The sequence below is a fragment of the Pseudoalteromonas sp. SR45-6 genome, assembly GCF_014163545.1.
GTDB classification, from domain to species: domain Bacteria; phylum Pseudomonadota; class Gammaproteobacteria; order Enterobacterales; family Alteromonadaceae; genus Pseudoalteromonas; species Pseudoalteromonas rhizosphaerae.
In genome coordinates this window covers 1-41,122 of sequence record NZ_JACJDM010000044.1, presented here as the reverse complement: position 1 = coordinate 41,122, position 41,122 = coordinate 1, and the positions used below count along the sequence as shown (strand labels likewise).

Below are 41,122 nucleotides of genomic sequence, written 5' to 3'. Positions count from 1 at the left end.
ACATCATCACATTGAGATAATGCTTTTTCAACCGCTTGAACTTTAAATTCTTGTGTAAATCGACGTCTCATTTTTATCTGCCTCTATTAAAAGTTAGAGGCGACAACTATCCTGACACAGGGGGAAAGATACAAAAACTTATGAAAATGATGACAGCATTGTCAGGCGCAGCCGATGTGTTAAACGAAAAATCTAATCGTACTCAGAACAACTGTATTAAAATGCGTTGTCCAAATGAATTAGATCACGGTAAGTTAAAATCTCTAACAAAAGAGCCTACAAAACAACAAATTTACACCGTGGTAATGTCTTTTTATATTGAGAAGGATGTTAGTAATGTTGTTGATGGTAATGAAAAAATTAGTAAAGTTTATAGTTTGAAAAATGATATACCAACATCTCAGCTAGATAAGCTTGCGAAAATATTTGAAAATATCGGCTATTTTAATGCAGTTGATGTTATCAAAGGTAAAGTGTCGGGTCTTTTTTCTTAATGATAAATAAAGACGAAAAAGCTTCTGTCATGCTGGTGCAAAAGCATCAGCTAGACAGTGCTGATGCAAAAATAACAGAAATAGATGCTGTTTTAGATTCTTTATTAATTGATCAAAATAACTCAGATGCAAACTTAGACAGCATGCTGGAGAGCATGAGTGATCTATTGAATGAATCAGGTATAGTTTTTGATGAGCGTAAGCAAAACGTAGACTCTTCCTTAGACGCTTATGTTGCTGATACGAATGGAATTGTGCTGCAAAAGAATAATCCAATACAAATGTTATCTACAATTGATATAGATGATGATACTGATTGGAATGAATATATTTATTCAATCAATAAGTATGCTGGTGAGCATGATATTGACTTAACATCAGATCCCTATAATCAGCTGCTTTCTTTATCTCAGAAAGTGAATATAGAAAAACGAATAAAAGATGAGTTTACTCATAAAAATGCCAACTGCGATAAGTATGATTATTTAATTGCAGGAACATGCGGTGTTATAGGCGGCCTTATTGATGTTTTTTTAGTTGGCGCCCCTGGTGAAGGGCTTTTAGGTAAAGTTACTGATAATGGCACTAAAGGGGCTATGGGAAAGTTTGCTGAAGCATTTGGTTTTGAACGTCAAAATAAGGAATCCCAAGGTTACCAAAAATACCTTGATAGATGTGAAGTTAAAAATAAACCTCCACTTGATAAAGAAACGTGGATGAGTAGTCAGGCTGTCCAGTTTTTGGAAAATAAATTTGGTATAAACTATGACCAAACCAGCACCAACAAAAAAGGTAAATCAGGTACAGGAGGAGCTGTAGAAAATCTAACTCCAACAAACCACCATTTAAAAAGTCTTGGGCATTCACCTGATCTTATTGGTTTGTTTTTTTCAATCTATAATCAGTTTACTAGTACATCAAGTTTTGTATCAAATGGAAAATTAATAACAATTGAAACTGAAAGCTTTGAACTTAAAGGTCATACAACCATAGCAAAAATATTTTGTGGATTTGTAAATTGGTTAGGGCACCTTTTTTCAGATATGGCTGGCTCTAATTCTTCAATTGCTAAGGGAAATCGTGGTTCTGGTATACCAATCCCATTTTATAATTTACTGTTATTAATTGATGTTGGCGAGTTTGGTAAGGATAAGCAAACCTTTGCAACAATTGCCACAAAGGTGTTTGAAAAAGGCTATGATTTTCGACATGGCTTGGCTATGGCCGTCCCTGTTCTTGTTACCGAGCTATTAACCAGACTTATGTGGGTAATAAAGAAACGTTTTTATCATAAAGAGCCTTGGAAAAATTGTATACCTAGGGCTAGTGAGCCAGAGCTTAGGCGAATGCTCCTAGTTGCTCATGGCTCTTTATGTTTAATTGATGCTGGAGATGCCGCGATAAAATCTGGTGGTGAAATAGTGCAGTTTTTATTGAGAACTAATATTATTGGTTGGGTTCGCTTTGGTAACTTAGCTTATAAAGAGGTACTAGCTTGGCATAAAAGTGGTCATATAGACCATGATGCTGTAGACGAGTACTTAAAAAATGAATATATAAAAATGTTAAAATGAACTCGGTACAAATAAAAATGGTCTTTGTGGTAGTGTAGTTAAAGTACCCACAGCTTTAAGGTATAGCTACCACTTTTTAGGTGGGATATTATTAATGCTCTTAAAACCTTATCTACATTCAAAAAAGTGCATGACCTTTATTTGTTGACTTCATATTGAGATAAACTGATTTGTTATTATAAAATTAACTCAGAAGACTTAGGCTCAAGTTAATAACTGCATGAAATGTAAACTATGAAGACTGCCCGACATAATTCAATTTTAGATTATATCCCTTCTAGCCCTAAAAGTACTTCAGTGAAAAAGCTAAAAGTGACTTTGTCGCAAAACGGATTGGAGCTCTCCCACCGCATGCTTCAACGAGACCTGCAATCACTATATGAACAAGGCTGTTTTGGGCTTGAAAAAGACACGCGGAGTAAACCGTATGGCTGGTCTATCAATGCGCAGTGGCGAGGTGGTAGCGCTAAAATAATGAGCAGTGAAGTCGCTGAACATTATTTGCTGCTAGAGCAGCTACTACCGCAATCTGTACCGAGCGATGTGAAACGCTCTGTGCATACTAAAGCAGAGCAGGCTCTTAAGCGTTTTAATGGCCATGTACCTGAGTGGCTCTTAACTCTGCCTAAGCCTTCGTTAAAAGTGAATATTGATACTCAGTTAGTAGTTCAAATTGAGCATGCGATTGAGCATAAACGTGCAGTGAGTGCTGAGCTTTATAGAGTACTTTACAATGAGGCACATTGGCTTAAGTTTACTGAATTGAGTTTTTATAACTTAGTTGAGCAAGGCGGTGTTTTAATGGTGCAGTTTATGGTGGGGCAACTTCACGATAAATGCTACCAAATGCCGGTTTACCGTATTCGTAATGTACAGGTACTACAAAAAACACGACGTGGGCCAACTGCTGAGCAATTAAAATCGTTACGCAGTGCTATTAATAAAGGCATGAAGCAATCAGCTATTGAGTTAATTGTTAAAGTGCCCAGCCATTCGGCGGTTAATCAAGGTTTTATTGAACTTGGCGAGCTGATTGACAAGCAACATATTGACGATAAAAACGTATTACTCACCTACCAAACCATTGATACAGAGCAGTTAACTGATGAGTTGCTTAAATGTGCTCATTGGCTTGAGGTTATTAAACCTGAAAAGCTGCGGCAAAGAATTATTTCTAAGCTTAAAGCTGCTACTACAAACTACCTCTAATGACCTTAGCTAGTCTGGGTGCGTCAATTCTTGACGCACCTGTTTGCTATGCTTCTTTTAAAGATGAAAGGAGTGGTTATGTTTCAATTAATTGAGCAGCAAGATGGTTTATCTATTGGTGTATTTGGTATTGGTGGCTGCGGCTGTAATACGTTAAATAGTATTTATGAGCAGCGAGAGAGTAAGCAGGCTAAGTTATTTAGTGTTAATACCGATAAAGTGGTGCTCGAACATACACAAAGTGATGATGCCGTGCTTATCGGTGCTGAGTTAACTCATGGTTATGGCGCTGGGGCCGATCCTGAGGTTGGCCTACAGGCTGCTCAAGAGAGTAAAGAGCAACTGTTAGTATTAATAAATAGCTGCGATATTTTATTGTGTGCAACAGGGCTTGGTGGTGGCACCGGCACTGGCGCAAGCCCATTTATAGCGCAGCTTGCGCGTGAGCAAAATAAGCCAGTGATATTTGTAGCGACATTGCCTTTTAGCAGTGAAGGGCAGTTTAGAAGCAACATAGCGCAAGCAGGGCTGAATACCTTAAAAGAGTATGCTAATGCGGTGATCACGTTACCTAATGATCAACTTATTGAAGTGTTAGGTAATGATGTTGGCTTGTTTGATGCCTTTAAACACAGCAACCAAATATTGCATTCATTAATAAAATCGTTAATCGATATGCTGTGTTATCAAGGTTTGATTAACGTTGATTTAAACGACTTTGCTAAAATTATGGATTGCCAAGGCGATGCCGTATTAGGTGTAGGCAAGTGCGATCTTGAAGATGAACTTTCAAACGCGCTTGATGGGGCGCTTAATAATCCGCTGGTTAACCAAGTTGATATGTCATCAAGTACCGGCGTTATTGTGCAAGTAAACTGTAAAGATGAGATTTCACTGGGTAGTTATAATCTCATCACCGACACGGTTCGCCAGCAAGTTAGCCCTAATGCGTTAGTGATCTGTGGTGTGTCTAAAATTGAGAGCTTAGCAACTAATTACGAACTGTTGATCATAGCAACGGGCGCAAGCGCGAAGATGCTTGTTGAACCTAATGATAAAGCGCCTAATAGTGAACTAAAAAAGCCAGATGCTGTAATCTATAAACCTCAAGCTTCAGATATTTTTGATATACCCGCATTTATTCGTAATCAAGCCCCGCCGCCCTCCGGGAAATAACGGTTATTCACTATTTGTACTTAAAGGGTTGTTAGCTGTTGTTTTCAGAGTCTGAATATTTTTTTAAGTGGTATAAATCTATGAACGTATATTTAGATGATGAGAGGGAAACTCCAGCCGGTTGGTTACGAGCCTATTGGCCCGATGAAGTGATTAAACTTTTGAAGACCGGTAAAGTAAAGCAGCTCAGCCTTGATCATGATTTAGGAAATGATACTAAAGGCACTGGCTATGATGTTTTACTTTGGATTGAGCGGGCAGTGTTTATTGATGGCTTTGTACCACCAGCAATAACCGTTCATTCAGCTAATAGCTCAGCACGCATAAAAATGGAGCGCGCAATTACACAAATTAACTTACTGGCTAGAAATCAACAGGGCTCTAAACGCTGCTATAACGAGTCGTAAATCTTACAATTAAACAGGATTATTTATGACGATATTATATATCACTGGCGCAGGTGTAAGTGCAGCCAGTGACATCCCAACTTTCCGGGGGCAAGACGGTTATTGGACCATTGGCAGTAAAAATTATACACCGATGAAAATGGCCACTCGCGGGATGTATAAATTTAATCCTCACGAATTTTTAGCGTGGTATTACCATCGATTTACGACTTATAGAGATTATGGGCCAAATGAAGTACATAAATGGCTTAGTGATAAAAATGTGAACACCCAAAATATTGATGGGCTTGATGGCAAAGCGGGTAACAAAAACTACATCGCTATTCATGGTCGCCTTGATCAAATGACTCTCTATCAAAAAAATGGTTTGCCAGAACTAATAGCCGCACCGCGGTATAAAGTTGATGAAAGCCGCTTAAACGATTCGTTATTGGAGCTGTTTAACATTGAAAACAAAAATCCGAAGGTGAACCGTTCGTTTAAACCGTATGTGTTGTTATTTGATGAATACTACACTGAGCTTTACCGTTTTCGTGAAGCTAAACAACGCATGCTTAATGCAGATAAAATGGTGTTTATTGGTACCTCTTTTAATGTTGGCATTACCAATATGGCGCTTCAGATAGCAGCAGAGTATAACAAGCTAGTTGAAATTGTAGATCCTGATCCTGTGGCGCTCTCAATTGGAAACATCACATATAAAAAAATGGCGGCAATCGACTATATACAAAAAATGGGATGATTTCTGTTCGTCGCACAGGGCAATTAATTAGTAAATGATTGCCCTGCGGTGAGGATAATCAAACCATTTAGTACTTTTTGGACAGAGGTTAAACGCCTCGATGATTTGAGTTTTAAAAGTTATCTTTAGCAAACCAGAGTATGAGGGCTAATACTTTCCTTCTTCTAGCTTACTTGTACATCTAATTCTAACTGCATTGATATCTTAGGTAAGCTCAATGCATTTAGACTTTAAGAATTCTAAAAATACTTTTACCTTTTCTAGCGGGTATTTTCTGCCTGCATAAAATGCGTATAACACCAGATCTTCTGGTTCATGGTCGAGTTTAATATTGATCAATGAGCCGTTGTCTATATCTTCTTGGCATGCATGAATGGGTAAAATGGCATAGCCGAGCCCTTTTAGTGCAGCGGCTTTGGCCATGTTGCCACTGTTTACTTTAAAATTAGATTTTACTTGCACTGCTTGTTGCTGTTTAAAACGCCAAGGCATACCTTGCAGTACTGATAAGCTAGTAATACAAGGAACTTTACTTAACTCATCTAGCGAGCGAGGCGGTGGCGCATTGTTGATCAGTTGTGGCGCGCCAACAATGCAACTGGGCCAGCGCAGCAGTTCTTTAGCAACCCAACCTGAATCGTCCAATGGACCACGGCCAAAGCGTAGCACCAAATCAAATCCCTCTAACAAGCCTTCGGTTGGATTTAGTTGCGTATCGCAACTTAGTTGTATTTGTGGATGCACAGAGCAAAACTCTGCGCTTATTTCGGCTAAAAAAGGCAGATCAGGCATGATGATTTTAAGATGCCCGGCAAGAGAATCACCATACAAAGACACCTCTTCTAGCGAGTCATTCATTGCTTGTATCAGTGGGGTGATAGATTGATAAAGTTGTTTTCCTGCAGCCGTTGCAATCATTTTTCGGGTGGTACGTTGTAATAACCTTAAATTAAGTTGCTTCTCTAATAACGCGACATGGCGGCTAACATTAGATGTAGGCAATTGCAGTTGTTCGGCTGCGAGTTTAAAGCTCAGTTGTTCATATACGCACTGAAAGCTGAGTAACCACTGAAGTTCGATTTTATCAATCATTAATTAACTCAAAATATGGGATTAATAACGCAATTATTACTAATTTATCTTAAAAAATGACTTTGTGATAATGGTTATTCAGTTAATTATTGAGGTAAAGAATATGAACAGCAAGCGAATTGCCATTGTGGGTGCGGGCATCGGGGGGATAGCGCTGGCCATTCTTGCAGCACGAAAAGGTTATCAGGTGAACATATTTGAGCGCGATAGTGAGATTTCCTCTATTGGTGCCGGGGTAACGTTATGGCCGAATGCAATGTTTGTGTTACAGCAAATGGGCTTGGATAAACAGATCCAAGCGCTGGGCGGTATGCCTTTGTTTATGCGTCAGTGTGATCAGCATGGCACGGTGCAAAGTGAATTTGATATTGCAAAAGTAAATACACTCAGTGGTTTTTCTAGTATCAGTATATTGCGCCGTGATCTTATGAGTGTGTTGGGCCGCACATTAGCTGATTTAGGGGTAAACATACATTTTAACAGCGCAATAACCGTATCAGAGATTGCTCAACTAAAACAAGATTTTGATTTAGTTGTGGGCGCTGATGGGCGGATGAACTCGGTGGTAAGGCAATTTTTATATGCTGAAAAAATCACTCCTCAGTATCAGGGGTTTATTAATATTATTGCTATTAGCCAGTTAAAACCGGGCACTTTAGATAATGTGATCCATGATTTTCGCGGCCGTGGCGAGCGCTTTGGTATTGTGCCTGTTAAAGCAGACCTTTGTTATTGGGCTGCCGGGTGGAGTACAAATATTGATAAAGCGCGGCCGCTATCTGCTTGGTATGAAGAAATGCACCAACGCTTTTTAACTTGGCCAGATGCAGTACAGCAGGTGCTTAAGTCTTATGATGAAAACTCACTGAAACGAATATTTGTGCACGATATTGACCGTTTGCCATATTGGCATCAAGGTAATGTACTGATTATGGGGGATGCGGCTCATGCTCCTTTACCTACTTCAGGGCAGGGGGCATGTCAGGCGCTAGAAGATGCTTGGCATCTTGTACGGGTGTTAGAAAAGTATGATGATTTAGAGCACGCCTTAACGGCTTTTTATCAACAACGCATAGATAAAACCTCAGCCTCTCAACTTGTTGGTCGGCAAGTCGCGCAGAAAATTTTCACTACAGCAGCTGATACCAATGAGACACCAGCGCTAGGTATCTCTGCTCAGCAGTTAGTAACGTTATGGATGCAAGGCTTGAGTAATTAACCTATCGAGCTCTGTTATTTAGGTGCGAGCAAGGCTATTTATGAGGTGGTTATTTGCTCGCTTATTCAGTTACTTGTAAGTTGTGGTTAACAATCCATTAAGTCTGGCTGTGTACAATTGCCGCCTTTACAATTGTTAACCAGTAATGGACTCGTACATTCAATGTCAACCTCAACGTGTTACTCGCCTTTAGCAGCATCGCTGCGTTTTTCAGTTATTAGTTTATCGGTTTTTAGTGCTATGAATGCGGCGGCTGCCGAGCAATTAACAGGCACTCAAACAGAAAAAGATATGGAAGTGATTGAGGTGCGAGGTATTCGCTCTAGCATGGCTGAAAACTTAGCGGTGAAGCGTTTATCAAGTTCTGTGGTTGATGCCATTACCGCTGAAGACATTGGTAAATTCCCGGATAAAAACGTGGCTGATTCATTAGCCCGTGTGCCGGGTGTAGTGATTGAACGTGAAGGCGGTGAAGGATCAACGGTGAGTATTCGTGGTTTATCGTCTGATCTTACTTACACGCAGTTAAATGGTAATTTTATTGCCTCGTCACCAGGAGAGCCATCTCGTTCATTTGATTATGCTTTACTCCCATCAGCGATGATCGCAAGCGTTGAAGTATTCAAATCACCTGAAGCGCGACTAGATGAAGGTGGCGTCGGTGGTACAGTGTTAATGCATAGCCGCAAACCATTGGATATGGATGCTAATTCGGGCGTTTTTAATGTTGAAAGTACTTATGCAGATGTAACGGAAGATTATGAACCTCAGTTTACTGGTTTGTATTCATGGAAAAACGATAGCGATAGCTTTGGTTTTTTACTTGGCTATACCCGTCAAGAGCGCACCAACCGTACGCTCTCTGGTGGCACAGATGCCAATGTTTGGCGTTACACAGGTCAGCAAGCTGTTGATATAAATGGTAACGAGGTTAATAACAGTAATGACTGGGGCGCGGTGACTGATGCCAACGGGCAACGTTATGAGAATATGTGGTTTCCGCAGGTGGTGCGCAGCTCTGTTGTGAATGAAAAACGTGAACGTGAAGGCGTGCAGTTTTCGACTCAGTGGCGACCAACTAATCGCATTGAACTAGGTTTTAATTACTTTGGTTTTAGTTTAAAGCAACAACGCAGCGACTCGGTCGTTGATATGCCGGAATGGGCGTTAAATCCTGACTTTTTAACCGGTATTACACTTGATGAAAGTGGCACAATTGTCAATGGCATGGACTACAGTGCCATGGCCAGTGGCGTTGAAAAAGATATGCAATTGCCGTGGTTGCGCGGCAGTTATTTGGATGAAGAGTCAACCTCTGATACTTTTGATTTTAACTTAAGCTACGAAGGCGACAACTTTACAGCACGCTTTGTCGTTGGTAAAACTAAAGCTAAAGGCGGGCCAAAAGAAAGTTGGCAAGCAGCGTATAAAAGCTCAAACGCGGGTGAGGGGCAAAGTAATATTGAGAACGCCTCGCAAAGTGCCGCTTGGTCAATCAGTGATGACCGTATTTCGATGCTGATAGACCCAAATACACTCAATAACTTGCTCGCAGGTGTTGGCGGAGGTCGTGATGCAGGCTCATCGAACTCAAGTTTTGTACGTAGCACCTTAGCAGAAAAGTACTACCAAGCTGACGTTGATTTTTATGTTGATTGGGGCATATTGACCACCATTCGCACTGGTGCAAAATACCGCGATGCATCACTGCATCGCGAAACGGGCAACAACTTTTTCCTTGATCCGAGTTTTGATATTGCCGCAGGCGAGGCAAGCGCAAGCGGTATCACGCAATTTGATAGCTATCAATGGAATAATGGTATGCCACAGGCACAAGATGTGTTTAATGTGGAAGGTGAAAGCAATATTGCTGGTGGCTTTAATATCAATTTAATGCCAACTATTAATTGGCATAAATATCGCGATTATATTTACAGTAACTATGTGCCGTATACTCGAATTGAAGATAACTTTGTCTATGATATTGCCGAGCAGATCAGTGCGTTTTATTTACAAGGTGATTTTGAGTACAGAGATATACGCGGTAATTTTGGTGTGCGCGTTGTACAAACCAAGACTAGCAGTGCTTCAACCGATCTCTATACCTTTTTATTGGATGAAACCGATGACGAAACGGGCGAGCAAATCACCGGTGATGATCGTTTAGTTGAGCAATACCAGTTGATCACCCAGCAAACAACAGACACCCACGTATTGCCGAGTTTAAATATTGCGTGGGATGCCAGTGATGATGTGGTGATCCGTGGTGCGCTTGCTAAAGTGATGTCGCGCCCCGATTACGGCGATTTGGGTAGTCAACAGCGTATTACTTATGTGTCGGACGAATGGGCAGATGATCGCGCCGCTTTTAATGAACAACCCGGATTTAGTGGCAGTGGTGGTAATAAAAATTTAAAAGCGTTTGAGTCAGTACAAGCCGATTTATCTCTTGAGTATTACTACGCGCCAGGTTCTGCATTAGGTGTAGCGTTATTTCATAAACAGGTCGATAACTTTATCGTGCCACTGGTGATTGATTCACAGCGTGAATTTGCAGGGCAAAAAGGTCTTGTTGATGCTGGTACTATTAGCATTTCACCGTATAGCACCGTAGGTAATGGTACTGACGCGGTATCAAAAGGGGTGGAAGTGTTTATTCAACACGCCTTTGATAGTGGCTTTGGTATTTACGCAAACTACACGTATAACAACACCAATCAGGCCGATGTAACAGTTGCAGGTGAAAAGTTAGCCGAGTCGCCATTAATAGGCAGTGCTGACTATCAATATAACACCTCCGTTTATTATGAAGGGGATCGTTTTAATATTCGCGCTTCGTACAATAAACGAGGTGAAACGGTGCTCGGTATTAACAGTGGTTTAAATGTCTACCAAGACCCATACCAGCAAGTAGATGTAAACGCAGCATATAACGTTACCGATAACTTAAGCCTTACCGCAGCGGTAATTAACTTAACGCAATCTGAGTCGGTAACACGTTTGGGTAAAGATACCGATGCGCGGCTACTTAATACTAGTTATTCAGGCCGCCGTTATTATGCTGGGATTAATTACAGTTTTTAAGTGTGCTAACAGCGCGATGTAAAATCGCGCTTACTAGCTTACTAGCTTACTTAGCATAATCGCGCTTTTTAGACATGCCGCCAATGCCCGCATTAAAGCTATTGGTTGGATCTAAATTGCGATAGTTATCAGCAAGGGCTGGTTTTGCATCATAATGATGTCCTACATTATGCTCTGCGGGGTATTGCGCGCCGCGTTGCTCTAATAACTCAAGTAAGGCTGCTTTAATTGCTTTGCCGTCTTCACCTTTACGCACTAAGTAATCTTGGTGAAATACGTGACATAAAAAGTGCCCGTAATACAGTTTCCCTACTAATTTATTGCAGATGCTTGGCGGTAATTTTTCGAACCATTCGTTGTCGTTACGTTTTAAAGCGATATCCAGCGCGAGAATATCTTCGACTTCTTGATGATTTATTTTGGCATATTGCACAGCAGCACCTGCGGCAGCAAAACGCAGTAAGTATGCCGATTTAGCTTCTTGCTCACTACACTGAAAAAAATCAATTTGGTAGTCTTTTTGAACGTGTTCAAGCAATGCAAGAGTTTGTTGATGCGCCTCGCCTTTAACTGTCAAAATGAGCTGATGTTGATATTGACTATTCCATTGCTTGAGCTTATTGGGTGTTTGGCTTGGGAACAGTTTTGCGAAGCGATAAACTAGTTTATCAATAGCATTTTTGGGTATAAAAGGCAGTTTTTGACAGACGGAATCGAGCTGGCGCTTAATATTAAAAAAAGTAGGCAACCAATTGGTGCCAAGATGTTTAATTAATAATACCGTATCTCGACCATAATTATCAGCAAGCTCAAAAATATCACGGTGTAAATATTCGGCGTAAACAGGCAAGCTGGTGGCTTGCTCTAATAACGTTTTTCGTACCGCTTGCAACGCAGTGGAGGAATTAGTACCGAGGTAAAACGTCAGTTCTTGTTGATTTTTTGCGAAGGTATCTACTCGTACGGCAAATACAGCTAGTTTTCCCGCACAGCCGCTGGCTTGATGTAAACGCCGAGGATCGGCATTAAATCGTGCCGGGGTATCATCATCTGTTTTACGAACCCAATCGGCATATTCGCGATCGGATGCTTTCTTAGCTGTCGTTTTAACATCTTGGGTGCGGTATTTTTTATTTTGTAAATTAGTGAGTATTTGCTCTGGTGTATCGCCAAGTTCAATATCTAAATTATTAATTAAACTGAGGCTACCATTGCTATTTACTTGGGCGTATAAGGCAAGTTCAGTATATGCTGGGCCTCGCTCAACTAGAGCCCCACCTGAGTTATTACATACCCCACCGACAATCGATGCGCCAATACATGATGAGCCAATAACTGAATGTGGTACTCGGCCGTATGGGGCGAGGGCTTTTTCTAATGAGAACAAACTCGCCCCAGGGAACGCGACAATTTGTTGTTGCTCAGCTAATACTTGAATGTCGTTAAGGCGCGAGGTGTTGATGATCACCGTATTGCGATCGCAACCTTGTGTCGGTGTTGAGCCGCCCGTTAAACCGGTATTTGCGGCTTGCATAATAACGATGACCTTTGCACTTACACAGGCTTGTAAAATATGCCATTGTTGTAATAGTGTTGCCGGTTTTACTACTGCTAGTGCCGGACCGTGACCTTCTCTAAAGCCTTTACGGTAAGGAGCAGTTGCACGATCGCTCGTTAATACATAACGTGCGCCAACAATCTTTTTAAAAGATCGAACTAAGGAGGATTGTGACATGAAAACTCTAGTTAAGTGAAGACTTTAACGATGTATCTATATACTGGCTTTTGCGCACACTGGTACGCAATTTTTCTTGTTCTAAAACTTGTGTCGCGTCGATATCATTTAAAGGTATCGCATCTTCGCGGGTTAAGTTGCCATCGGCCACCAGCGATAAATAACGCGAACAACAGACACGTAAAAATGAAGTGAAATTACCAATGTCGTGATCAGCATCAAGAGATTCAAGGTACAGCTTAGTGATCATTTGATTAACGGTCATTTGATCACGAAATGCCACTTCTTCTAAAATATCCCAAAAAAACTCTTCTAAACGAATCGACGTAACAACGCCGTCAATCCGCAGTGATTTGGTACGACAGGTCCATAACCGACTGTCGGCATTAATAAAAAGTTGGCACATGATTAACCTCTTGATGCTGCTGAACTGCGATTATAGCAAGGCTACAAACTGTTTTAACATGGCAGGGTGTGCAGGCCATGCTGGTGCTGTTACTAGTTTGCCATCGGTAATGGCGCCATCCATTGGTAATTCAACGTACTCGGCACCCGCCATTTTCACTTCAGGTTGGCAAGCAGGGTAAGTGGATACTTTTTTACCTTCAATAACTCCTGCCGCTGTGAGCAATTGCGGGCCGTGACAAATAGAGGCAATGGGTTTATCCGCTGTAGCAAAATGCTGAATTATTTCAATTACTTTCGCGTTTAAGCGTAAATACTCAGGGGCACGGCCACCGGGTAAATACAGGGCATCGTAATCAGCGGCATTAATATTGGCAAATGTCGCGTTTAGCGCAAAGTTATGACCGCGCTTTTCAGTATAGGTTTGGTCGCCTTCAAAATCATGAATTGAGGTGGCGATAGTATCACCTGCTTTTTTATCAGGACATACAGCATCAACTTGGTGACCCATCGCCAATAATGCTTGAAAAGGCACCATGTTTTCATAGTCTTCTACAAAGTCACCGGTGATCATAAGTACTTTAGCCATGTTCTGCTCCAGATATTAATTGTGCGTAAACGTATCAGAGTGGAGATTAAGTGCACTCTAATACAATGAGCTCCTAGTAAAACATACACTAATCAGTAACGGGTAATATTCTAATACTACACAGTCATTTTATAGGATATCTTGTTGCCATCGCAGCGCTAAAAAATCAATAAACGCTCTGACCACATTTTGTTGATAATGACGAGATAAATACACAGCCCATAAATGCTGGCCAGGTGATGAAAAAGATGGATTCACTTTAACCAGTTTACCTTGCTCTAAATAGCGATTTGCCAAGTCACACGGCAAATTTGCGATCCCCATTCCTTTGATTGCTGCTTTTAGTAGCACAGACATATCATTAGCATTAATACTGCCTTTTACGGTGACTTTTTCATCCTCGTTATCACTAATAATATGCCATGTTGAACTACCGCTATGCACTAAACAATTGTGTTGCAATAAATCTTGCGGTTTAGTGATTGGACTGTTGTTCGCCAAATAAGTTGGGGAGGCGCAAATAGCCGTATTGATATACATAAGCTTACGCGCAATTAATTGCTCATCAGGCTCATGAGTATAGCGCAGTGCTATATCTACTCGCTCATCAACCAGTTGTGATAACCGATCTGAGAGTACTAGCTGAAAATGAGTATTTGGGTGTATAGCAACAAATTCTTCAATTGCATCAAACAACAGATTTTGGCCAAGTCCAATAGGGGCTGCGACTCTAATGGTACCAACCAGCTCGTTATTATGGTTATGTGCTCTACTTTGTAAATCCAATACGGTGCTGAGTATTTGCTTACAGTAGGCAAGCGCTTCTTCGCCCTGATTGGTTAAGCTGACTTTACGGGTGGTGCGGTGAAATAATCGCAAGCTCAGCCACTGCTCAATGTCTTGTACGTGGCGGGTGACTTGTAAGCGGCTGAGCTCTAAGTGAGCAGCTGCTTTTGTAAAGCTGCCACTGCGGGCGACTTCAACAAAGCTTTGGATTGCAGTTATCTTATCTATTAGTATCCTAAGGTGAACTAATGTGTATCTATAAGGTTTATTTATCATCAATTAATGAGCAAGTAAACTGATTACATCAACTCAGATGATTAATACTTTTTTAAGGATACAGACATGAATATTACTATTTTAGGCGCAACAGGTTGGATTGGTAGCCACATCATGGCGCAGGCAAAAGCTAATGGTCACAATGTGACGGCGGTTGTTCGTGATGCGGATAAGGTGACTGACGGTACAGCGGTAGAAGAGTTTGACTTACAATCTCAAAATGACATTGCAGAAGTATTAACGAACGCTGATGTGGTGATTGCCTCAATCGGTGGACGTGCAGCGGGTAACCATGAATTAGTTGCGCAAACGGCCAAGCGTTTATTAACTGCACTGTCAGGTAGCAGTACTCGTTTACTGTGGGTTGGTGGTGCAGGTAGTTTAGAAGTTGCGCCTGGTGTTACGTTAGTGTCATCGCCGGACTTTCCTGCTGAATATAAAGATGAAGCGTTGGCGCAAGGTGAGGCTCTCAGTGTATTTAAAGCAACAAACACAACCACACAATGGACGTTTGTAAGCCCTGCCGCGGTTATTTACCCTGGCGCAAGTGAAGGTCCGTATCGTATTGGTGGCGATGCGTTTTTTACTAATGAACAAGGTGAAAGCAAAATATCAGTGACTGATTACGCGATTGCTATGCTGGATGAAGTGCAAAATGCCGCGCATATTAATCAACGTATGAGCGTCGCTTATTAAGGGTTTTTCGCAGGGCTTACAAATAAAGTATGATTATTTAATGATACTTTTGAACCCACTTTTATCCTTTGCATTAACCAGCTTTAACCAGCTTTACCTGAGCCTTTTGCAACTTAGGTAAAGCTAAATCTAAAGGTTATTGCTAATGAGCAGCCGATTTTTTGAAGCAATGATATGGCAAAACCTATTTGCTCAGCTTAGTAATACCAGGATGTTATTCGCGTGTAAGCTTACTTTTAGCAACTATTTATTACTTTCACTTTTACAATGATCTCATGTCTAGACTATATTTGAACTGGTAACTGATTAATTATTTTAATTTTAGTGCAATCTTACAATCAGTTTTTGCATGCAAAGATTGCCTTTACTATTGATAAGTGATGCATTGTATTGATGATTAGCTATTCTGATATGGCCGAACGAAAACTTATTATTAGGTTCTTTTCCGTAATAGGTACGTTGACAACGCTTTGTATGGCAATAATCGCTTTGTTTAATAATCAATCTACTTTGGTTTACCCTCTATTAGGCTCATCAATTTTACTTGCTTCCCCTTTTTGCCTTGGTGATAGAGTCGAGATTTCCTCTTTAATTGTTTTGTATACTTTATATGCTTTAATGATTTATTTAGTACTTACAGGAGGGAGCCATGGTACTGGGCCTATTTGGATTTTTATTGTATCTCCGGTAACCTTTTTTGTGCGTGGTTTTAAACGGGGAATCATTGATTTAATTATTTTTGTAATTTGCGTAACTGGCGCCTTTTATTTATCGAGCTACTTTAAATTTTACAGCGGCTACTCGGCTTATTTTCCAATTCGTATTATTGCTTCTTTTATTATTGTTGCTCTGTTGAGTGGCTTTTATGAATATTTTCGGCAAATGTATAGCCACCGTTTGATTGAACTTGTACATAAAAATGAGTATTTAGCGACTCGCGACCCTTTAACAAACTTGCCTAATCGACGTTATGCTATGGCGGAACTCGAGCAATTTGATGCCCAGCTGCAAACTGGGAGTATTATCATTGCGGATGTAGATAATTTTAAGGATATTAATGATCAATATGGTCACTCAGTTGGCGATGAAGTGCTAAAACACCTTGCTGATTTATTTGTTGCTCAGTTAAGTGAAAATGATATGGTGGCGCGCTGGGGCGGTGAAGAGTTTTTATTTTTTCTACGTCATAAAAATAAACAACAAGCGACACAATTTGCCAACGATATTCATCATGCTTTATCACAAAATCGTTTAGATATTGGTGTAAACCAGCTGGCTGTTACAGTGAGCATGGGGATCAGTAAACTAACTGCGGATGTGCCAATTGATAAAGCGATGCACAAAGCGGATGAATTGCTTTATCAAGCAAAAAAGCAAGGCAAAAATCAAACGTGTGTTTAGCGCTTATTGGGAACGCTATGAATACATTATATATAACCGGAGCCGGTGTGAGTGCCGCCAGCGGCATTCCTACCTTTCGAGGTGAAGATGGGTTTTGGACTATTGGTAGTAAAAACTATACGCCAATGGAAATGGCTACGCGTGCTATGTATGAAAACAACCCACGGGAGTTTTTAGCTTGGTATTATCATCGCTTTGCTACTTATCGCAACCACGGTCCTAACGAAGTTCATCAGTGGTTGAGCGATAAAAACCTGATCACACAAAATATTGACGGGCTAGATGGCAAAGCAGGCAATAAAAACTATATCGCCATTCATGGCCGGCTTGATCAAATGACTTTGTTTCATCATCAAGGCGATGATGTGAAAGCGCATACGACACCGTGGGATAATGTAGACGAAAGCCGCTTACATGAGTCACTGCTTGAGCTGTTTAACATTGAAAACCAGCAGCCAGTGGTGGATCAATCTTTAAAGCCTTTTGTGTTGCTATTTGATGAATATTACACTGAACTTTATCGTATTAGCGAAGCACAACAGCGGATGCTTGATGCCGATAAAATCGTTTTTATTGGCACTTCGTTTAGCGTCAATATTACCCAAATGGCGTTAGAAGTGGCACGCAATTACGATATCCCAATCGAAATCGTTGATCCAGAACCTGCGCATGTTATGTATAGTAATGTGAGTTATCATAAAATGACTGCATTAGACTATATTCAACGTAACTAAACGTAACTAAACGTAACTAAACATAGCAACACTGAAGAGATTTAAATGAAAGACTTAACAGCAATAGCCAATTTATCAATATTATTAGTAGAGCCTTCAGATGTTCAGCAAAAGCTTATTATAAAGTCACTTACTCAATGCGGTGTGTCACAAATTGAAACTGCTACTTCTCAAGCGCAAACGTTAACAATGCTGGAGAATTATCAACCGGATTTGATTATTAGCAGCATGTATTTTTCTGATGGTAGCGCTGACTCTTTATTGCAAAAAATCAGAGTAACCCCTGGTATTGAGCATCAAGCTTTTATGCTGGTATCAACAGAGCGCAATAAAACCTATCTTGAACAGTTAAGGCAGTCAGGGGTATTAGCTATTTTACCAAAGCCATTTAGCGCTGAGGCAATTACGCGTGCGTTAAAGGCAACCTTAGATATCATCACTGAAGAAGAAGTTGAGTTAGAGCATTTTGATGTAACGCTATTGCGTGTACTTGTGGTTGATGACAGTCGTTTTGCACGCAAGCATATTATTAGGGTCTTGGCTGGAATGGGAATACCGGCGCCTGTAGAAGCAGAAAATGGCAAACAAGCGATTGAACACCTTAACACCCAATCATTTGATTTAATTGTTACTGATTACAATATGCCAGAAATGGATGGCAAAGAGCTAACGGAGACCGTAAGAAGCTCGAATGCTTACTCGCATATTCCTATTTTGATGGTGAGTTCTGAGGCAAACGACACTCATTTAGCTAATATTGCTCAAGCTGGTGTAGACGCCATATGTGACAAGCCATTTGAACCTGCCACAGTCAGAGAGCTACTATTTAAAATAATGTCTTAGATATTCACCTAAATGACTTAATAGCAAGCTGAGTTACTTCAACACTATTTTATTGAGGCTTTAGCTTGTGTTACATCAAGGCGAGCTTCAAGAGGATCTGGTGAAAAAGTCGCGGTACCTTGTTTATTCAGTTGTAGGATATAGCGCTCATCTTCTTTAAATGCGCGCCAAGCAGGTAACCCCGGCCCATTGGGTGTGCCGTATTTAATAAAATTAGTAACGTAACGATGCATTGTTTTAGCCGTTTGTTTGTCTTGCTCGGTGGTAATATGGCCATACTTAGTTGTTACTGTATTGAAAAAGTAAGGTATTTCAGTCGCATGCGCTGCGCCTTGTGCAGTAACTGTTTGTGCTACATAGCCAAATCGGTAAATAAACGCGGGCTGTGAAAATTTACTCACTTGTTGAGCAACAAAACGAGCAGGTTCTTGCATTAAGAGGTCTTGACCAGTTTCATAATTAAGTATTGCGAGATCTGTGTTGCCTTTACTGTCATAAGCTTGTTGGGCTTGCTCAGCGCGTGAGCCAAAACTTTTAAATAATGCTTCCTTTGTGCTGTAAATTGCAAAGCCAATATCTTTATCTGTGGTGCCAACCATAGTGGGAACATGGCTAAAGTTACCTTCGTTGAATGCTTCTTCGGTCGATGAACTAACTAATATACCGTCTAAAATGGGCCCGCCAACATAGGTGGGCGCTTCTGGGGTCGGGGTCATATTTGCTAAGTTAAGGCCATCAACAAGCTGCTCGGCGGTTAGCGCACGCAGTGCGTTTAATGCTGCTTTATTATCGCCTGTTATACCGTGCTGAGCTGCAAAGTTAACTCCCACTTGCTCAGCTGATAGGATATTTTTATTATCACTGGTTAGTGGCAGTTGATTAAAAAGCTCTCTGCCACCACCAGACATTATAATAGCTTTATTGAATAATCCTTGTGCAGCAGAGGTTTGCATCATTGCATGCACCGACTTACCGCCAGCAGATTCGCCCATCAGTGTGACTTGCTGAGGATCACCACCAAATTGGCTGATGTTACTTTTGACCCAGTTTAATGCTGCAATTTGATCCATGAAGGCATAATTGCCAAGAGCATCATTTTCAAAGCTACTCAGTGCTGGATGAGCAAAAAAACCAAACCGGCCAAGTCGATAATTAAAGCTGACAAACACCACACCTTGCTTTGCAAAACTTTCACCGGAATACACACCAGGAGATGAACCGCCATTGACAAAGCCACCCCCATAAATCCACACCACTACTGGGTAAGGCTGTTTACTCTGTTTTGCAGGCTTAAACACATTCAAATATAAACAATCTTCAGCTGGTGGGGTTCCCAGTGGTGCAGCATCGCCAGCAAATGGTTTTTGCATGCAATCTGCTGCGAATTCGGTAGTACTTTTTACACCTTGCCAGTGAGTTACTGGTTGCGGTGCGCGCCAGCGCTTATCATTTACCGGCGGAGCAGCAAAAGGGATCCCTTTAAAAGAAATCACTTTGCCCGAATCAGTACCTTGAATTTTGCCGCCAGTTACATCAGCAATGGTATTTTGGGATGGCTCGGAGCAAGCTTGTAGAATAAAAATAGTAGCGATCAGTGATGGAATAAAAAGCAGAGATTTAAGAGAACGCAATACCATTTTTAAGCCCTGTAATGGTTGTTTTAATGTCTATAGTTATCAGATAGTAGCATCTAGACTCGTATAATAAAAAGTGGCTATACAGAGAATAATCAAATGCTATACCGAGAGACTCGTTGTATTTATTAGATTATTAATTCATCAATGCTAGACTTATTGCTACATAAAAATACTTTCGTTACTCAAGCAAATAACTTACCCAAATGTGGGTTATAAAAATGCTAGCATTGCAGTGCTGCCAATAGCTAGATCCAAGTGTATGTAAAGGAATACGTTGATATGCAATACATTGAGTATATTACAATACTTGCTGTGATATCTATCAGTGGTTGCAGTGATATTAAAATAGAGAAGCAGTGCTTTGAGCCCATTCATTATCAAGCAAATAAATTATTTCAAAGTAGTGAAATTCGTGTCGAACCTATATGGGTTGGCCATCCTCGAAACGACTACTTAAAAGATCACAACGTAGAGGGTCATCTCAGCCCTTACGGCGGGTTTGAAAAGATATCAGCCTCTAGTCAGCTTACTCTTACCGGAAATATATATAAGATAACGCCAAATATAGGTGAGCGTTATATTGGCAGAAATTCAGAGTATCTTTTATTTGAAGTCACAGTTGATGCAAAAAAGTATGTGATCTCTGATCAGATCCCTGAGCATATCCAGCTACCTTTACGGTGTTTTTTTAATTAATGGCGTGTCTATATAGATAATGTTATTTCGTTGGCTGCTAGTGGTGCTTATCTTGTCACCTACTTGCATAGTTAAAAACATGGAAAGTCGTTGTTCAAAAATTTAATTTAAATAAGGAAATGTTTAACAATGAAGTATTTTAAAACCCCTGAATTTTTGCATGAAGTGTTTGGCGAAAAACAATCGATTTTAGAGATCACCGGTACTATTTTGTTTGCTTTAGTCGGCAGTTGGGTTATTTATTCGGTTGCGGAGATTAAACTCGATAATTGGCGAGCAATCTTAGCTTTTATATTAATTGCTGACGTATTAGCAGGATGTATTGCTAATTTCACTCTTGGTACCAATGAGTTTTACACAAAGCGTCCTAAAAATAGGCTGATTTTTATTGCCATTCACGTTCATATAATAGTGATTGCGTGGTTACTTTCACAGCCACTAGATACTGCACTGCTTATATGGGCATATACGATAGTGGCAGCATCTGTTGTTAATGCGTTACATGGTAAATTAATACAGGGTTTTATTGCTGCAAACTTAATGTGTTATGGCATCTTTTTGTTGATTTACTTATCGCTGCCAACGTGGTTTTTGATGGTGAGTCTATTTTTTATGATCAAAGTTTTATTTAGTTTTGCTGTTGATCACTATCGGCAATCAGCCTAGATGAATCCACTTAGGTATAAAAACAAGTACAGCTTAATTATTGATGCTCTGCAAAATAAAGATGCGTTAAGTGAGTCGCAAGTTATCGAGATCAATCATGGTACGATTGCGCAAGTTATCGCATCAATTAACCGATTAAAACAGGCGCGTTTAAGTTGCAGTAATTAATTTACTGCTTGGATCAAATTAAATGCCCTGTTAAGGGCATTTATTACTGTCGAGTCCGTTAATTACTCGGCATCAAAAATAACTCTCGTACATTGCAACGTGGGTTTGCCTCTATAGCAAATAGTACCGCCTCGGCTACATCATTTGGGTCGAGTTTGTCGGGTTTTGCTTCATCAAAAAAAGGCGTATTGACCATGCCTGGGGCAATAGTGGTGCAGCGTCCTTGCCATGGCTTCATTTCTTCAGCTAAGTTTTGCCCAAAACCGTAAGCAAACCATTTTGTTGCGCCATAAACAGAGCCTTTAAGGGCAATCCGTCCTGCGGCTGAGCTGGTCAAAATAAAGTGTCCTGTGGTTTTTCTTAGGTGTGGCAGAGTGAGTTTTGCGGTGTAAAGCAGTGCATTGATATTAATATCAATCATTGTTTGCCATTGCTCAGGATCGCCCTCTTCAACACCTGGCGTTTGAACACCCATACCGGCATTGGCAAATGCAACATCAAGGTGGCCAAAGTGTTTTATACCTGCATTAACTACGTTTTCAAGCGATGAAAAATCAGTGGCATCTGCGCAAACTGCTAATGCGTTATCAGCCCCTAACTCTTCAACCAGCGCATTAAGTTTGTCTTCACTGCGAGCGGTCAAAATTACTTTATGACCGTTTGCGACTAAGGTTTTTGCTGTTGCTTCACCAATACCACTGGAAGCGCCTGTAATAAGTACAACTTTCTCTTTACTCATGACTTGCTCCTCGATTAAATCTGAGACTAGGTTTGATACTCTTAGTGGTGATGGTAACAGTGAAGGATTAACCTCCATTGAATGCTTATTACACCAACTTGCTGGCTTGATTTAACTATATGATTTTTAATTGTTTTTAAAGATTAAAATAAAAAGTTAGGTTTATATTTATTATGCTATATAATCGCGCGGTTTCGCTTTGAGGCCAGCTTATTTTTTAGCAGGCTACAAATCGCAAATGGTTATAGCAGCTTACACTTATTGGCTTATAACAATGTGGTTTTAACCTTGTGTAAGCTATGTTAAACCTTGCTCAATTGCAGCAATTACTTAGTGGAAATAAACAGTGAAAGATAAGTTATTAGTGTTTTGGCAAAATCATTCAGAAACCATAATGACTCTAGGTTATAAACTGATTCTAGCGTTGGCTATTGTTATAGCTGGTGCTCTAATTGCGCGCTCTGTTAAAAGAGCGATCCAAAACTCTAAGTCGCCTCTTAAGAAAATGGATAAAACCTTACTACCAATTTTATCGAGTGTGCTGGGCTACTTGGTGTATATCATTGCAGGGTTGTTTATTTTAGATATTTTTGGTGTTAATACAGCCAGTTTAATAGCACTTATGGGGGCGGCTGGCCTTGCGATTGGCCTTGCGTTAAAGAATACCCTCAGTAATATTGCCGCAGGTATTATGTTATTAATACTTAGGCCATTTAAAGTTGGTGACTTTGTTGATGCCAGTGGCACAACGGGTACTGTGAGTGAAATTAACCTCTTTACAACTATTTTTAAAACCAATGATGGCCTATATATCGCTTCGCCAAATGGCAAAGTGTGGGGTGGCAATATTAAAAATTTCACTCGCAATGGTAAAAGACGCATGGATATTGTAGTAGGTATTTCGTTTGCTGACTCAATAGATGATGGCTTAAATGTACTTAAAGAAATAGCCGCATCAGAAAGCCGATTATTAGCGGATCCAGCACCTAAGGTGATGGTGACATCGATAGCTGAAAGCTCAGTGAATATTCAATTACGTGCGTGGACAGTTAACGGTGATTATTGGCAAACAGTCTGGGATCTTAATAAACGCGTAAAAGAGTCTATTGAGCAAGCAGGACTGACAATTCCATTTCCGCAGCGTACGTTACATATATCGGAGTCGATGGCATCGGCAATAACCGTTAACAAGGATGTGTAAATAACAGATAGTGATTTAATATATTAAATAGCAATCTGTCAGCTTAACGCCAGTTAATTAATATTGACTGGCGTTTTCTTTTTGTGCTCATTGAAAACATGCTGATAAGTTCGTCTACTTGATCCCATTTTATCTGTTCTGTCAACGTATTAGCAGCGATTTAAACGTTATAGTAAATGCCTTTATGGTAGGTTACAAAAGCGAAGTGACTGCTGATAACATTATAAGGTTGTAAGCGATTGACGAATTTAACTCACTTAAGTAATTTATAAAACAGCACAGTACTTTGTAATTCGCCCGATGAACTAAGGGCAAACTGTGGTATTTCACCGGCTTCTATATAGCCTAATTTTTCATATAAAAGTGAGGCAATATCGCCTAAGCGGGTATCCAGTACCAGTAGTTTTAATTGTTGCTGCAGCGCACTTTTTTCAAGGGTATGCATAAGTTGTTTTGCAAATCCTTGGCCTTGGTATTGGCTATGTACCATTAGCTTTTCAACCTCACCGCGGTGAGCGCCATTAGCTTTTTGACACAGCGCTAATTGCACTGCACCAATTACCTCAGATCCTTCGGTGATAACAAATAATTCGCGGCTATCATTTAATAAATCGCATTCAATACTGTACCAGTAGTGATCTGCTTGTGCGCGCGTCAATGGCGCGATAAAACCAATCGATGCACCATTGTTAACGCTATCAACCAGTAAATGATTTAGCGATTGCTGATATCCCGCTAGTGAACTGATTTTATGTATTTGCGTATCTACAACGCTTGTATCTTGCATGGTTTATCCTTCTAATTGAAATGGATACACAGAGCCTAGGTGCAGATGTTGAGTTAATTCATCCAGCGCTTGCCAGCTTTCACGTAACAAGTTTGGATCTGCAAAATCATCATTGCTAAGTTTGTCACGATAGTGCTTATTCGCCCAATCACACAGTTGTTGGTACTTACTATCGTTTAAAATAACCGCAGGGTTGACTGCCGCGAGTTCTTGTTGATTTAGCGCTACACGTAAACGTAAGCAAGCAGGGCCACCACCATTTTGCATGCTTTGTTTTAAATCAAAAAATTGCACTTGATCAATTGGATTGTCTGCAAGGATCATTTCTTCAATATAACTGTTAACTGCCTGATTGTTTTTACATTCTTGTGGAGCAACTAGTAACATTTTGCCATTGTTTAAACTAACCAGTTGGCTATTAAATAAATAGCTAGTTACAGCATCTTGCACGCTTACTTTGGCTGTTGGCACCTCAATAATATGCAGTGTTTTGTCGCCAATATATGCATCTTTTATTTGTTGTAGGGCGAGAGGCTGATTTAAGAAAGCTTGCTCGTGACAGAGTAATACATTGGCGTTACCCACCGCGATTACGTCATTATGGAACACCCCTTGATCAATCACCTCAGGGTTTTGTTGAATCATTAATTGGCTAGATGGTTTTAGCTGATGTAGTCGGCATATTGCTTGTGATGCTTCAAGTGTCTGCCTTGCAGGAAATTTAACTGGCTTAGGCAGTGCGCTGTTAAATGCGCTGGCACCATATACAAACAGCTCCAAACCTTGAACACCATGCTCGTCGCCTAAGCGAGTATGGTTAGCCGCGCCCTCATCACCAAAAAAACCTTGATCTGGCAAATGGGTATGATGACTAAAGTAGCCTTCGTTATTAAACATGGCTTTAAGTAATCGTGTTGTTGTTTGAGGCTCAAGGGAGCGATGAAATTTGTTATTCAAATTAGCAGCAGTAAAGTGAACTTTGCCATCAAGTGTGTCGGCTGATGGTGATACAGTGCCGGCATTGGCAGTCCACATTGATGATGCTGAATAACATGCGCGAACTAAAACAGGATCAGCTTTAAACGCTTTACTGATCACTTGTTCTGCAGTGCCTGTAAATCCTAAACGACGCAATACATTTATATCAGGGCGGGCATGTGGGGCAAATACCCCTTGAGTTAGTCCCAAGTCATGCATAGCTTTCATTTTCGCTAAGCCTTGCAGTACCGCCTCTTTTGGATTGGAGTAACTTGCCGCATTATTTAATGATGCTACGTTACCGTATGATAATCCCGCGTAGTTATGAGTCGGGCCTACAAGGCCATCAAAATTAACTTCTACAGCTGTCATAGTTATCCTGCAATTTTACTAATTTTAGTGTATTTAAACTATACAGAAAATAATCAGTAGTAGGTTAATTAAAATTAGCTAATTCTAGCTCTACGCTCTGCAAGTTTTGTTGCAAACGTTTTTGTGCTGCGAGTAGGTAGCTTTTTTGCTGTGCTATTTTTGCTTGTTGTTGACGCAGTGCTTTATAGATAACTCGTTTGGGCAAATCATAGTGCTCAGAGGCTTGGCTAATTGTTAATTGATGCACCGACAACTTTTTAAGCGCTTCATCTAAGTGCGGGTAGTTACTTAACATATTCACGCTCCTTTTCTGCGGTGGTATGTGGATCATTAGCATGGTGAATATGCCAAATGCTTATATCTAAGCGCCATAGTAAATACAACATATGATAAATATTAGTCATAGCTCGCTCCCTGTAGACGAGGTAAATGAAGGTAAAACTCAGATTAGTGAGTTACTCTTTTGTAAGGAAGATCTGTGCCAGTCTGAATAATTATTTTTAGTTAAAACAAATCAATAGCTTAAGGTTTTTTCGTTGTTGTATGATTGAGTATAAGCACTAATGTAGTGAAAAATAATGATGGCTTGCACTTTGCTGGAGCAGAAGGGGAATTATTGCGCGTTCAGATGAGCGCGCAATAATATTAAATAAGTTTAAAACCCTTCAAGTACCAGCTTACCGCGTGATTGATGAGATTCTAATATTGCGTGCGCTTTGAGCAGGTTTTCTATATTAATTTTCCCTAAATGTTGGCCTAAGGTAGTTTTAATGATGCCGTTATCAACTAGCTCTGCTAATTCAGTAAGTAACTGATGTTGCGCTATCATATCGTCAGTTTGGAACATTGAACGAGTATACATAAACTCCCAATGCAGTGAGATACTCTTGCGCTTGAGCGCTAAAATATCAAAACTTGCTGGGTCGTCTATTAAAGCTAATTTACCTTGTGGTTTGATCACTTTAATAATTTCATCAAGATGTTGATCGGTATGAGTGAGGCTAATTACATAATCAAATTCAGCAAGATTATGCTCTATTCGTTGTGCATCTAAGCTTTGTGAGTGATCAAGCACTTGATCAACACCTAGCGCATTTAACCAGCTAACGCTATCTACGCGTGATGCTGTACCTATCACCGTTAAGTTGGTTAGCTGTTTGGCCAACTGCACTAAAATTGAGCCAACACCGCCTGCGGCACCAATAACTAATAATGAAGCTGGTTTTGCATTGTTGGAACGTGATATTTGCAAACGATCAAACAGTAATTCCCAGGCTGTAATACTGGTTAGCGGTAACGCAGCAGCTTGGGCATTGTTCAAGGTAGTAGGCGCACGGCCAACAATACGTTCATCAACTAGTTGAAATTCAGCATTACTGCCTGAGCGAGTTAAATCACCAGCGTAATAAACCCGGTCGCCCAGATTAAATAAACTTACTTTATCACCAACAGCTTTTACGATCCCAACAGCGTCCCAACCAATGACTTTATGACCTTGTTCAGGGCTAACATTTGCGCGGATCTTCGCATCGACAGGATTAACTGAAATTGCTTTTACTTCGACCAATAAATCGTGACCGGATGCTGTTGGAATAGGTAACTCGATGGCTTCGAAAGAATGATTGCTAAGTGTTTTGGTTGCTGTTTGGTATCCAATGGCTTTCATGAGTTGCTCCGTTAAATTGTTTTGCTGCACCCACTATAACGAAGTTTTATAATAGAAAAAGAGTGGGGCATATATACACGAATCGCTCTCAAAATTTTTGATAATTAACTTAAGTCAGTATTGAGTTTATCAAGTAAAGTAATTAGTTGTGTGGCTTCTTGCTGCGTAATAGATGGAAAACGGCAACGAATTTGCTCAGGGATATTCGCTGCTTGTTGTTGCAGCTGTATGCCTTGTTTGTGTAACTTTACGACTCGCTTACGTTTATCTGTTTCATCTTTAACCACGGCTAATAAGTTTTTATCGGTCATTTTTTTCAAAATTTGTGTCATGGCGCCGCCATCTATTGCGGTTTTTTCCAGCAGCTGTGCAATACTGATCTCATCTTCTTCCCAGAGCGCCATCATCACCACATACTGTGGATAGGTCAGTTCAAGTTCGTTTAGTGCATCTCGATAGGCACGTACCACTGAATTGGAGGCCATATACAGACGATGACAAATTTGATTATCTAATTTCAATTGTGGATATTTCATAGTAGCTCTCGAATGATGACACTGCATTTTAATTTGCATGCAAAATATTTGCAATGCTCAATAAACTACTTTATTATTTTGCATGCAAAATAAATTTAGTCCCAACCTTAAATAAGGAAAACATTATGAAAGAATTACTACAAGTCGCTTACACAGCTAAAGCAACTGCAACGGGTGGCCGCGAGGGCACTGCAAAATCAGACGATGGCCGTTTAGATGTGGCACTTTCAACTCCAAAAGGGTTAGGTGGCGATGATGGTCAAGGCACTAACCCTGAGCAGTTGTTTGCAGCGGGTTATGCAGCGTGTTTTATTGGCGCATTAAAATTAGTTGCAGGCCAAGCAAAAGTTAAGTTACCTGCTGATACCCGCATTGATTCAGAAGTATCGATTGGTCCAATCGAAGGTGGTTTCGGTATCGCTGTAAAATTAGCTGTTTTTGTCGGTGATGTAGATAAAGACACCGCAGAAGCGTTAGTGGCTAAAGCACACGAAGTTTGCCCATATTCAAATGCTACTCGTGGTAATATCGCAATTGAATTGTCGGTTATCTAACTTATTGTAAATTTAATAATTTATATTTTTAAAGGCGCATTTTTATTTTAAATGCGCCTTTTTTGTGGCTGTTTTTTATAATTATGAGCTTTTTAGAACGCCATTTATAACCAAGACGCGTTATTGTGATAATTCGTACTTAATATTCAATCCTCAGTTTGTGCTACCCGACAACCAACATCCCCCATTTTTATTTTGCCATATTAAGACTATTTATAGAGTGCAAAGTCATTGCCAAGCGTTTACACCAATAGTTCAGCAATGATCAACTCGATGTCTAAATTGGTTTTGTTATCGCGAAAACTTTTTAGCTACTGGTAAAATTAAATAGTATTAGCGCAGCGTTAATATGTTTTTTTCAACAAAATAGATTAACTTATGAATAATTGAACTAGAATGTAAACGTAGTTTTAATTAAAGGATAAGTGGAATGCGGCAATTAGCGTTGGCGAAAAAGTTACTATGGCTTACTTTAGGTAGTATTTTTATCACCGTTGTAGTGCTATCGAGTGTGCTTTGGTGGCAATTATCAAGCAGCAATAAAGTGTTATCAGCACAAGCTGAAAAATTGATAGTTACTGAGGTAGAAGAAAAGCTCACCAGCAATGCTGCTGTGTACGGTGAAAAAATCGCAGGATTTATCAACGAAGCGTATCGAGTGCCTTTTTCACTCGCAGCAATACTTGGTAATGAATCAGCTAAAGATGCTTTAACGCGTGATTCAGTGGTTCAGCTTAATAGCTCTATTATAGAAGGTAATTCAATACTTTCTTCAATCTACTCGCAATTTGAAGCTAATGGTTTTGATGGTAACGATCAACAGTATAAAAATGGCTATGATCATTCAGTCGCAGGCCAAGGCACCTTAGAGATTTACTTCACTCGCAGCCGTGAAGGTGTGATTGAACAGCAAGTTGTTGAAGATGCAGCAGAAAAATACGTTACGACCTTAAACGAATTTGGCCAACGTGAAGCTGAGTGGTACTTATGTGCTAAAGACACTAAAAAGCCGTGCATAATGGAACCCTATCTGTACGAAATATCTCCCGGCAATTCTGAAATGATGACTTCTTTGACTGTGCCAATACTTCGCGACGGTAAGTTTATTGGCCTCAGTGGTGTTGATATTACACTGCCAGTTTTTCAAACCATGACCGAGCAGTTATCAAAAGAATTATATAATGGTCAGGCGCGAGTTACCCTATTAAGTTCGATGGATTTAATTGTGGGTAGCAGTCATAACAAAGACAAACTTGGCCGTCCGCTAAAAGAAGCCGTCTCAGCCTCGGTGTTAAAAAATTATACTAGTTTGAAAGAACGCTCTGGAGTACAAAAGGGTGAAAATGAATACTTAGTCAATTACCCAATAGATATTAAACTTGCTGGTCGCCAGTGGACTTTATTAGTTGAAGTACCAGCAGAGCTTGCACTGCAAGGGCCACAGCAGCTAAGTGCAAGTATGCAAGATAACGCCAACACTCTTGGTGGGTTAATTTTAATATCTGGCTTAGTGATTGCTGGCGCTGCCTTTATTATCATGACTTTAGTTGTCAAAAGCATCGTGGCGCCGCTGCAACAAATTCAGTTACGGGTTGATAATTTAGCCAGCGCGGATGGGGATTTAACACAAACGTTAACGGTTGACACTCATGCAGAGTTAATTGCGCTCGCTGTTGGATTTAATGCATTTTTGGAAAAATTACGTGATTTAATTGCACAGCTTAAAGATGTATCAGGGCAGACGAAAGAGCAGGCACAAATTGCCGCGCATGTAGCCGTTGATACTAAGCAAAATGTGCAAGCTCAGTTTCAAGAAATTGAAAGTGTAGTAACGGCAATGAATGAAATGAGTGCCACCGCACTTGAAGTTGCCCGTGCTTCAGAGCAATCAGCGCAACAGGCAGATGAAATCAATTCATTAGTGGTCAGTAGTGAAGCGAGTTTATCGTCTGCGGTATCACAAGTGAAAACTATGTCTGAAGAAATAAAACAAGCCAATCAAGCCGTAGCCAAGGTGGCAGCACGTAGTAATGATATTACGCAAATTTTAGATGTGATCCGCACTATTTCAGAGCAAACTAATTTACTCGCACTTAATGCTGCGATTGAGGCAGCTCGCGCTGGTGAACAGGGGCGAGGCTTTGCTGTTGTAGCCGATGAAGTGCGTGCTCTGGCATCTAAAACTCGTGCGTCAACAGATGACATTAGTGGCTTAATTGATAACCTACAGCTTGAAGTGGGTAATGCCTCAACAGTGATTGAAAAAGGAGTTGTGCGAGCACAAACCGCGGTTGATGAAACCACCGTTGCCTTTGATGCTTTACACAGTGTGGTAACTAAAGTGGAAGAGATCACTAATCAGATCACCCAAATAGCGACGGCTGCAGAGGAGCAAAGTTCTGTAACTGAAGAAATTAATCGTAATTTAACGCGGATATCCGATGCCGCATCACAACTTGCTGATTTATCAACTCAAGCCGGCGATGGTAGTCAAATGCTCAATCAGCTCGTTGCACAGCAAGACGATGAACTGAATAAATTGAAAACATAATACCTTCAATACGATTAAATTGGTTTTGTATAAAATCGGTATAACTTAACCGTTCGCTCAAACTAGCAACGCCACTTCGGCGTGGTTAGTTTGAGTTACATTATCAATTCTAAACTAGATCAACTCTAATCTAGCTGTAGAAAATAATACAAAACCAAACAGCGGCAAAAGCATTTCAACGCGCTACCTCTTTTAAATTAGTTATGTCTTTTTATATGGTAAGTCATCAGTCCAGCCAATTGATTCACTCGATTACTGTTATGCCTTTACTATTTAAAAATAACCTGTTTGTTACTGCGAATGTAAATACGTTTTTCAGGTTTTGTCCATTCGCCTTTTTTTAAATAAGAGGTAGAGACAACAAACTGCTCATCTTTAAAATTACTGGTTGATTTTACTTTTGTGATGCCTTCTTTTGAACCTGTTACGGTTTCGTATGCTACAAATTGCGTAGGGCTCAATACTTTCATGGTGCCTTGTGTGTAAAACCCTGCGGTGGTGAAATAATAAAAAACTAATGACTGCTTTTTGCTATCCCAAAATATCATTGATTCGCCGCCATATTCACCTTCATTAATGGAATGAAGGGTACGAATTGCTTTCCCATTGAGGGCTCGCTCCCAGCGACCTACATCCTGAATCTTTGGCTTATTATCGGCAACATTGAAATCAGCTTGCCATGTGCCGAGGTAAGGTTTAAATACTTCAAGCTCTGGTGCTAAGTCAATCGTTTGTGCACTAATAGCACCAGCGTAGATAAAGCAAAAAGATAGTAAAAGTGTTTTTAGGTATGACATAATTGTGCCTATCATTATTAGTTTTTCAAATTGTAGTATAGGCGAGAGTCCGTTGATTAAAAAAACATTATTGCTTTTTTCTGTTAGTTTTCTAGTTGTATTAGTGATTGGTGGGCTGCTTGATTATTGGCCATATTTGGTTGCCAGTGTTTACTGTACTATGAGCAGTATTACGTTTTTAGTTTATAAATGGGATAAGCGTTTGGCGATAGAGTCAACAGATCGGCCTATTAGAGTGCCGGAACGTAGTTTACATATTTTAGCATTAATTTGTGGTTGGCCGGGAGCACTGATCGCTCAGCAATGGTTAAGACATAAATCACAAAAACGTACTTTTATTGCGTTACTTTGGCTCACTATCATTATAAATACTTCTGTATTAGGGGCTGCCTATTATTGGCAATTGCTTTAAATTGATGCACTATCAGGTAACCTAAAAATAACAAAAGTCCGATTTTATGTATTTTTTATATCGCTGCTATCATTTTATTTTAAAATGTATTGTTATTTTTATTGGTATTCCTGCTCCGCGTTTGTATCAAGGTTATAGCGGGTTTAAGCAATGGCTTGCATTACTTAATCCTAATAAACCTGTGTTAGTTGTAACTGACAATACGTTAAATAATTTAGGCGTTGTTGCTCCCATTTTAGCTTTGCTGGATGAGCAGGCAATCTCTTGGCAGCTGTTTAGTGACGTTGATGCTAATCCAACGATTAGCAATGTTGAAAGTGGTTTAGCACTTTATCAGCAATACACATGCCAGAGTATTATCGCCGTTGGTGGCGGCTCAGTAATTGACTGTGCCAAATTAATTGGCGCACGTGCAGTAAGACCTAATAAATCAATTAAGCAGTTAAAAGGCTTGTTTAAAGTACTGAAAAAACTGCCCCCGTTATGTGCCATTCCAACAACCGCAGGTACTGGCTCAGAAACGACCGTTGCTGCGGTGGTAAACGATCCGCAAATGCAAACAAAATATGCCGCCACTGACTTTGCTCTTGTACCAAGTGATGCAGTTTTAATTGCTGAGCTAACACAAACGGTGCCTGATTTTATTACCGCAGCTACAGGTATCGATGCACTCACGCATGCACTTGAGGCATACATAGGCACTAATGGCCTTGCTTTTAGTGATGACAAGTCATTGCGAGCAATCGAACTTATTTTACAAAATTTATTAACAGCGCATAAAAATGGTAATGACTTAGTTGCGCGGGAAAATATGTTACTCGCTTCATTTTATGCAGGACAAGCGTTTACCCGAACATCTGTAGGTTATGTGCATGCTATAGCGCATCAATTTGGCGCGCAATACGGCACAGCTCACGGTTTAGCAAATAGTGTGGTATTGATGCATGTGCTGAAATTTTATGGTTCCAGTATAGATAAAAAGCTGGCGGCTATTGCTGATCATTGCCAATTAACACAATCACACCAAAAACCAGCAGAAAAAGCGGCAATACTATTAAACACCTTAGAGCAGTTACTTATTGATCTAGCGATCCCTCATCATTTAAAAGAGCTAAAAGTAGCTGATATACCAAAGCTTGCTGATGCTGCAATTGTAGAGGCTAACTGGGACTATCCAGTACCAAAATTTATGAACGTAGCTCAATGCCAAGCCATTATTCATAAAGTAGTGAGTGATATGTAATAAATGAAAACCTTCCCATCAGTACCGATAGGAAAGGTTTAAGCGCGTTAAATTAGCGTTTTAGCTGTGCTTCAGGTTGATTTAATAATTCAATCATAGGATTTTGTGCAGTGATTTTTGCTTTAAGAGCAAAGCCGATCAATAACCCTGCGATAAAGCCACCGATATGAGCGCCATAATCGATACCATCAGGTGCTGCAATCATGCCATAAATATTGATCCCTAACCAAATTACAAAAAACCACACTGCAGATAATTTCTTTTGATAAATGATAAACATAAAAGTAAGGCTGGCGTGCCTAAACCACATTAAGTACATACCAAATAGCCCTGCAATTGCGCCGCTAGCCCCGACACTTGGAATAATCGAGGTGGGATCAACGATAAAGCTAGCAAAAGACGCTGCCAAACCGCATACCATATACCATATTAAAAACTTTTTATGACCTAATACGTCTTCGAGGTTATCGCCAATAATGTATAAAAAGTACATATTACCAATAAGGTGCATTACTGAGCCGTGTAAAAATACACAGGTAATCACAATCCATAAATGTTCGCCTTGAGAGATCTTACTTGGATTCATTGCAAACAATTCGAGGGTTGCACTGAATGCCTCTGCATTGAAAAAATACAAGGCAAAAACAATGGCATTGAGTGCAATTAAACTGCGAGTAACCCACGGCGTTTGTTTTGGCTTTAGGTTATATTCAACGGGCATTTGCGTTAAAAATTGAAACAGATAAGTTTTCCAACTAACTTTTTGGTTTAGCTTGTCTAGGTTTGTTTTGAGCTCAGGACTGTTTTCAACGCTTTCTAATTGATTTTTTTCAATCCAACTACCATCACAATGACGGCAAACATCAATTTCGGTATGAAAATCTTCGAGTAAATGAAAGCGCTCAAGGTTCTTATTGCAATCAGGGCAGTCTAGTCTTGAAATACCTAATGATTTACCAAAATGAGTCTCGTATTTTTCACCAATAGGACCTTCGTTGATTTCGGCAATCATCCGGTTAACTTCGTTTTTTTCAAACCATAAGCCACCGCATTCGCGACAGATATCTATCTCTTCACCTTGATAATGAGTAACATCCAAAGGGTGATCTTTGCAGTGAGGGCAGCGTTTAGTTGGCATTATCAGCGTCCTTTAATGAGCCGATAATAATATCGTTTTGTTGTAAATTTAATGCACTAGTTTTTAGTTGAGGTAATGTTTGTTGCTCAATACTATCGGCAATTTGGTCTAGTTCAATAGACGCTTGGCGCGCAGACATTTTACGCCTTAACGCCGCTTCAATTACACACTCAGCACAACTATAAAAACGACGAATTTGTGTTAAAAATATACTCGGCGTTTCAAGTGTTGTGAACAAGTACTGCATGGTATGCCAAATATATTTTTCAAACGTGGGCTTATTATACTCAAGCTCACTCGTATGTGGGCTTTGTACTAAAAGTAACGAATAGCGTTTTATATTCTCTAAATTATCATTTACTTTATCATATAATGAAGTATGCAAATAATAGTTATCTTCCATTTTACTATAGGAATCAAATTTAAGTACTTGCTCTAAACCGCTTTTCGCAGCTAGGTAAACACCAAAGATAGTTGAAACTACTAAAAGCACTTGATTCAACCAAAAAATAGTGCTTTTTAGCTCTTTATTATCAACTATTTTAAGTGCGTTAGGTATTCGTGTGGAGATTTTATTTAAGCTGTCAGAATAGTTTTGTGATGACTCCAAAATTAATATCCTTATTCTTTACTGTCCATTTAATGAGCGCAATAGAATACGGGTATTTCTTTAATGCGACAATAACTTTGTATGTAAACTATACTTAATTTTTAATAAAGATAACACAAAGTGATGATGGCAAGAATACACTTGCCACCAGGGGTACTATAACGCAGATTGGCTTGCTTCAATTTGATCTAATTCGATAGTCAGGATCGTTTTCTTGTCAACAGTAACCCACTTTCTATAGGTTAAGTAACCATCTTTAGTAACTTCGATGTCGTATTTACCTTCATCGAGTTCAATACCAGCTTCGTATTTCGGCTTTATATTCATAATGCGAATACGGGCGTCATCAGGAGAAGTAATAACAGTCAATGATATTGCACTGTTAACTTCTTCTGCGACAACAACTGGTTGTTCAACTGGGGCTGCCTGTTGTTCAACTTTTGGGCTGCTTGAACAACCTGATAGCATCACTATAGCAACCAGCGCACTTAATTTTTTCATAATTACTCCATTAAATTGTTCATTATAAACATCTTTGTTTATATCACTTTTAGCAACGAAAAATCATGGAGTAACAATAGGAAGGATTATATTTCTACTAGAGTCTTCCATGACTTTTATATTTACTTTAACTATAAATCAAATGGCATTTTAGTATGTATAAGGATGAGGTTCAAATCATAGTTGCAAAAAATACCAGTTTTTCCTTGTTTTGTTATATTTATAACAATAAAAGAAACCATTTCATTATGATTATGATAAATATTAGCTTAGAGCTTTACTCTTTTTAAGCTTAGCAAATCGTTGCCATGTACCCCAGATTGAAATAGTCACAAGCAGAAATACCGTGATGTAAAAGGCCATAATAGCCACTTTGATCATTAGTAAACATGCGATAATAATGGCGAAGATGATCGCGATACGAATAACCGGGCTTTTGATAAATTTACTTGAAAAAAGTAAGGCGGTTAGGCTTAGCTTGCTACGGGTGTTTTTCTTAACATCCATGTTTTTTGTCCTTAGTGTTTTTGTATTAGAGTAATTTACTTATTTAAGTTAGTGCGTATTTTGTGCAGTAATAACGTCATCATCGTGATTGTTACGCTCAAAGTTGAGATTAAATTGGCCTTGGCGATTAATGGTAAAAATAGCGCGTGTCCAGTTTTCGGGTTGCTGCTTTGTGGCTTTATCAAATACTTGTTTGAATAAATTGACTATCTCGTCTTTCACGGTAATTGGCTGTTCACTTGAGTCATCTGCTGTTTGATAATGGGCTTTGCATTCAAGTACGTTTTCATCTTCGCAATTTAAAATGAGTTGTGCTTTAAGCCACGGCTCATTAATTTGCTGATAAAGGTACTGACCGAGTTGTTGTGGGATGTTTGTAATGTCAGGTTTCATGTGCTGTCCTTAGTATTATAAATGAGCTTTAAATTAAATGATCAAACATAAAGTTTGTAAATATATGTCAGCCGAAAGACATCGCATTAAGGAATTTTTGGAAATTATCAAAAGCTTTGTAAAAAACAGGCGATAATTCTTCAGATTCATTATGATCCCATATTACTACTTTAGGATTTATTGCATCTTCTTTGAAGTCTAGGCATAAAAAATCACCACCAAAAAGAAAAGCAAAAGGTAAGGTCTCGGCTCCAACCAAGTCTTCGTTAGCTGTAAGTCTTTCCTCAATTTGAGCCATTACTACTTTAATTTCGTATTGCATCAGTCCACTATCGAGTTTTTCATCTTCCGAAACTATTAAAAATCTTTCCAATACCCGCTCTTCAGAGTTAATTCTTATAATAGCTTCCTCTGGGGATGCACCATTGAATTCTAAAATAAACTCTCTGTAGCTAATTGGTAAGTTAATATTAAAAAACATTTCTAATGAATATAGCTCATCATGTGTTACTGAAACTTTTTTCTTTAAGTCTAAGTTTTTCATTAAGTTATGTGTGCCAAATAAAGCTCGTTTAAGTCCTCAACTAATCACATTTGCATACAGCGTTATTCGTACTGCTTAATAGCGCCACGTACCATAGAAGCCATATCAATAATTTCCATATCCCCCATGTCGGCAATTAAATTCAAATGGGCAAAAATATCGCACTTTTCAATATTCTTGATTTTTTTCTCGCCACCCATAAATAAAAATGGCGCAAAGCCGTACACTTCATTAGCATTGAGTGGGCCATGTTTTTTTAATGCCGCAGGGAAAAGTGGTTTCCTTTGGTTGTTTTTAATATCAAGTCGCTCAGGGCTTTGAAATGCTATAAAATTTTTTATTGTCCGCTCAGTTTTACCAGCTTTAATATCTTGCTCACTTCCTTCGCTTGTCGTTATCCAGTTAAGGTGCGGGCTGATTTTAAGTGATACACCTGTTTTCTCGCCGTAGACCTGAAGCTTCCCCCAGGCATTACGCGCTATAACATAATAAATATCATCTTGCTCAAACGGGGTGTCTTCTAAAAACCGGTCAAGAATGTCTTGATAATCCGCTGGATTTGTCAGCCAAAATAAACCATCGGCAAAGCCGCTAAAACCGAGTATTTGCCAGTATTCAAGTAGCTGGTCAGGCAGTTTCCCTCGATACGCTTCTATATCACCGGTAGTCGCAGGTACAGTTGTTGTTGGTTGCCTAAATTTGCTTAGAAAACAATCTAAGGCGTCATCATTCGTTTCTATCATGGGCTCTCTACTTTTTGTTTAACGGGCAGCGCTCAAGTTGAATGTTTAACTTAGCATTTGGCCCATGTTTTTTAAATGCTTTTTCTATTTGCTCATCCATTAATTGCACGCGTGTTTTATCCCCTTTTTTACTTCCTATAGCTCTGCTTTGGCCCACTGCGGACCTAAAGAGCCGTTGCAATGGTCGTTACCATGTTGAAGCGAGCGGAATGAGAGTGCATAACTAACAGCTAAATGGTGTCTGTGGATGTGTTGTGCAGGCACGCAAAAATGTATGGCTAAACACTAATCTTAAACGATTCTAGCGCTCAGCCTTACAACATCCATGTTGTTAAAAAGCGGGGTTATTTTTACTTGAATTCAAGTTATCAATGAGTACATTTACTGCGCTGTGATTACTTCATGAACGGTATTTTCACGCTCAAAATTGAGATTAAATTGGCCTTGGCGATTAATGGTAAAAATGGCGCGCGTCCAGTTTTCTGGTTGGTGTTTAGTGGCATTCACAAATAGGGTGTTGAATAAATCGACTATCTCGTCTGTCACGGTAATCGGCTGTTCGCTTGTATCAGCAGCAGTTTGATAATGATCTTTGCATTCAAGCTCGCTTTCATCTTCGCAGTTTAAAATAAGTTGTGCTTCAAGCCACGGCTCTTTTATTTGCTGATAAAGGTACTGACCTAGGTGATGCGAGATGTTTTTAATATTTGGTTGCATATGCTGTCCTTAGCGTTGTTTGATTTATTCAAAAATATTTGCTGTTTTAAGTAAAGAGCTTATCGCCAAAGTTAAAGTCGGGAAACTTTCTAGCTCTTCCCACGTGAAAGAGTCTACAATCTGAAATTGATTTACCTCTAAGTGATAAACCACCCTTGAGCTGCTTTCATCACAAAAAGCGACGAAATTACGTAAAGATTCTTCTACATGAAATTCTTGATTGGCTTCAATAATTCCAGCTAAGTAATATGGTTCATTTTGTTCTTTAGCACTATAGAGATTTAATCCATTTATAGAAAAGCCATTTGATATTTTTAATAGATCTAAAAATTCACTTGGAGGTTGAAACTTGAAGGCTTTGGTGAAATACGCACTAAAAGCCTTTACCTCATCCAAACTGATAGGCGTTAGAAAAAAACCTTCGCCAAAGTGAGTTTGCTCTTCTGAGTTTTTCTCTATCAGGTAATTAATTAATTCATTTACATTTTTCATAGTTACCTCGGATATACATTCCCTTTTGGAAATGGCCACTCTGTTGATTTTACATCACCAATTTCTAGCCCATTAGTAGCTCTTTTTTGAAAAGTCGTGAAAGCTGAGTGCTCTGGGCTATTTCTGATGAGTACTAAGTTGCTAAAGTCATTTGTTCCACCATCATCTAAAGGAAGTTTATGGTGAACTTGCCAGCCATTTGGTACACGTCCTGCCTTTAATTTTGCTATATCACTTGAAGAAACACCAAGTTTATCTAATTGGGATAATATATCTTTATTATCAGATAATTCTTCAAGAAATTTTTTGCGAACACCATTATCAAACTTACTTCGCAAAGCTTTGTACTCAGCTCGATCACGCTTTAAGTAATCAATCTTTTTAAATTCTACATTTTTGAGGACTAAATTTTTCCCTTTGTATGAACCAATAAACTCACCTTTAGCCCCCTTTAAATCATTCCCTTTCGGCGGCTCAAGCTCATTGGCAACGGTTTTCTTCGGTTTGCCCACTACACCTGTACTTGCCGGTGGCTCAAACTCATCGAGGGCTTTGTTTACGCGATTGCCAATTTCATTTGCGGCATTTTTAATGCCTTGGTCAATTTGCGGGGTGACTTCATCAAGTTGTTTGACCATGGCTTGCATGCCGTCAATGGCTGAGTCTGGCAGTAGGAGGTCGTATTTCCAGCTAGTTGAAATATCTTGCAAGGTATCTCTAAAGCTTTTAATAATTGCTTTTACTTCACTGGCGGCTTGTTTGCCTAAGTCTTGCCAGTTTATTTTACGTAAATACTGAACAGGGTCGCCTTTGCCTACTTTCGTTGGGTAAAGAGCCGGAGGACTGCAATAGCGGCTTCCATCGATTCGTTGCTGTCATTGGCTTTATCATCAAATAATAATTCGTTGTGGGCTGCGGGGGAATTATGTCGCGGGGTAAACCCGCTGCTACGAATGCGTAGACTCGAATTTACTTGTGCAAAAATGAAAGGCAGGGCACTAATCAGCGGCTGTATTAGCGCCTAGCCTAACAACACCCATGTTGTTAAAGAGCGGGTAAATCAGTATTGTTTAATAAGTTTGCTGTGCAGTGATAACGTCATCATCATTATTATCACGCTCAAAGTTCAGGTTGAACTGGCCTTGCCGTGTAATAGTAAAAATGGCGCGCATCCAGTTTTCTGGTTGGTGTTTAGTGGCATTCTCAAGAAGGGTGTTGAATAAATCGACTATCTCGTCTGTCACGGTAATCGGCTGTTCGCTTATATCAGCAGCAGTTTGATAATGGGCTTTGCATTCAAGTACGCTTTCATCTTCGCAATTTAAAATGAGTTGGGCTTCAAGCCACGGCTCATTTATTTGCTGGTACAAGTATTGCCCAAGATGTTGGGGGATGTTTTTTATTTCTGGTTGCATGTGCTGTCCTTAGCGTGTTCAATTAGCTTTAATAGATTCTACGAGGTTCTAAGTTCAACATAATCACAAAAGAATGAGAGGAAGGAATCAGCTATTACTCCGTCAACTTGTTTTTTAAATAAATTATAATTAACCAGTGGGTATTCTTTTTCTTGGGTATTAGAATCTAAGCACCAACAAATTTCATTTTCTTTATAAAAAATTACAATTAAATGGGGGGGGTAATTCAAATGTTTCCCTGCAATCTAGTGTGTCACCTAATATCGTTCCTCCACGCTTCAAAGTAGCATTATTATCTTCAATACCAGATACCTCCGCATCGATTGTCCCACCTCCACCACATTCTTTTAAAAAACCAACTAATGAAGGCGGGAGTTTTATCGAAATTAGCTGTTCAAGTAGTGCTATTTCTTTCAAGTCAGCCGAACCTTGCCAAAAGGTTTCGTGTTCACTCAAATCAAGTTGTTTGATTACGGAGTTTTTCAAGTTAGTTGTCGCCTCAAGTTAAATTTTATGCCGCCCGCATTTCTTCTTTTTTCTCAGGATTCAAATTTACTTCGTTTATCATTGACCAATCTCGTGACTTTCCTGACCAAC

General features: G+C 39.7%; 46 protein-coding genes. 20 read left to right on the top strand and 26 right to left on the bottom strand.

Going from position 1 to position 41,122, the window contains the following annotated elements; translation table 11 throughout:
- Positions 1-140 precede the first annotated feature (140 nt).
- The 6 genes from H5158_RS16845 (at position 141) to H5158_RS16820 (ending at position 5,602) form a co-directional block, all read left to right on the top strand.
- Positions 141-494, top strand: coding sequence for a hypothetical protein (locus H5158_RS16845; RefSeq protein ID WP_182740480.1), 354 nt, complete (start codon positions 141-143; stop codon positions 492-494).
- The gene (locus tag H5158_RS16840) at positions 494-2,068 is read left to right on the top strand and encodes a hypothetical protein (RefSeq protein ID WP_182740479.1); all 1,575 of its coding nucleotides are present in this window, start codon (positions 494-496) and stop codon (positions 2,066-2,068) included. The genes H5158_RS16845 and H5158_RS16840 overlap by 1 nt, the downstream gene beginning before the upstream one ends.
- Before the next feature lie 234 nt (positions 2,069-2,302).
- A complete protein-coding gene (locus H5158_RS16835) occupies positions 2,303-3,277 on the top strand; it encodes a YafY family protein (protein WP_182740478.1) in 975 nt (324 codons plus the stop codon).
- A gap of 78 nt (positions 3,278-3,355) precedes the next feature.
- Entirely contained in the window at positions 3,356-4,453 is a 1,098-nt protein-coding gene (locus H5158_RS16830) for a cell division protein FtsZ (protein WP_182719077.1), read from the top strand.
- Between the two features lie 80 nt (positions 4,454-4,533).
- Positions 4,534-4,860 carry a cyclic-phosphate processing receiver domain-containing protein gene (locus H5158_RS16825; protein ID WP_145242070.1) on the top strand — a complete coding sequence of 109 codons (327 nt, stop codon included), beginning with the start codon at positions 4,534-4,536 and terminating at the stop codon, positions 4,858-4,860.
- Between the two features lie 25 nt (positions 4,861-4,885).
- Positions 4,886-5,602 carry a Sir2 family NAD-dependent protein deacetylase gene (locus H5158_RS16820; protein ID WP_182719076.1) on the top strand — a complete coding sequence of 239 codons (717 nt, stop codon included), beginning with the start codon at positions 4,886-4,888 and terminating at the stop codon, positions 5,600-5,602.
- Between the two features lie 204 nt (positions 5,603-5,806).
- Here the strand turns inward: H5158_RS16820 and H5158_RS16815 are convergent, their stop codons facing one another.
- On the bottom strand, positions 5,807-6,694 hold the full coding sequence (locus H5158_RS16815) for a LysR family transcriptional regulator (RefSeq protein WP_182719075.1): 888 nt from the start codon (positions 6,692-6,694) through the stop codon (positions 5,807-5,809).
- A gap of 103 nt (positions 6,695-6,797) precedes the next feature.
- Between H5158_RS16815 and H5158_RS16810 the strand changes: the two genes are divergently transcribed.
- Positions 6,798-7,913, top strand: coding sequence for an FAD-dependent monooxygenase (locus H5158_RS16810; RefSeq protein WP_182719074.1), 1,116 nt, complete (start codon positions 6,798-6,800; stop codon positions 7,911-7,913).
- A gap of 162 nt (positions 7,914-8,075) precedes the next feature.
- Positions 8,076-10,997: a TonB-dependent receptor gene (locus H5158_RS16805; protein WP_182740477.1), complete on the top strand. Its 2,922-nt coding sequence runs from the start codon at positions 8,076-8,078 to the stop codon at positions 10,995-10,997.
- Between the two features lie 46 nt (positions 10,998-11,043).
- Here the strand turns inward: H5158_RS16805 and dld are convergent, their stop codons facing one another.
- The 4 genes from dld to H5158_RS16785 form a co-directional block, all read right to left on the bottom strand.
- Entirely contained in the window at positions 11,044-12,732 is a 1,689-nt protein-coding gene (gene dld, locus H5158_RS16800; RefSeq protein ID WP_182740476.1) for a D-lactate dehydrogenase, read from the bottom strand.
- Between the two features lie 7 nt (positions 12,733-12,739).
- Positions 12,740-13,138: a ribbon-helix-helix domain-containing protein gene (locus tag H5158_RS16795; RefSeq protein ID WP_149981898.1), complete on the bottom strand. Its 399-nt coding sequence runs from the start codon at positions 13,136-13,138 to the stop codon at positions 12,740-12,742.
- A 30-nt stretch (positions 13,139-13,168) separates the two neighbouring features.
- Positions 13,169-13,726 carry a DJ-1/PfpI family protein gene (locus H5158_RS16790; RefSeq protein WP_182740475.1) on the bottom strand — a complete coding sequence of 186 codons (558 nt, stop codon included), beginning with the start codon at positions 13,724-13,726 and terminating at the stop codon, positions 13,169-13,171.
- Between the two features lie 129 nt (positions 13,727-13,855).
- Complete coding sequence (locus tag H5158_RS16785; RefSeq protein WP_149981896.1) at positions 13,856-14,740, bottom strand: LysR family transcriptional regulator; 885 nt, start codon at positions 14,738-14,740, stop codon at positions 13,856-13,858.
- Positions 14,741-14,854: 114 nt separating this feature from the next.
- Between H5158_RS16785 and H5158_RS16780 the strand changes: the two genes are divergently transcribed.
- The 4 genes from H5158_RS16780 (at position 14,855) to H5158_RS16765 (ending at position 18,462) form a co-directional block, all read left to right on the top strand.
- Entirely contained in the window at positions 14,855-15,484 is a 630-nt protein-coding gene (locus tag H5158_RS16780) for an NAD(P)-dependent oxidoreductase (RefSeq protein WP_149981895.1), read from the top strand.
- Positions 15,485-15,958: 474 nt separating this feature from the next.
- Positions 15,959-16,885 carry a GGDEF domain-containing protein gene (locus H5158_RS16775; protein ID WP_182740474.1) on the top strand — a complete coding sequence of 309 codons (927 nt, stop codon included), beginning with the start codon at positions 15,959-15,961 and terminating at the stop codon, positions 16,883-16,885.
- Between the two features lie 17 nt (positions 16,886-16,902).
- A complete protein-coding gene (locus H5158_RS16770) occupies positions 16,903-17,619 on the top strand; it encodes a Sir2 family NAD-dependent protein deacetylase (protein ID WP_149981893.1) in 717 nt (238 codons plus the stop codon).
- A gap of 45 nt (positions 17,620-17,664) precedes the next feature.
- Entirely contained in the window at positions 17,665-18,462 is a 798-nt protein-coding gene (locus H5158_RS16765) for a response regulator (RefSeq protein ID WP_182740473.1), read from the top strand.
- Between the two features lie 44 nt (positions 18,463-18,506).
- Here H5158_RS16765 and H5158_RS16760 read toward each other — a convergent pair whose 3' ends face one another.
- Complete coding sequence (locus H5158_RS16760; protein ID WP_182740472.1) at positions 18,507-20,099, bottom strand: carboxylesterase/lipase family protein; 1,593 nt, start codon at positions 20,097-20,099, stop codon at positions 18,507-18,509.
- 279 nt (positions 20,100-20,378) lie between these two features.
- Here H5158_RS16760 and H5158_RS16755 point away from each other — a divergent pair, with 279 nt between their 5' ends.
- The 3 genes from H5158_RS16755 (at position 20,379) to H5158_RS16745 (ending at position 21,629) form a co-directional block, all read left to right on the top strand.
- Positions 20,379-20,795, top strand: coding sequence for a hypothetical protein (locus H5158_RS16755; protein ID WP_182740471.1), 417 nt, complete (start codon positions 20,379-20,381; stop codon positions 20,793-20,795).
- A 129-nt stretch (positions 20,796-20,924) separates the two neighbouring features.
- A complete protein-coding gene (locus H5158_RS16750) occupies positions 20,925-21,461 on the top strand; it encodes a hypothetical protein (protein ID WP_182740470.1) in 537 nt (178 codons plus the stop codon).
- A complete protein-coding gene (locus H5158_RS16745; protein WP_182740469.1) occupies positions 21,462-21,629 on the top strand; it encodes a hypothetical protein in 168 nt (55 codons plus the stop codon).
- A gap of 58 nt (positions 21,630-21,687) precedes the next feature.
- Here H5158_RS16745 and H5158_RS16740 read toward each other — a convergent pair whose 3' ends face one another.
- Positions 21,688-22,368: an SDR family oxidoreductase gene (locus H5158_RS16740; protein ID WP_182740468.1), complete on the bottom strand. Its 681-nt coding sequence runs from the start codon at positions 22,366-22,368 to the stop codon at positions 21,688-21,690.
- Positions 22,369-22,714: 346 nt separating this feature from the next.
- On the opposite strand from H5158_RS16740, the gene H5158_RS16735 reads away from it, so the two are divergent.
- Positions 22,715-23,569, top strand: coding sequence for a mechanosensitive ion channel family protein (locus H5158_RS16735; protein WP_145242032.1), 855 nt, complete (start codon positions 22,715-22,717; stop codon positions 23,567-23,569).
- A 253-nt stretch (positions 23,570-23,822) separates the two neighbouring features.
- Here H5158_RS16735 and H5158_RS16730 read toward each other — a convergent pair whose 3' ends face one another.
- The 5 genes from H5158_RS16730 to H5158_RS16710 all read right to left on the bottom strand — a co-directional run bounded on the left by H5158_RS16730 (position 23,823) and on the right by H5158_RS16710 (position 27,908).
- Complete coding sequence (locus H5158_RS16730) at positions 23,823-24,356, bottom strand: GNAT family N-acetyltransferase (RefSeq protein WP_182740467.1); 534 nt, start codon at positions 24,354-24,356, stop codon at positions 23,823-23,825.
- A gap of 3 nt (positions 24,357-24,359) precedes the next feature.
- The gene (gene astB / locus H5158_RS16725) at positions 24,360-25,706 is read right to left on the bottom strand and encodes an N-succinylarginine dihydrolase (RefSeq protein WP_149981885.1); all 1,347 of its coding nucleotides are present in this window, start codon (positions 25,704-25,706) and stop codon (positions 24,360-24,362) included.
- Between the two features lie 64 nt (positions 25,707-25,770).
- On the bottom strand, positions 25,771-26,001 hold the full coding sequence (locus tag H5158_RS16720; protein WP_182719062.1) for a helix-turn-helix domain-containing protein: 231 nt from the start codon (positions 25,999-26,001) through the stop codon (positions 25,771-25,773).
- A gap of 360 nt (positions 26,002-26,361) precedes the next feature.
- Complete coding sequence (locus H5158_RS16715; RefSeq protein WP_182740466.1) at positions 26,362-27,372, bottom strand: zinc-binding alcohol dehydrogenase family protein; 1,011 nt, start codon at positions 27,370-27,372, stop codon at positions 26,362-26,364.
- 104 nt (positions 27,373-27,476) lie between these two features.
- Positions 27,477-27,908, bottom strand: a complete 432-nt coding sequence (locus H5158_RS16710) for a MarR family winged helix-turn-helix transcriptional regulator (protein WP_182740465.1) — start codon at positions 27,906-27,908, stop codon at positions 27,477-27,479.
- A 125-nt stretch (positions 27,909-28,033) separates the two neighbouring features.
- Here H5158_RS16710 and H5158_RS16705 point away from each other — a divergent pair, with 125 nt between their 5' ends.
- Both H5158_RS16705 and H5158_RS16700 read left to right on the top strand, forming a co-directional pair.
- Positions 28,034-28,462 (top strand): organic hydroperoxide resistance protein, encoded by a 429-nt coding sequence (locus tag H5158_RS16705; RefSeq protein ID WP_145242020.1) that lies wholly within the window; start codon positions 28,034-28,036, stop codon positions 28,460-28,462.
- A 430-nt stretch (positions 28,463-28,892) separates the two neighbouring features.
- Positions 28,893-31,013 (top strand): methyl-accepting chemotaxis protein, encoded by a 2,121-nt coding sequence (locus H5158_RS16700; protein ID WP_182740464.1) that lies wholly within the window; start codon positions 28,893-28,895, stop codon positions 31,011-31,013.
- 269 nt (positions 31,014-31,282) lie between these two features.
- Here the strand turns inward: H5158_RS16700 and H5158_RS16695 are convergent, their stop codons facing one another.
- Complete coding sequence (locus H5158_RS16695; RefSeq protein WP_182719058.1) at positions 31,283-31,810, bottom strand: hypothetical protein; 528 nt, start codon at positions 31,808-31,810, stop codon at positions 31,283-31,285.
- 52 nt (positions 31,811-31,862) lie between these two features.
- Between H5158_RS16695 and H5158_RS16690 the strand changes: the two genes are divergently transcribed.
- Both H5158_RS16690 and H5158_RS16685 read left to right on the top strand, forming a co-directional pair.
- Positions 31,863-32,222: a DUF1294 domain-containing protein gene (locus H5158_RS16690; protein ID WP_182740463.1), complete on the top strand. Its 360-nt coding sequence runs from the start codon at positions 31,863-31,865 to the stop codon at positions 32,220-32,222.
- A gap of 46 nt (positions 32,223-32,268) precedes the next feature.
- The gene (locus tag H5158_RS16685) at positions 32,269-33,465 is read left to right on the top strand and encodes an iron-containing alcohol dehydrogenase (RefSeq protein WP_182740462.1); all 1,197 of its coding nucleotides are present in this window, start codon (positions 32,269-32,271) and stop codon (positions 33,463-33,465) included.
- Between the two features lie 52 nt (positions 33,466-33,517).
- Here H5158_RS16685 and H5158_RS16680 read toward each other — a convergent pair whose 3' ends face one another.
- The 13 genes from H5158_RS16680 to H5158_RS16620 form a co-directional block, all read right to left on the bottom strand.
- Positions 33,518-34,603, bottom strand: a complete 1,086-nt coding sequence (locus tag H5158_RS16680; RefSeq protein WP_182740461.1) for a rhomboid family intramembrane serine protease — start codon at positions 34,601-34,603, stop codon at positions 33,518-33,520.
- Positions 34,593-35,213, bottom strand: a complete 621-nt coding sequence (locus H5158_RS16675) for a hypothetical protein (protein ID WP_259398543.1) — start codon at positions 35,211-35,213, stop codon at positions 34,593-34,595. The genes H5158_RS16680 and H5158_RS16675 overlap by 11 nt, the downstream gene beginning before the upstream one ends.
- A gap of 156 nt (positions 35,214-35,369) precedes the next feature.
- Entirely contained in the window at positions 35,370-35,714 is a 345-nt protein-coding gene (locus H5158_RS16670; protein ID WP_182719054.1) for a PEGA domain-containing protein, read from the bottom strand.
- Between the two features lie 264 nt (positions 35,715-35,978).
- On the bottom strand, positions 35,979-36,221 hold the full coding sequence (locus H5158_RS16665; protein ID WP_182740460.1) for a hypothetical protein: 243 nt from the start codon (positions 36,219-36,221) through the stop codon (positions 35,979-35,981).
- Positions 36,222-36,269: 48 nt separating this feature from the next.
- Entirely contained in the window at positions 36,270-36,614 is a 345-nt protein-coding gene (locus H5158_RS16660) for a DUF600 domain-containing protein (RefSeq protein WP_182740459.1), read from the bottom strand.
- A gap of 67 nt (positions 36,615-36,681) precedes the next feature.
- Positions 36,682-37,158, bottom strand: coding sequence for an SMI1/KNR4 family protein (locus H5158_RS16655; RefSeq protein WP_182740458.1), 477 nt, complete (start codon positions 37,156-37,158; stop codon positions 36,682-36,684).
- Positions 37,159-37,220: 62 nt separating this feature from the next.
- Complete coding sequence (locus H5158_RS16650) at positions 37,221-37,901, bottom strand: GAD-like domain-containing protein (RefSeq protein WP_182740457.1); 681 nt, start codon at positions 37,899-37,901, stop codon at positions 37,221-37,223.
- Between the two features lie 7 nt (positions 37,902-37,908).
- Positions 37,909-38,058 carry a hypothetical protein gene (locus H5158_RS16645; protein ID WP_182740481.1) on the bottom strand — a complete coding sequence of 50 codons (150 nt, stop codon included), beginning with the start codon at positions 38,056-38,058 and terminating at the stop codon, positions 37,909-37,911.
- A gap of 224 nt (positions 38,059-38,282) precedes the next feature.
- Positions 38,283-38,618, bottom strand: coding sequence for a DUF600 domain-containing protein (locus H5158_RS16640; protein WP_182719716.1), 336 nt, complete (start codon positions 38,616-38,618; stop codon positions 38,283-38,285).
- A gap of 24 nt (positions 38,619-38,642) precedes the next feature.
- Entirely contained in the window at positions 38,643-39,110 is a 468-nt protein-coding gene (locus H5158_RS16635; RefSeq protein WP_182740456.1) for a YrhA family protein, read from the bottom strand.
- A 2-nt stretch (positions 39,111-39,112) separates the two neighbouring features.
- Positions 39,113-39,820 (bottom strand): HNH endonuclease signature motif containing protein, encoded by a 708-nt coding sequence (locus tag H5158_RS23390; RefSeq protein WP_182740455.1) that lies wholly within the window; start codon positions 39,818-39,820, stop codon positions 39,113-39,115.
- Between the two features lie 360 nt (positions 39,821-40,180).
- On the bottom strand, positions 40,181-40,525 hold the full coding sequence (locus H5158_RS16625; protein ID WP_182740454.1) for an immunity protein YezG family protein: 345 nt from the start codon (positions 40,523-40,525) through the stop codon (positions 40,181-40,183).
- Positions 40,526-40,717: 192 nt separating this feature from the next.
- Positions 40,718-41,011: an SMI1/KNR4 family protein gene (locus H5158_RS16620; protein ID WP_220491340.1), complete on the bottom strand. Its 294-nt coding sequence runs from the start codon at positions 41,009-41,011 to the stop codon at positions 40,718-40,720.
- Positions 41,012-41,122: the final 111 nt, after the last annotated feature.

What these genes read in the sequence shown, in the direction of transcription:
- H5158_RS16660 (WP_182740459.1), bottom strand. Translation starts at nt 36,614, where the DNA reads ATGAAACCTGACATTACAAACATCCCACAACAACTCGGTCAGTACCTT.
- H5158_RS16715 (WP_182740466.1), bottom strand. Translation starts at nt 27,372, where the DNA reads ATGAAAGCCATTGGATACCAAACAGCAACCAAAACACTTAGCAATCAT.
- H5158_RS16685 (WP_182740462.1), top strand. Translation starts at nt 32,269, where the DNA reads ATGTATTTTTTATATCGCTGCTATCATTTTATTTTAAAATGTATTGTT.
- H5158_RS16700 (WP_182740464.1), top strand. Translation starts at nt 28,893, where the DNA reads ATGCGGCAATTAGCGTTGGCGAAAAAGTTACTATGGCTTACTTTAGGT.
- H5158_RS16680 (WP_182740461.1), bottom strand. Translation starts at nt 34,603, where the DNA reads ATGCCAACTAAACGCTGCCCTCACTGCAAAGATCACCCTTTGGATGTT.
- H5158_RS16705 (WP_145242020.1), top strand. Translation starts at nt 28,034, where the DNA reads ATGAAAGAATTACTACAAGTCGCTTACACAGCTAAAGCAACTGCAACG.
- H5158_RS16770 (WP_149981893.1), top strand. Translation starts at nt 16,903, where the DNA reads ATGAATACATTATATATAACCGGAGCCGGTGTGAGTGCCGCCAGCGGC.
- H5158_RS16670 (WP_182719054.1), bottom strand. Translation starts at nt 35,714, where the DNA reads ATGAAAAAATTAAGTGCGCTGGTTGCTATAGTGATGCTATCAGGTTGT.
- H5158_RS16795 (WP_149981898.1), bottom strand. Translation starts at nt 13,138, where the DNA reads ATGTGCCAACTTTTTATTAATGCCGACAGTCGGTTATGGACCTGTCGT.
- H5158_RS16845 (WP_182740480.1), top strand. Translation starts at nt 141, where the DNA reads ATGAAAATGATGACAGCATTGTCAGGCGCAGCCGATGTGTTAAACGAA.
- H5158_RS16790 (WP_182740475.1), bottom strand. Translation starts at nt 13,726, where the DNA reads ATGGCTAAAGTACTTATGATCACCGGTGACTTTGTAGAAGACTATGAA.
- H5158_RS16695 (WP_182719058.1), bottom strand. Translation starts at nt 31,810, where the DNA reads ATGTCATACCTAAAAACACTTTTACTATCTTTTTGCTTTATCTACGCT.
- H5158_RS16825 (WP_145242070.1), top strand. Translation starts at nt 4,534, where the DNA reads ATGAACGTATATTTAGATGATGAGAGGGAAACTCCAGCCGGTTGGTTA.
- H5158_RS16635 (WP_182740456.1), bottom strand. Translation starts at nt 39,110, where the DNA reads ATGAAAAATGTAAATGAATTAATTAATTACCTGATAGAGAAAAACTCA.
- H5158_RS16780 (WP_149981895.1), top strand. Translation starts at nt 14,855, where the DNA reads ATGAATATTACTATTTTAGGCGCAACAGGTTGGATTGGTAGCCACATC.
- H5158_RS16815 (WP_182719075.1), bottom strand. Translation starts at nt 6,694, where the DNA reads ATGATTGATAAAATCGAACTTCAGTGGTTACTCAGCTTTCAGTGCGTA.
- H5158_RS16750 (WP_182740470.1), top strand. Translation starts at nt 20,925, where the DNA reads ATGAAGTATTTTAAAACCCCTGAATTTTTGCATGAAGTGTTTGGCGAA.
- H5158_RS16640 (WP_182719716.1), bottom strand. Translation starts at nt 38,618, where the DNA reads ATGCAACCAAATATTAAAAACATCTCGCATCACCTAGGTCAGTACCTT.
- H5158_RS16810 (WP_182719074.1), top strand. Translation starts at nt 6,798, where the DNA reads ATGAACAGCAAGCGAATTGCCATTGTGGGTGCGGGCATCGGGGGGATA.
- H5158_RS16830 (WP_182719077.1), top strand. Translation starts at nt 3,356, where the DNA reads ATGTTTCAATTAATTGAGCAGCAAGATGGTTTATCTATTGGTGTATTT.
- H5158_RS16625 (WP_182740454.1), bottom strand. Translation starts at nt 40,525, where the DNA reads ATGCAACCAGAAATAAAAAACATCCCCCAACATCTTGGGCAATACTTG.
- astB (WP_149981885.1), bottom strand. Translation starts at nt 25,706, where the DNA reads ATGACAGCTGTAGAAGTTAATTTTGATGGCCTTGTAGGCCCGACTCAT.
- dld (WP_182740476.1), bottom strand. Translation starts at nt 12,732, where the DNA reads ATGTCACAATCCTCCTTAGTTCGATCTTTTAAAAAGATTGTTGGCGCA.
- H5158_RS16650 (WP_182740457.1), bottom strand. Translation starts at nt 37,901, where the DNA reads ATGATAGAAACGAATGATGACGCCTTAGATTGTTTTCTAAGCAAATTT.
- H5158_RS16760 (WP_182740472.1), bottom strand. Translation starts at nt 20,099, where the DNA reads ATGGTATTGCGTTCTCTTAAATCTCTGCTTTTTATTCCATCACTGATC.
- H5158_RS16740 (WP_182740468.1), bottom strand. Translation starts at nt 22,368, where the DNA reads ATGAGTAAAGAGAAAGTTGTACTTATTACAGGCGCTTCCAGTGGTATT.
- H5158_RS16820 (WP_182719076.1), top strand. Translation starts at nt 4,886, where the DNA reads ATGACGATATTATATATCACTGGCGCAGGTGTAAGTGCAGCCAGTGAC.
- H5158_RS16835 (WP_182740478.1), top strand. Translation starts at nt 2,303, where the DNA reads ATGAAGACTGCCCGACATAATTCAATTTTAGATTATATCCCTTCTAGC.
- H5158_RS16745 (WP_182740469.1), top strand. Translation starts at nt 21,462, where the DNA reads ATGAATCCACTTAGGTATAAAAACAAGTACAGCTTAATTATTGATGCT.
- H5158_RS16840 (WP_182740479.1), top strand. Translation starts at nt 494, where the DNA reads ATGATAAATAAAGACGAAAAAGCTTCTGTCATGCTGGTGCAAAAGCAT.
- H5158_RS16775 (WP_182740474.1), top strand. Translation starts at nt 15,959, where the DNA reads ATGGCAATAATCGCTTTGTTTAATAATCAATCTACTTTGGTTTACCCT.
- H5158_RS16665 (WP_182740460.1), bottom strand. Translation starts at nt 36,221, where the DNA reads ATGGATGTTAAGAAAAACACCCGTAGCAAGCTAAGCCTAACCGCCTTA.
- H5158_RS16755 (WP_182740471.1), top strand. Translation starts at nt 20,379, where the DNA reads ATGCAATACATTGAGTATATTACAATACTTGCTGTGATATCTATCAGT.
- H5158_RS16765 (WP_182740473.1), top strand. Translation starts at nt 17,665, where the DNA reads ATGAAAGACTTAACAGCAATAGCCAATTTATCAATATTATTAGTAGAG.
- H5158_RS16805 (WP_182740477.1), top strand. Translation starts at nt 8,076, where the DNA reads ATGTCAACCTCAACGTGTTACTCGCCTTTAGCAGCATCGCTGCGTTTT.
- H5158_RS16655 (WP_182740458.1), bottom strand. Translation starts at nt 37,158, where the DNA reads ATGAAAAACTTAGACTTAAAGAAAAAAGTTTCAGTAACACATGATGAG.
- H5158_RS16710 (WP_182740465.1), bottom strand. Translation starts at nt 27,908, where the DNA reads ATGAAATATCCACAATTGAAATTAGATAATCAAATTTGTCATCGTCTG.
- H5158_RS16720 (WP_182719062.1), bottom strand. Translation starts at nt 26,001, where the DNA reads ATGTTAAGTAACTACCCGCACTTAGATGAAGCGCTTAAAAAGTTGTCG.
- H5158_RS16730 (WP_182740467.1), bottom strand. Translation starts at nt 24,356, where the DNA reads ATGCAAGATACAAGCGTTGTAGATACGCAAATACATAAAATCAGTTCA.